Source organism: Mycobacterium sp. NGS50 (assembly GCF_059812545.1).
The window spans coordinates 1-56,768 of the sequence record NZ_JCALCW010000021.1; the positions used below are offsets into that span (position 1 = coordinate 1).

49 protein-coding genes and 1 pseudogene are annotated in these 56,768 nt (G+C 68.8%); 23 read left to right on the forward strand and 27 right to left on the reverse strand.

Annotation, left to right across the window (positions count from 1 at the left end):
- Positions 1-116 precede the first annotated feature (116 nt).
- Positions 117-2,327, forward strand: a complete 2,211-nt coding sequence (locus AC5Y36_RS15745) for a beta strand repeat-containing protein (RefSeq protein WP_500041863.1) — start codon at positions 117-119, stop codon at positions 2,325-2,327.
- 14 nt (positions 2,328-2,341) lie between these two features.
- Here the strand turns inward: AC5Y36_RS15745 and AC5Y36_RS15750 are convergent, their stop codons facing one another.
- From AC5Y36_RS15750 to AC5Y36_RS15775, 6 genes are all read right to left on the reverse strand, one after another.
- The gene (locus AC5Y36_RS15750) at positions 2,342-4,297 is read right to left on the reverse strand and encodes a vWA domain-containing protein (protein ID WP_500041864.1); all 1,956 of its coding nucleotides are present in this window, start codon (positions 4,295-4,297) and stop codon (positions 2,342-2,344) included.
- Positions 4,298-4,352: 55 nt separating this feature from the next.
- Positions 4,353-6,572, reverse strand: coding sequence for a malate synthase G (locus tag AC5Y36_RS15755; RefSeq protein ID WP_500041865.1), 2,220 nt, complete (start codon positions 6,570-6,572; stop codon positions 4,353-4,355).
- Between the two features lie 49 nt (positions 6,573-6,621).
- Complete coding sequence (locus tag AC5Y36_RS15760) at positions 6,622-7,494, reverse strand: 3-methyladenine DNA glycosylase (RefSeq protein WP_500041866.1); 873 nt, start codon at positions 7,492-7,494, stop codon at positions 6,622-6,624.
- 11 nt (positions 7,495-7,505) lie between these two features.
- On the reverse strand, positions 7,506-8,570 hold the full coding sequence (locus tag AC5Y36_RS15765; RefSeq protein WP_500041867.1) for a hemolysin family protein: 1,065 nt from the start codon (positions 8,568-8,570) through the stop codon (positions 7,506-7,508).
- Positions 8,570-9,922, reverse strand: a complete 1,353-nt coding sequence (locus AC5Y36_RS15770) for a hemolysin family protein (protein ID WP_500041868.1) — start codon at positions 9,920-9,922, stop codon at positions 8,570-8,572. The genes AC5Y36_RS15765 and AC5Y36_RS15770 overlap by 1 nt, the downstream gene beginning before the upstream one ends.
- Positions 9,923-10,100: 178 nt before the next feature.
- Positions 10,101-11,537: a GuaB1 family IMP dehydrogenase-related protein gene (locus tag AC5Y36_RS15775; protein ID WP_500041869.1), complete on the reverse strand. Its 1,437-nt coding sequence runs from the start codon at positions 11,535-11,537 to the stop codon at positions 10,101-10,103.
- A 451-nt stretch (positions 11,538-11,988) separates the two neighbouring features.
- On the opposite strand from AC5Y36_RS15775, the gene AC5Y36_RS15780 reads away from it, so the two are divergent.
- From AC5Y36_RS15780 to AC5Y36_RS15790, 3 genes are read left to right on the forward strand one after another with little or no spacing between them, the layout of a single operon-like run.
- Positions 11,989-13,065, forward strand: a complete 1,077-nt coding sequence (locus AC5Y36_RS15780; protein WP_500041870.1) for a phosphoglycerate mutase family protein — start codon at positions 11,989-11,991, stop codon at positions 13,063-13,065.
- A gap of 16 nt (positions 13,066-13,081) precedes the next feature.
- Complete coding sequence (locus tag AC5Y36_RS15785; RefSeq protein ID WP_500041871.1) at positions 13,082-14,191, forward strand: histidine phosphatase family protein; 1,110 nt, start codon at positions 13,082-13,084, stop codon at positions 14,189-14,191.
- 25 nt (positions 14,192-14,216) lie between these two features.
- Entirely contained in the window at positions 14,217-15,080 is an 864-nt protein-coding gene (locus AC5Y36_RS15790; RefSeq protein ID WP_500041872.1) for an alpha/beta fold hydrolase, read from the forward strand.
- Here the strand turns inward: AC5Y36_RS15790 and gnd are convergent.
- The 3 genes from gnd to AC5Y36_RS15805 are packed head-to-tail and all read right to left on the reverse strand — an operon-like array spanning position 15,077 to position 17,930.
- Complete coding sequence (gene gnd, locus AC5Y36_RS15795) at positions 15,077-16,528, reverse strand: NADP-dependent phosphogluconate dehydrogenase (RefSeq protein ID WP_500041873.1); 1,452 nt, start codon at positions 16,526-16,528, stop codon at positions 15,077-15,079. The two genes, AC5Y36_RS15790 and gnd, sit on opposite strands and share 4 nt — an antisense overlap.
- A gap of 26 nt (positions 16,529-16,554) precedes the next feature.
- Positions 16,555-17,499 (reverse strand): M56 family metallopeptidase, encoded by a 945-nt coding sequence (locus AC5Y36_RS15800; protein WP_500041874.1) that lies wholly within the window; start codon positions 17,497-17,499, stop codon positions 16,555-16,557.
- A gap of 14 nt (positions 17,500-17,513) precedes the next feature.
- Complete coding sequence (locus AC5Y36_RS15805) at positions 17,514-17,930, reverse strand: BlaI/MecI/CopY family transcriptional regulator (RefSeq protein WP_500041875.1); 417 nt, start codon at positions 17,928-17,930, stop codon at positions 17,514-17,516.
- Between the two features lie 149 nt (positions 17,931-18,079).
- Here AC5Y36_RS15805 and AC5Y36_RS15810 point away from each other — a divergent pair, with 149 nt between their 5' ends.
- Positions 18,080-18,868 (forward strand): iron reductase, encoded by a 789-nt coding sequence (locus tag AC5Y36_RS15810; RefSeq protein WP_500041946.1) that lies wholly within the window; start codon positions 18,080-18,082, stop codon positions 18,866-18,868.
- 181 nt (positions 18,869-19,049) lie between these two features.
- Positions 19,050-19,430, forward strand: a complete 381-nt coding sequence (locus tag AC5Y36_RS15815) for a PaaI family thioesterase (RefSeq protein ID WP_500041947.1) — start codon at positions 19,050-19,052, stop codon at positions 19,428-19,430.
- Between the two features lie 6 nt (positions 19,431-19,436).
- On the opposite strand, the gene AC5Y36_RS15820 is transcribed toward AC5Y36_RS15815, so the two are convergent.
- From AC5Y36_RS15820 to AC5Y36_RS15830, 3 genes are all read right to left on the reverse strand, one after another.
- Positions 19,437-20,828, reverse strand: a complete 1,392-nt coding sequence (locus tag AC5Y36_RS15820; RefSeq protein ID WP_500041876.1) for an NAD(P)/FAD-dependent oxidoreductase — start codon at positions 20,826-20,828, stop codon at positions 19,437-19,439.
- Positions 20,829-20,924: 96 nt separating this feature from the next.
- Positions 20,925-21,839, reverse strand: coding sequence for an LLM class F420-dependent oxidoreductase (locus tag AC5Y36_RS15825; protein ID WP_500041877.1), 915 nt, complete (start codon positions 21,837-21,839; stop codon positions 20,925-20,927).
- 64 nt (positions 21,840-21,903) lie between these two features.
- Positions 21,904-22,581 carry an SDR family oxidoreductase gene (locus tag AC5Y36_RS15830; RefSeq protein ID WP_500041878.1) on the reverse strand — a complete coding sequence of 226 codons (678 nt, stop codon included), beginning with the start codon at positions 22,579-22,581 and terminating at the stop codon, positions 21,904-21,906.
- 193 nt (positions 22,582-22,774) lie between these two features.
- On the opposite strand from AC5Y36_RS15830, the gene modA reads away from it, so the two are divergent.
- The 6 genes from modA (at position 22,775) to AC5Y36_RS15860 (ending at position 28,121) form a co-directional block, all read left to right on the forward strand.
- The gene (modA, locus tag AC5Y36_RS15835; RefSeq protein WP_500041879.1) at positions 22,775-23,533 is read left to right on the forward strand and encodes a molybdate ABC transporter substrate-binding protein; all 759 of its coding nucleotides are present in this window, start codon (positions 22,775-22,777) and stop codon (positions 23,531-23,533) included.
- Positions 23,533-24,324, forward strand: coding sequence for an ABC transporter permease (locus AC5Y36_RS15840; RefSeq protein ID WP_500041948.1), 792 nt, complete (start codon positions 23,533-23,535; stop codon positions 24,322-24,324). Before modA ends, AC5Y36_RS15840 begins: the two co-directional genes overlap by 1 nt.
- Positions 24,321-25,403 (forward strand): sulfate/molybdate ABC transporter ATP-binding protein, encoded by a 1,083-nt coding sequence (locus AC5Y36_RS15845; RefSeq protein WP_500041880.1) that lies wholly within the window; start codon positions 24,321-24,323, stop codon positions 25,401-25,403. Before AC5Y36_RS15840 ends, AC5Y36_RS15845 begins: the two co-directional genes overlap by 4 nt.
- A gap of 180 nt (positions 25,404-25,583) precedes the next feature.
- Positions 25,584-26,669, forward strand: coding sequence for an APA family fibronectin-binding glycoprotein (locus tag AC5Y36_RS15850; protein WP_500041881.1), 1,086 nt, complete (start codon positions 25,584-25,586; stop codon positions 26,667-26,669).
- A 102-nt stretch (positions 26,670-26,771) separates the two neighbouring features.
- Positions 26,772-27,074: a GlsB/YeaQ/YmgE family stress response membrane protein gene (locus AC5Y36_RS15855; protein ID WP_500041882.1), complete on the forward strand. Its 303-nt coding sequence runs from the start codon at positions 26,772-26,774 to the stop codon at positions 27,072-27,074.
- 18 nt (positions 27,075-27,092) lie between these two features.
- Positions 27,093-28,121, forward strand: a complete 1,029-nt coding sequence (locus tag AC5Y36_RS15860) for a zinc-binding alcohol dehydrogenase family protein (RefSeq protein ID WP_500041883.1) — start codon at positions 27,093-27,095, stop codon at positions 28,119-28,121.
- 7 nt (positions 28,122-28,128) lie between these two features.
- Here AC5Y36_RS15860 and AC5Y36_RS15865 read toward each other — a convergent pair whose 3' ends face one another.
- Together AC5Y36_RS15865 and AC5Y36_RS15870 are read right to left on the reverse strand one after the other, a co-directional pair.
- On the reverse strand, positions 28,129-28,869 hold the full coding sequence (locus AC5Y36_RS15865; RefSeq protein WP_500041884.1) for a CPBP family intramembrane glutamic endopeptidase: 741 nt from the start codon (positions 28,867-28,869) through the stop codon (positions 28,129-28,131).
- 109 nt (positions 28,870-28,978) lie between these two features.
- Entirely contained in the window at positions 28,979-31,369 is a 2,391-nt protein-coding gene (locus AC5Y36_RS15870) for a phosphoketolase family protein (RefSeq protein WP_500041885.1), read from the reverse strand.
- 55 nt (positions 31,370-31,424) lie between these two features.
- Between AC5Y36_RS15870 and AC5Y36_RS15875 the strand changes: the two genes are divergently transcribed.
- The 3 genes from AC5Y36_RS15875 to AC5Y36_RS15885 all read left to right on the forward strand — a co-directional run bounded on the left by AC5Y36_RS15875 (position 31,425) and on the right by AC5Y36_RS15885 (position 37,372).
- Positions 31,425-33,809, forward strand: coding sequence for a CoA transferase (locus tag AC5Y36_RS15875; protein WP_500041886.1), 2,385 nt, complete (start codon positions 31,425-31,427; stop codon positions 33,807-33,809).
- Positions 33,809-35,287, forward strand: coding sequence for an acetyl-CoA acetyltransferase (locus tag AC5Y36_RS15880; RefSeq protein WP_500041887.1), 1,479 nt, complete (start codon positions 33,809-33,811; stop codon positions 35,285-35,287). The genes AC5Y36_RS15875 and AC5Y36_RS15880 overlap by 1 nt, the downstream gene beginning before the upstream one ends.
- 84 nt (positions 35,288-35,371) lie before the next feature.
- Positions 35,372-37,372: an NAD-dependent epimerase/dehydratase family protein gene (locus tag AC5Y36_RS15885; protein ID WP_500041888.1), complete on the forward strand. Its 2,001-nt coding sequence runs from the start codon at positions 35,372-35,374 to the stop codon at positions 37,370-37,372.
- Here the strand turns inward: AC5Y36_RS15885 and AC5Y36_RS15890 are convergent.
- The 7 genes from AC5Y36_RS15890 to AC5Y36_RS15920 all read right to left on the reverse strand — a co-directional run bounded on the left by AC5Y36_RS15890 (position 37,361) and on the right by AC5Y36_RS15920 (position 42,644).
- Positions 37,361-38,593, reverse strand: a complete 1,233-nt coding sequence (locus AC5Y36_RS15890; protein WP_500041889.1) for an NAD(P)/FAD-dependent oxidoreductase — start codon at positions 38,591-38,593, stop codon at positions 37,361-37,363. The genes AC5Y36_RS15885 and AC5Y36_RS15890 overlap by 12 nt on opposite strands.
- A gap of 56 nt (positions 38,594-38,649) precedes the next feature.
- Complete coding sequence (locus AC5Y36_RS15895) at positions 38,650-39,297, reverse strand: endonuclease (protein ID WP_500041949.1); 648 nt, start codon at positions 39,295-39,297, stop codon at positions 38,650-38,652.
- A gap of 25 nt (positions 39,298-39,322) precedes the next feature.
- Positions 39,323-39,655 (reverse strand): TfoX/Sxy family protein, encoded by a 333-nt coding sequence (locus AC5Y36_RS15900; protein ID WP_500041890.1) that lies wholly within the window; start codon positions 39,653-39,655, stop codon positions 39,323-39,325.
- An 8-nt stretch (positions 39,656-39,663) separates the two neighbouring features.
- Positions 39,664-40,902, reverse strand: a complete 1,239-nt coding sequence (locus AC5Y36_RS15905) for an alpha-hydroxy acid oxidase (RefSeq protein WP_500041891.1) — start codon at positions 40,900-40,902, stop codon at positions 39,664-39,666.
- Between the two features lie 36 nt (positions 40,903-40,938).
- The gene (locus AC5Y36_RS15910; protein ID WP_500041892.1) at positions 40,939-41,421 is read right to left on the reverse strand and encodes a nucleoside deaminase; all 483 of its coding nucleotides are present in this window, start codon (positions 41,419-41,421) and stop codon (positions 40,939-40,941) included.
- 83 nt (positions 41,422-41,504) lie between these two features.
- Complete coding sequence (locus tag AC5Y36_RS15915) at positions 41,505-42,044, reverse strand: alkyl hydroperoxide reductase (protein ID WP_500041893.1); 540 nt, start codon at positions 42,042-42,044, stop codon at positions 41,505-41,507.
- A 12-nt stretch (positions 42,045-42,056) separates the two neighbouring features.
- The gene (locus AC5Y36_RS15920) at positions 42,057-42,644 is read right to left on the reverse strand and encodes a peroxiredoxin (protein ID WP_500041894.1); all 588 of its coding nucleotides are present in this window, start codon (positions 42,642-42,644) and stop codon (positions 42,057-42,059) included.
- 115 nt (positions 42,645-42,759) lie between these two features.
- Here AC5Y36_RS15920 and AC5Y36_RS15925 point away from each other — a divergent pair, with 115 nt between their 5' ends.
- Both AC5Y36_RS15925 and AC5Y36_RS15930 read left to right on the forward strand, forming a co-directional pair.
- The gene (locus AC5Y36_RS15925) at positions 42,760-43,698 is read left to right on the forward strand and encodes a hydrogen peroxide-inducible genes activator (RefSeq protein WP_500041895.1); all 939 of its coding nucleotides are present in this window, start codon (positions 42,760-42,762) and stop codon (positions 43,696-43,698) included.
- 10 nt (positions 43,699-43,708) lie between these two features.
- Positions 43,709-44,467 (forward strand): enoyl-CoA hydratase/isomerase family protein, encoded by a 759-nt coding sequence (locus tag AC5Y36_RS15930; RefSeq protein WP_500041896.1) that lies wholly within the window; start codon positions 43,709-43,711, stop codon positions 44,465-44,467.
- Here AC5Y36_RS15930 and AC5Y36_RS15935 read toward each other — a convergent pair.
- Together AC5Y36_RS15935 and AC5Y36_RS15940 are read right to left on the reverse strand one after the other, a co-directional pair.
- Entirely contained in the window at positions 44,460-44,657 is a 198-nt protein-coding gene (locus AC5Y36_RS15935) for a (2Fe-2S)-binding protein (protein ID WP_500041897.1), read from the reverse strand. The genes AC5Y36_RS15930 and AC5Y36_RS15935 overlap by 8 nt on opposite strands.
- The gene (locus AC5Y36_RS15940; protein WP_500041898.1) at positions 44,657-45,361 is read right to left on the reverse strand and encodes a fatty-acid--CoA ligase; all 705 of its coding nucleotides are present in this window, start codon (positions 45,359-45,361) and stop codon (positions 44,657-44,659) included. Before AC5Y36_RS15940 ends, AC5Y36_RS15935 begins: the two co-directional genes overlap by 1 nt.
- 251 nt (positions 45,362-45,612) lie before the next feature.
- Between AC5Y36_RS15940 and bfr the strand changes: the two genes are divergently transcribed.
- From bfr to AC5Y36_RS15965, 5 genes are all read left to right on the forward strand, one after another.
- Positions 45,613-46,092, forward strand: a complete 480-nt coding sequence (gene bfr / locus AC5Y36_RS15945) for a bacterioferritin (protein ID WP_500041899.1) — start codon at positions 45,613-45,615, stop codon at positions 46,090-46,092.
- Positions 46,093-46,159: 67 nt separating this feature from the next.
- Positions 46,160-48,154, forward strand: coding sequence for an MDR family MFS transporter (locus AC5Y36_RS15950; protein WP_500041950.1), 1,995 nt, complete (start codon positions 46,160-46,162; stop codon positions 48,152-48,154).
- Between the two features lie 51 nt (positions 48,155-48,205).
- On the forward strand, positions 48,206-48,700 hold the full coding sequence (locus tag AC5Y36_RS15955) for a carboxymuconolactone decarboxylase family protein (protein ID WP_500041900.1): 495 nt from the start codon (positions 48,206-48,208) through the stop codon (positions 48,698-48,700).
- On the forward strand, positions 48,697-50,043 hold the full coding sequence (locus AC5Y36_RS15960; protein ID WP_500041901.1) for a type I glutamate--ammonia ligase: 1,347 nt from the start codon (positions 48,697-48,699) through the stop codon (positions 50,041-50,043). Before AC5Y36_RS15955 ends, AC5Y36_RS15960 begins: the two co-directional genes overlap by 4 nt.
- On the forward strand, positions 50,036-51,145 hold the full coding sequence (locus tag AC5Y36_RS15965) for an amidohydrolase family protein (RefSeq protein WP_500041902.1): 1,110 nt from the start codon (positions 50,036-50,038) through the stop codon (positions 51,143-51,145). Before AC5Y36_RS15960 ends, AC5Y36_RS15965 begins: the two co-directional genes overlap by 8 nt.
- Before the next feature lie 6 nt (positions 51,146-51,151).
- Here the strand turns inward: AC5Y36_RS15965 and AC5Y36_RS15970 are convergent, their stop codons facing one another.
- Entirely contained in the window at positions 51,152-51,601 is a 450-nt protein-coding gene (locus tag AC5Y36_RS15970) for a nuclear transport factor 2 family protein (RefSeq protein ID WP_500041951.1), read from the reverse strand.
- A gap of 322 nt (positions 51,602-51,923) precedes the next feature.
- Between AC5Y36_RS15970 and AC5Y36_RS15975 the strand changes: the two genes are divergently transcribed.
- A complete protein-coding gene (locus AC5Y36_RS15975) occupies positions 51,924-53,687 on the forward strand; it encodes a CocE/NonD family hydrolase (RefSeq protein WP_500041952.1) in 1,764 nt (587 codons plus the stop codon).
- On the opposite strand, the gene AC5Y36_RS15980 is transcribed toward AC5Y36_RS15975, so the two are convergent.
- The 3 genes and pseudogenes from AC5Y36_RS15980 to AC5Y36_RS15990 form a co-directional block, all read right to left on the reverse strand.
- On the reverse strand, positions 53,643-54,992 hold the full coding sequence (locus AC5Y36_RS15980) for a cytochrome P450 (RefSeq protein WP_500041903.1): 1,350 nt from the start codon (positions 54,990-54,992) through the stop codon (positions 53,643-53,645). The genes AC5Y36_RS15975 and AC5Y36_RS15980 overlap by 45 nt on opposite strands.
- Positions 54,989-55,478: pseudogene (locus AC5Y36_RS15985) on the reverse strand (SRPBCC family protein). Before AC5Y36_RS15985 ends, AC5Y36_RS15980 begins: the two are co-directional and overlap by 4 nt.
- Before the next feature lie 12 nt (positions 55,479-55,490).
- Positions 55,491-56,465 carry an esterase family protein gene (locus tag AC5Y36_RS15990; RefSeq protein WP_500041904.1) on the reverse strand — a complete coding sequence of 325 codons (975 nt, stop codon included), beginning with the start codon at positions 56,463-56,465 and terminating at the stop codon, positions 55,491-55,493.
- Between the last annotated feature and the right edge of the window lie 303 nt (positions 56,466-56,768).

Below are 56,768 nucleotides of genomic sequence, written 5' to 3' on the forward strand. Positions count from 1 at the left end.
GACAGAGGACCGCCCCTACCCGGGAAAAATTAGTTTCCAATTAACTCCTTCTAAGGTGTTTCACGGGCCTATTCTGAGGCGAGAACCGCTGGCGCCCTCAGGATCGGAAGTGCATCATGCGACAGCTCCTTCGCCCCTACGCAACCACCGGAATCGCCCTCGTCGGTGCCGGCCTGATCGCCGTGACGCCGGTGGTGTCGCCGCCGGTCGATCCGGCGACGCGGGCAGTCCAATTGGCCGCCGACCCCTGGTCGGAGCTCATCACCAACACGACCACCAACTGGAACAACATCGTCGCCGGGGCCGACTGGGCGGACATCTCGAAGGTGATCGGCGCGCTGTTCACCAATCCGCTCGGCGTGATCGGCGCATTCACCAACGTCACCCCGGACATCACCACGGACCTCACCTCGCTGCCGGGGACCATATCGGTGCAGCTGCCGCCGGGACTTGAGCTCGCGATCGCCAACCTCGGGTCGCAGATCGCCACCTACAACGCCATCCAGCAGGTCATCGCGGACGCCCAGGGCAGCGGTGGTTTCGGCGCCCTGCTCAACGGCCTGCCCACCATCCTCAACGGCTACCTCAACGGCCAGGACACCATCAGCCTGCTGGACGGCACCATCACCATTCCTGCCTGGAACGGTGTCCTGGCGCCGCTGCAGCCCATGGAGGTGAATCTGAGCCTGACCAACCTGGTCGATGCCCTGGGACTGGGCGGTCTGAAACTGACCGACCTGGATCTGAGCAGCCTGTTGAGCCAGCTCGGGCTGGGCGATCTGACCCTGGGTAGCCTGTTCAGCGACCTGGGGCTGAGCCAAAACGGCCTGGGCGACCTGCTGGCCGACGGCAGCGGAATCACCTCGCTGAGCGGGTTGCTGAACCTGCTCGGCCTGGACAACCTCGGCTCGGGCAACGCGATCACCCTCGGGTTGACCAACATCTTGAGCGGCTTGGGACTCGACACCAACGTGGACCTGGATCACCTCTCACTCAGCAGCGTGCTGAGCGCCTTCGGCATCGATCCGACCGGTCTGCTCTCGACGGACAACCTACTGGCCGCGCTGGGTCTCGACGCGACCAACCCGTTGTCGACCAGTGTGCTGAACAGCCTGCTTTCCACGTTGGGCCTCGACCCGGCCGGAACACCGTCGACGGACGTGCTGAACGGCCTGCTGAGTGCGCTGGGCCTGGATCCGTCGACCGAGCTCTCGGCGACGACCTTGACCAACCTGCTGGGTTCGCTGGGACTCAGTTCCGACAGCCTGCTGACGCCGTCGGTGCTGAACGCCATCCTGGGTTCGCTGGGGTTGGACACGTCGTCCCCGGTGTCGACGAGCGTGTTGGATGCGCTGCTGGGATCGCTGGGGCTCAACGTGTCGGGTGCGGTATCGGCGGAGACCCTGCTGAGCGCCATCGGGCTGGGCACCGGGGACGCGCTGCCCGGGGGGTCGGCGGTCAGTCTGCTCACCGACGCGCTCGGCGGGGTGCTGGCCGCATTCGGCGTCCCGACCGGGACGGTGACCACGCTGCTCAACACCCTGATAGGCACGCTGACCACCCTTGGCGTACCGCTGAGCACTCCGAGCATCGGCACCCTGCTCACCGACCTGCTCAGCGCACTGGGCGTCACGACAACCGACCCGACCCTGGGCGGCCTGCTCGGCACGCTGGGGCTGAGCGCAACCGGCGTGACGATCGGCGGGCTACTCAATGATCTGGGTCTGTCCGGTGGCGGCACCACGGTCGGTGATCTCCTCGGCGACCTCGGCCTCAGCGGCAGCGGCCTGACGGTCGGCGACCTGCTCAACGAACTGGGATCGCTACCGGGCGGCCTGACGATCGGCGGCCTGCTCGGCACTTTGGGCCTGTCGTCGGACGGTGTGACGATCGGCGGTCTGCTGAATGATCTGGGTCTGTCATCGACCCCGCTGAGCCTCGGGGGCCTGCTGGGTGACCTGGGCATCGTGCCTGGCCAGGACCTGAGTATCGGCGGGGTGTTGGAGGCGCTGGGCTTCTCGGCGTCGACCGGTGATCTGACCCTCGGTGGTCTGCTCAACGACCTGGGCGACCCGTTCGGCGCGCTGAACATCACCGGCCTGCTGAACGGGCTGAACCTGGGCGATCTGCTCAACGACCTGAACCTGTCCGGCCTGCCGCTGAACCTGACCGACTTGGGCGACCTGTCCAACCTGACCCTGGACGGCCTGCTCGCCGATCTCGGCCTGGGCGACCTGGCCGGCGTCAGCGTCGATCCGCTGGGCGGCTTCTACACCGAACTGTTCGACACGGTGCCGCAGCAGATCCTGGCTGCGCTGGGCATGTAGGTCGCCGACCGGTTTCAGCTCAACAGGGTGCTCAGCGCCGTCGCCAGCGCGGGGGAGGCCGAGGTGGGCAGGTTCTGGTAGCTGCCGCCGCTGATCTGGGCGACCGCCTCCCAGGTGGTCCGATCCGGGTCTCCACCGAAGTCCAGCACGTTCACCGCGACCGGACGCTGCGGATCCATCGCGCCACGGATGAAGTCCTGCAGTCCCGGACCGTCCAAGGTGCGGTCGGTGTGCGGGCCGGTGGTGATCACCAGCACGGAATTATTCTGTCCCTCACGGAAATTCGCCAACGCCTCGGAGTAAACGAGGCGAAGGGTGGTGAAGGACACCGCGCCGCCGGAGGTCTGCGGTAATCCGTCCAGGCTGGAGGTCACCGCCGCGGTCCGTGGCTGTTCAGCCACCGGGTCGCTCAGCGGGCCGGTCGACACCACGTTGCGGCCGTCGGAGCCGTCGAAGGCCCACAGTCCCACCGCCGAACTGCCGGGCAGCGCCTTGATCCGGTCGTTGAGCGCCGCGACGACGTTGGCCAGCCGGGTCTTGCCACCCTCGTCCACGCCCATCGACTGGTCGAGCATCAGGGTGACCGCCGATCCGGCCGCCGGGGTGGTGAGCACGTCTGCCAGGGACGCGCGCATCTCGTCATCGCCGACCGACAAGACCGAGTCCACCGCGTCGAAGCCGGTGACATCGCTGTGCGGCGGGGTGACACCCTCCACCCGGAATCCGGCTTGGGCCAGGTCGGCCAGCTGGTCGGGTTTGTGGGCGAACCTGGCGAACTCGCTGGCGCCGCTGATCTGCTCACGCGACAACCACGACCCGCTGAGCAGGACGGTGGGGTAGTCGGCCACGGCGGCCGGGCCCGGCGGCCGCCAGGAACCCAGTTCGCTGCCGGCATCCGAGATCGCCTTGCCGCGGGCGAACAGCTGCTGCTCGGTGGTGACCACGGCGTGCACCGGCGCGGTCGCGTGGTCGCCGGGGCGCAGCAGCGCGTTCATCGCGTCGCTGATGGAATCGTCGGCCAGCTTCGGCTGGGCGCCGACCAGGGCACGCACCGCCGCGGAACCCGCAGTGGCCGGCGCACCGTGCGGTGCGGACGCGGCGGACACCGCCTCGGCCGCCAGGAAGGTCGCATCGGCGTTTCCGGCGATCGGCAACGCCAGCCGCAGCGAACCCCAGCCGCGGAGGTTCAATGCGGGCAGCGACTCGGGATTGCCCTGCAGGGTGGGCAGCGTGCCCCAGTTCTGCTTCTCCAGGGCCTGTTTGAGTTCGGGACGAACCGCGAGCAGGACCGGCGAGGTGACCAGGGAGTGGCTGTCGCTGATGGTCTCGCGGCCGGTCGCGGCCCGAAGCCGGGCCGCCGACACCGAGCTGCCCGGAATCCACAACGCCGGGCGCTGGCCGAGCTCGGCCGGCCAGTCCCCGATGAATCCCCGGATCACGGCGTCCGAGCCGGCCGGTTTGACGCTCACCTCGACGCAGCGGTCACCGACGGGTTTGGCGGTGTCGTTGTAGCGCTGGGCGAACTCGGAAACCTGATCCACGATCGACGGGTCGGCGACGACGGCGACGGTCACCTTGCCTTCCACACAGCGGCCCGCGGCGGCGTCGTTGCGGTGCGCCAGGGTGTGGCCGAAGAACCGCCACAGGATGACGGTGGCCACCACCACGACCACCGCGACCAGGGCTGCGATCACACCGATGCTGACGCCGCGCCGACCGCCCTCGCTGCGGTGCCCGCCGCGCCACTCACCGACGCGGCGCCGATCGCCGCGGATCCCGGCCCGCGCCAGCCAGGTGTTATCGGCTTCGCCCGGTGCTGACGCGTCGCCGTCGTAGTGACCGGCGTCCTCGGGGGCGGCATGATCCCCGCTGGACAGGCCGGCATCCAGGTCGTCGCCGGGGGCGTAGAACTGCTCGTCGAATGGCTCGTCGGAGAAATCGTCAGGGTCGGGAATGCTGTGCCTACCCATGGCGGTGTTTGCGCCCTCTCCGTCTCGTTGCCCTAGGGATTACCCGTGCACGCGATTACGCACCGGCGCGGGCCTTGAACTCGCGGCGGCGGCGGTGCAGGATCGGCTCGGTGTACCCGTTGGGTTGCGAGGTACCGGACAAAATCAGCTCCTGCGCGGCGCAGAACGCGATGCTGGCGTCGAAATCGGGGGCCATCGGCAGATAAGCCGAATCACCGTCGTTCTGCCGGTCCACCACCGGCGCCATCCGCTCGAGGCTGGCTCGCACGTCCTCGGCGGTGATCACGCCGTGCCGCAGCCAGTTGGCCAGCAGCTGGCTGGAAATCCGCAGGGTGGCCCGGTCCTCCATGAGCGCGACGTCGTGGATGTCGGGCACCTTGGAGCACCCGACGCCCGCGTCGATCCAGCGCACCACGTAGCCCAGAATCGACTGACAGTTGTTGTCGACTTCCTCCCGGATCTCCTCGGGTGCCCAGGCGAGTTCCTTGGCCAGCGGGATGGTCAGCAACTGCTCGACGGTGCCGCGGCGTTTGCCGGCAAGTTCCTGCTGCACCGCGAACGCGTCGACCTGGTGGTAGTGCATCGCGTGCAGCGTCGCGGCGGTCGGGGACGGCACCCAGGCGGTGCTGGCTCCGGCGCGCGGGTGGCCGATCTTCTGTTCGACCATGTCGGCCATCAGCTCGGTCATCGCCCACATGCCCTTGCCGATCTGGGCGTGGCCGGTCAGCCCGGTCTCCAATCCGACATCGACGTTGTTGTCCTCGTAGGCGAGGATCCACGGCTGGCTCTTCATGGTGCCCTTGCGCACCATCGGCCCGGCTTCCATCGAGGTGTGGATCTCGTCGCCGGTGCGGTCCAGGAATCCGGTGTTGATGAACACCACCCGGTCGGCGGCGGCTTTGATGGCGGCCTTCAGGTTCAGGGTGGTGCGTCGCTCCTCGTCCATGATGCCGACCTTCAAGGTCGCCTGGGGCAGCCCCAGCACCTCTTCCACCCGGCTGAACAGCTCCGCGGTGAACGCCACCTCGTCTGGGCCGTGCATTTTCGGCTTGACGATGTAGACCGACCCGGTGCGGCTGTTGACCAGCGGCCCGTTGTCGTCGCTGCTGTGCAGCCCGTGCATCGCGATCAGCCCGGTGAACAGCGCATCCTGAATGCCCTCGAACACCTCGGTGTCGTCAGCACCGTCGGCGCTGAAAACGATCGCGTCGTTGGTCATCAGGTGCCCGACGTTGCGCACGAACATCAGGCTGCGGCCGGGCAGTGTCAGGGTGCCGGCGTCGGGCCCCTCCGGCTTGGTGAACTCGCGGTCGGCGTGCAGGGCGCGGGTGAAGGTCTTGCCGTCCTTGGCGACCTCCTCGGTCAGATCGCCCCGGTTCAGGCCGAGCCAGTTGCGGTAGCCCAGCACCTTGTCGTCGGCGTCCACCGCGGCCACCGAGTCCTCGAAGTCCATGATGGTGGTGACCGCCGACTCCAGCACGACGTCCTTGATCCCGGCGATATCGGTCGCACCGATCGGGGATTGCGGGTCGATCAGGATCTCGATGTGCAGGCCGTGGTTGACCAGCAGCACCGAGGACGGCGGCGTGGCCTGTTCGGCGTCGGATCCGGTGTACCCGACGAACTGCTCGGGTGCGGCCAGGGTGGTTTCCAGGCCGTCGGTGAGCGTCAGGCCCAGCTGGCCGCCGCTGATGGTGAGGGTTTTGACCTCGGCCCACGACCCGTTGGCCAGCGCTGCCGCGCCGTCGAGGAACTTGCGGGCGTAGGCGATCACCTTGTCGCCGCGCACCCGGTTGTAGCCACGTCCCTTTTCCGCGCCGTCGGCCTCGCTGATCACGTCGGTGCCGTACAGGGCGTCATACAGCGATCCCCAGCGCGCGTTGGCGGCGTTGAGGGCGAACCGGGCGTTGAGCACCGGCACCACCAGCTGCGGGCCGGCGGTGCGGGTGATCTCGTCGTCGACGTTGGCGGTGGTGACGGTGAAGTCCGCGGGCTCGGGCGCCAGGTAGCCGATCTCGGTGAGGAAAGCCTGGTAGGCCTGCGGGTCGATGGGCTCGATCACCCGCTGCCGATGCCACTTGTCGATCTGGGCCTGCAAGTCATCGCGACGGGCCAGCAACTCCCGGTTGCGCGGCGTCAGGTCGGTGACGACCTTGTCGACGCCGGCCCAGAAGCTGTCCGGGTCGACTCCGGTTCCGGGCAGGGCTTCGTCGGTTATGAAGTCGTACAGCACCCGGGCGATCTGCAGATTGCCAACCGACACCCGATCCGTCATATGTTCCTCCCTTACTGGCAACACACCACCTTACCGGCCGGTAGCGGCGCTATCCGCAACCGGCAGCCGCCAGCAGCAGGTCACAGTCGGCCAGCAGGGCCGCCCGCAGCACCGCCGCGCGTTCGGCGATGCCGGCTTGGCAACGCACATATTCGGCGCGCCCGGCGCGATCCTCGATCGCGATCGGGGCATATCCGTAGCCGGTCAGGTCGTAGGGGCTGGCGCGCATGTCCAGCTCCCGTGCCGCGGCCGCCAGTTCCAGACAGTCCAGCAGCCGGTCGGACCCGATCAGCGGGCTCAGCTTGTAGCACCACTTGTACAAGTCCATGTTGGCGTGCAGGCAGCCGGGCTGTTCGTGCTCGGGCTGGGCGGCGCGGCTGAGCGGCACCGCATTGCGCGGGGCCGCGGCCTCGGTGAAGAACCGGAAAGCGTCGAAGTGGGTGCAGCGCAGCGGGCCGGCGGTGTCGACCACCGCGTCGGTCTGCGCCCGCGACAGCCGCAGCGGAACCCGGCTGTGGCGCACCTGATCGCTGCGATACACCATCGCCCACTCGTGCAGCCCGAAGCAGTTCAGCTGGGCCGGCCGCTGGGCGGTGGCCCGCAGCAGCCGGGCGACGAAGTCGATGGTGTCGTACCGCCGCCGCAGGTGGTCGTCGCTGACGGTGACGACGTCGCCGCGCACCGTGTAGCCGCGACGGTTGCGGTAGCCGGTCAGCGCCCCGGCGCCGGCCAGTGCCACCCCGTAGCCCGGGTGCCAGCACTCCAGCTGCCCCGGGCGCAGGCTGTAGTAGCTGAACAAGAAGTCCCACACCGGGTGTGGCTGCCCGTGCCGGGCCCGGTGCGGTGCCAGCAGCTCGCGCACCCGACGCCGGTGCCGCTCGACGCGGTGCCGCCAGAGCCGGGTATCGAGCACCTCAGCCATGACGTGTCCCCTCAGATGCGGTGTGTGCCATCGCGCACCGTGCCGACCAGGTCCTCGACCAGGTCTTCCAGCGCCACCATCGCCACCACCTGCCCGGTGTCGTCGGTGGCCAGCGCCAGATGACTTTTGGTACGGCGCAGCCGCGACAGCGCGTCGGGCAGCGGCAGCGACATCGGAACCCGCGGCAGCGGGCGCACCACGGCCAGGCCCAGCACCATGTTCGGGTCCAGCTCGGCCGGGTCGGCGAGCGCCAGCACATCCTTGATGTGCAGATAGCCGACGAATCCGCCCCCGGAATCGATCACCGGAAACCGCGAGTACCCGGTGGCGGCCAGCGCCAGTTCCACCGCCCGGACCGTCGGCCCCGAGCCGGCTGCCGCCGCCGGCACCGCACGGATGTCGCGGACTCCGACCGCGACATCGGCGACCACCCGGGTGCGGACCTGCAGTGCCCGGGTGAGGCGGGTGTGCTCCTCGGGGTCCAGCAGGCCTTCGGACACCGATTCGGCGATCATCTCGGACAGCTCGACGGTCGAGACGGTGACTTCCAGTTCGCTGCGCGGTTCCACCCGCATGGCGCGCAGCGTGGCAAACGCGCACCAGGTGTAGAACGCGATGAACGGCCGGGCTGCCCGCACATAGACCAGGTAGACCGGGATCAGCAGCATCGACGCGCGTTCCGGGCCGGCGAGGGCGATGTTCTTGGGCACCATCTCGCCGAGCAGCACATGCGCGGTGACTACCACCGCCAGCGCCACCAGGAACGACACCGTATGCAGCACCGCCGGCGTGACCCCGGCCAGCTGCAGCGGCCGGCCCAGCAGATCCGCGACCACCGGTTCACCGATCCGGCCCAGCAGAATCGAGCACACCGTGACCCCCAGCTGGACCCCGGCCAGCATCAGCGGCAGTTGTTCTCCGGCCCGAATCACGGTGACCGCGCGTTTCTTGCCCTGCTCGGCCAACGCCTCCAGCCGGTCGCGGCGTGCGGAGATCAGCGAGAACTCGGCGGCGACGAAATACCCGTTGGCAACCACCAGCAGCAGGGCGAGCAACAGCGCCAGCACGTCACCCATCACCGGCTCCGCCCGCGCCGGCCGAGTTCGGTCAGCTCGATCAGGTCGATGCGGCGCCCGTCCATCGACACCACGGTGGCGTTCCACCGGATCGGGTCATCGACGCGGACGTCGGGATCGAACGCGGTCAGCTCCACCGCCTCACCGGCCCGGGGGATGTGGCCCAGTACCTGCAGCACCAGGCCGCCGATGGTTTCGTACTCGCCCTGCGGGGCGCGATATCCGATGGCGTTCGCGACTTCATCGATGCGCAGCAGGCCCGACACCCGCCAGCCGTCACCGGCACGCACCACATCCGGGGTGGCGTCGTCGTGTTCGTCGCGGACGTCGCCGACGATCTCTTCGATCAGGTCTTCGACGGTGACCAGTCCGGCCGTGCCGCCGTACTCGTCGACCACCAGCGCGGTCTGCAGCCCGTTGGCGCGGATCTGCGTCATCACCGCGTCGCCGTCCAGGGTGGAGGGTACGACCGCGACCGGCTGCGCCACCGCGCGCAGCGCGGTCCTGGCCCGGTCGGCCGGTGCCACCTCGAACACCTGCTTGACGTGCACGATCCCGATGGTCGCGTCGAGGTCGCCTTCGACGATCGGGAAGCGGGAGAAACCGCTGTCGGTGGCGGCGTGCGCCAGGTCGGCGATGGTGTCGTCGGCCTGCAGCACCACGATCTTGGACCGCGGGGTCATCAGCTCTTCGGCGGTCAACGCGCCGAAGTGCAGCGAACGGTCCACCAGGGCGGCGGTCGCCGGGTCCAGGGCGCCGCTGCGGGCCGAGGTGCGTACCAGCGACACCAGTTCGCGTGGGGAACGGGCCGACCGAAGCCCCTCGGCGGGTTCGATCCCCAGCATCCGCAGCACCTGGTTCGCCATCCCGTTGGTCAACCGGATCACCGGCGCGAAGAACAGCGAGAACAGCAGCTGCGGGCCGGCGGTCGCGCGCGCGGTCGGCAACGGACGGGCCAGCGCCACATTCTTGGGGACCAGCTCGCCGAACACCATCGACAGCGATGTCGCGATCAGCAGCGCCAGCAGCAGGGCCACCCCGTCACACATCCGCTCGGGCATGCCGAGGGCATTCAGGGCCGGCGCCAACCATCGGGCCAGCACCGGTTCGGCGAGATAGCCGGTGGCCAGGGTGGTGATCGAGATGCCCAACTGGGCGCCGGACAGCTGGAACGACAGGGTGCGGTGGGCGCGCTGGACATAGCGGTCCCGGCGCCCGCCGCGCCGGGCGTTGGACTCGACGGTGCTGCGCTCCAGCGTGGTCAGCGAGAACTCGGCGGCGACGAACATCGCGGTTCCGGCCGTGAGCACCGCAAACGCCAGCAGGGACAGCACGGTCACGGCGACGGTCATCGCCGAGACCCACACGCCGGGCGGACGGAGCGCCGGGCCAGGCGGCCCGGCGATCTAGAGGCGGGGTCGTCGGGCTCGCCGGCCGACGGCTCGGACCCGAAGGCCACAGCCTCGACGGGTGCCTGCGGCACGAATCCCCCTTCGCAGTGTTCGGTGCTGTTCATGGTAGCGAAACCGGCTACCACCCGAACGGAAGCGGATGCCCCTCAGCAAAGCCGGCTGCCGACTGGACGCCGATCACCACCCGTTCGTGCAACTCGGCCAGCGTCGACGCGCCGACATAGGTACAGGTGCTGCGTACCCCCGAGGTGATGTGATCCAGCAGATCCTCCACCCCGCCCCGGTCCGGGTCGACGACCATCCGTGACGTCGAAATCCCTTCCTCAAAAAGGGTTTTGCGGGCTCGGGCATACGCGCTGTCCTCGGCGGTGCGGGCTACCACCGCACGTTTGGAGGCCATCCCGTAGCTCTCCTTGTACGGCTGGTCGTCGTGGTCGCGCATCAGATCGCCCGGCGATTCGTAGGTCCCGGCGAACCACGACCCGATCATCACGTTGGAGGCCCCGGCGGCCAGCGCCAGCGCGACGTCGCGCGGATGGCGCACCCCGCCGTCGGCCCAGACATGGGCGCCGCGCCGGCGCGCCGCGGCCGCGCACTCGACCACGGCGGAGAACTGCGGCCGGCCGACGCCGGTCATCATCCGGGTGGTGCACATGGCGCCGGGGCCGACACCGACCTTGACGATCGTCGCTCCGGCATCCAGCAAATCCTCGACGCCCTGCGCCGACACCACATTGCCGGCGGCCAGCGGCACTCCCAACTCCAACGAGGCAACCGCCTTGATCGCGTCAAGTGCCTTGCGCTGATGGCCGTGGGCGGTGTCGATGACCAGCACATCGGCACCGGCCTGCACCAGCGCCGCCGCCTTGGCGGCCGCATCGCCGCTGATCCCGACCGCGGCGCCGATCCGCAGCCGGCCGCCGGCGTCGCTGGCCGGTGTGTAGAGCCCGGCCCGGACCGCGCCGGTGCGGGTCAGCACGCCGGCCAGGGTTCCGTCCGCCTCGGTGAGCACCGCGACGCCGACCGGTGCATGCTCGAGCAGGTCGAACACCTTGCGCGGGTCGGTGCCCGCCGGGGCGGTCACGAAGTCGCTCATCGCGACATCACGTACCCGGGCGAACCGGTCGACGCCGACGCAACACGACGGCGTCACCAGCCCGCTCGGGCGGCCATCGGTCACCACCACCGCCGCGCCGTGCGCGCGTTTGGGGATCAGCGCCGTCGCGTCGGACACCGAGTCGTCGGGGGAGAGCACCACCGGGGTGTCCGCCACCAGATCGCGGCTTTTCACGAACGCCACGGTCTGCTGCACCGCCTCGATCGGCAGGTCCTGCGGCAGCACCACCAGGCCGCCGCGGCGGGCCACCGTCTCGGCCATCCGGCGCCCGGCCACCGCGGTCATGTTGGCGACCACGACCGGGATCGTGGTGCCCGACCCGTCGCGGGTGGACAGATCCACGTCGAAGCGCGACTCGACGTCGGAGCGGCTGGGGACGATGAAAACGTCGTTGTAGGTCAGGTCATACGCGGGTCGATGCCCGTCTGAAAATCTCATCGGTTCTTCCGGGCGGCGTCGATGGCGACACCCTCAACGGTGTCAGCGGTCTGAGCCACGGTACCGCCCACGCGGCGGTGAGCACCACCCACGACGACACGCGACGCCAGATTATCTAGGCGAGAATTTATCTTCCTCACAGCGGAATCCTCGTGTAAAGTCATTTTTTCCTTTAGGGAGCGATGATGGCGGTTAGCTTCAGCCGCTACGGGGCGGCCATTCAAGCACGGGCGATGATGCATCGCGTCCCGCGCGCCTGCAATCTCGAAGGTTACCTGCAGCGAAAGCTGCACCGGCAGTGGCGGCATCGCGGGTCGTAGCCGGCATCACGGGGATCTGATAGCGGCACACCGCAGACGGCGGTGAATTGATTGTTGAATCGGCAGCTTTGCTGCGCGCGAAATTCGCATGCTCATTTCGTATCAACTGAATATTCAAAGAGGTATGCATCATGCAGGTAAGCCAAATCCTGTCCGCTACCGTCGGTGTCGCTCTTCTCGGCGTCAGCGGCATCCCCGCGCCGTCCAGTGCGCCGGCTGCGCCGGAGCGCGGCCTGTTCGACATCCAGCTCACCAGCGGTGAAGAACCGGACATCGTGATCGACGTCGTGCGGCACGCGCAGATGATCTCGCCGTATGAGAACCTCCTGACGCCGTCGCCGGCGTATCCGGGGGCTCCGCTCAGCGATCTGGGCCAGCAGCAGGCGCAGGACATCGGCAACCAACTGTTCAACGAGCTGGGACCGGTGGCCGGGATCTTCGCCGGGCAGGGTCTGCGGGAGACCGAGACCACCGCGCCGTTCGCGGCGCTGGAACACATGACCGACAGCGTGCAGATCCTGCCGGGGCTCGACGAAGTCGACAGCGGAATCTACGCGCTCGACCCGATCGAAAGCCTCGGGGGCCGGCTGGCCTTTCTGACCGTCGGGGCCTGGTCGTTGGGGGCGCCACTGGGATGGGCGATGACGCCGGCGCCGGGCTCCGAAGACGGCAACGGGGTGATGTTCAACGAACGCTTCACCGACGCCATCAACACGATGTACAACGCCGCCGTCGCCAATCCGGTGGTCAGCGACAACGGTCACATCACCGACGTCGCGTTCAACAGCGAGGCATCGATTTTCGCCTGGGTGTTGATGAACGCCAAGAACCCCGACCTGTCGTTCTTCATCAACCGCATCATGGAATCGCACACCGTCGCCAACGGACTGTCCACCGTTCTGCTGCCGAATACCGGCGTCGTGCAAATCGAGGGAAACCCCACCGACGGCTGGACCCTGGTCAGCTGGGACGGGGAAGCCATCCCGCAGGATCCGGATCTGGCCACCGCGCTGTTCGTCGACGTGCGGGATGTGGTGCTGCCCACGCAGACCGCGCTGTGGGACATCTGGGAGGCCATCCTCGGCGGCGACCAGACGACGATCCTGGCCGCCATCCAGACCGGTTTCGACGACATCAGCTCGGCGCTGACCCAGTTCCCCGGCGCGGTCTTCAACGACATCGCCGACGCCCTCTCCGCGGGCATCTGAGCGGGAGGCAGCCACCATGCAGACACGCCCGATCTGGCCGGTTACCGCCACCGTCGCGCTCGTCGGGGCCGGTGTCATCGCGGTCGCGCCGGTCCCGCCGGCCGCCGTCCACCTGCCCGACATCCATCTCACCGCGAGCGACGACATCCAAGACGTCGTCATCGACATCGTGCGGCACGGGCAGCGGATGCCGCCGTACAACGACGTCATCACCCCGTCACCGGATCATCCGGGGCCGCCGCTCAGCGACCTCGGCGAGCAGCAGGCCCAGGATGTCGCGACCCAGCTCCACAACGCACTGGGCGACCACGTCGCCGGGATCTTCTCCGGGCAGGCCATCCGGGACATCGATACCGCTGCGCCGTTCGCCGACCTGGAGCACATGGCGACGCAGATCCTGCCCGGGCTCAACGAGATCGACAGCGGCCTGTACGCGGGCCAGCCGATCGCCAGCCTGGCCGGTTTCCTCTACCAGTTGACGCCGATGCTGTGGACGCTGTTCGGCTTGGTGCTGGTGCCGATTCCGGGCTCCGTCGAGGATCCCAACGGGGTGGTCATGAACCAGAAGTTCACCGAGGCCATCGACACGATGTACAGCGCCGCGCTGGCCAACCCGGTCCAAAGCGACAACGGCGACATCACCGCCGTGGCGTTCAACAACGAAGCCGACATCGCCGCCTGGGTGGCGCTGAACGTCAAGAACCCCGATATCTCCCTGCTGCTGCCGTTGTCGCTGCAGACCATGTTCGCCAACGACGACGGATCCCCGCTGCTGCCCAACACCGGCATCGTGGAGATCGAGGGCAACCCCACCGACGGCTGGACGCTGGTCAGCTGGGATGGGACGCCCGTCCCCGCGGATCCAGGACTGCTCACCCAACTGATCATGGATGTGCGCGACCTGATCACCACCCCGCAAGTGGCGCTATGGAACATCTACGAGGCCATGCTCGGCGGCGACCAGACCGCCGTCGCGAGCGCCCTGCAGACCGGACTGCAGGATGTCAGCTCGGTGTTCCTCGGGTTCCCCCAGGCTGTTTTCGACGACATCAGCAGCGCCTGGGCGAACCTGGGCGCCGCGGACGAAACCGGTTCGGCGCTCAGCGACCTGCTGGCGTGGATCTGAGCTGCGGCCCGCGATGACACGGTCGATGATGGAGCAGAGTGTGCGAGAGTGGCGGGACGGTGGCCGCTGGGTCGCCACCGACCCGGGGCGGGTGTTCGTCCGGTCCGGTCGAGGCGATGGGCCGACGGTGCTGCTGCTGCACGGATTTCCCTCCAGCTCTTACGATTTCCGGTCGGTGGTTGCCCGGCTTGCCGGCCGGTCCTGGCTGACGATGGACTTTGTCGGGTTCGGGCTCTCCGACAAGCCGCGCCCGCACCGCTACAGCCTGTTGGAGCAGGCCGATCTGGTCGAAGCGGTGGTGGCCGCGACCGGCACCGGTCCGGTGGTGCTGGCCGCCCACGACATGGGCACCTCGGTGACCACCGAACTGCTGGCCCGCGACCTGGCCGGCAAACTGACCTTCGACCTGCGCCGTGCGGTGCTGTCCAACGGCAGCGTGATCCTGGAACGGGCCAGCCTGCGGCCCATTCAGAAGGTGTTGCGCGGCCCGTTCGGGGGCATCGCGGCCCGGCTGACCAACCGGCGCAGTTTCGTCCGCAGCTTCGGCCGGCTTTTCAGCGCCGCGCATCCGCTGGCCGCGGATGAGGCCGCCGCGCAGTGGGAGTTGTTGTGCCACAACGACGGCCACCACATCGCCCACCTGCTTTCGGCCTATCTGGACGAACGGGTGCGCTTCGCCGAGCGTTGGTACGGCGCGGTCCGGTCCTGGCCCAAGCCACTCGGGTTCGTGTGGGGGCTGGACGATCCGGTGGCCACCACCAACGTGCTGGACGGCCTGCGGGAGCTGCGCCCCGCCGCCGAGGTCGTCGAACTACCCGGGCTGGGACACTACCCGCAGATCGAGGCCCCGGCGGACTTCACCGTCGCTGTACTCAAACTGCTTGATTAGACCGGCACTTCGCTGCGATCACCGCTCCACAGCGTGTGGAACTTGCCGTCGGTGTCCACCCGGCCGTAGCTGTGCGCGCCGAAGTAGTCGCGCTGGGCCTGGGTGAGTGCGGCCGGCAGTCGAGGGGTGCGCAGACCGTCGTAGTAGGCCAGGGCGGAGGAGAAACCGGGAGCCGGGATCCCCAGACCGACCGCGGTGCTCACCACCCGGCGCCAGCTGTCCACCGCGGACTCCACCGCGCCCCGGAAGTAGGGCGCGGTGAGCAGGCTGGCCAGCTCCGGTTCGCTGTCGAAGGCGTCTTTGATGCGGTTGAGGAACTTGGCCCGGATGATGCAGCCACCCCGCCAGATGGTGGCCAGGTCACCGGGGGTGATGTTCCAGCCGTATTCGGCGCTGCCCGCCTGGATCTGGTTGAAGCCCTGCGAGTAGGCGACGATCTTGGAGGCGTACAGCGCCCGGCGGACGTCCTCGGTGAACTTCGCGGCGTCGGTCGGCCGGTCTCCGAGGGCGCCGGAGGCGAGGCCGGTGGCCGCCCGACGCTGGGCGACCGCACCGGAGAGGGCGCGGGCGAACACCGCCTCGGCGATACCGGTCACCGGCACCCCCAGGTCGAGTGCGGACTTGACCGTCCAGCGGCCGGTGCCCTTCTGTTCGGCCTCATCGACGATCACATCGACCAGCGGTTGTCCGGTCTTGGCGTCGACCTGGCGCAACACCTCGGCGGTGATCTCGACCAGATAGGAGTCCAATTCGCCGGTGTTCCACTCGGTGAAGATGTCGGCGATCTGCGGTGCGGTCAGGCCCAGCGCGTCGCGCAGCAGCTGGTAGGCCTCGCCGATCAGCTGCATGTCGGAGTATTCGATGCCGTTGTGCACCATCTTGACGAAGTGCCCGGCGCCGTCGGGTCCGATGTGCGTGCAGCACGGTACGCCGTCGACATGCGCGGAGATCTCCTCCAGCAGCGGGCCCAGCGATGTGTAGGACTGTTTGGGCCCGCCGGGCATGATCGAGGGCCCGTTGAGTGCGCCCTCCTCGCCGCCGGAGATGCCGGCTCCGACGAAGTGCAGGCCGCGGGCCGCCATCGCCTTCTCGCGCCGGATGGTGTCGGTGTAGAGGGCGTTGCCGCCGTCGATGATGATGTCGCCCGGCTCCATGGCGTCGGCGAGCTCGTTGATCACGGCGTCGGTGGGCTCACCGGCTTTGACCATGATCAGCACCCGGCGCGGACGCTCCAGGGCGGCAAGGAATTCGGCGATGGTCTCGGTGCGCACGAAACTGCCGTCGGCTCCGTGCGCGCTCAGCAGCGCATCGGTCTTGGCGACCGACCGGTTGTGCAGCGCCACGGTGTAGCCGTGCCGGGCGAAGTTGCGGGCGATGTTGGAGCCCATCACCGCCAGCCCGGTTACCCCGATCTGGGCAATGCCGGTGTTCGCTTCAGCTGAGCTCATCTATGCGCCTCTCTGATCATCTCCTGCTACCCGGCGAACAGCCGGTGCAGCTCGGTCAGCCACGGTACCGCCAGTGCTGCGGTAGGGATCACCAGCACCGCCGCCGCGGCGGCGTAGGCGGCCGCAGACAGTGCCCGGCTGTTGCCGCGCCCCGAGAGCCGCTGCACCCGCACCACCGTGGACGGGCCGCCCACCGCGAGCGCACCCGCCGGGGTGCGCCCGGAGGCGCAGGTCACCAGCGCCCGGGCCAGCGGAGTGGGACCGGTGACCCGCACCGCCGCGTCGTCGGCGAGTGCTTCGACCAACAGCCGCACCGCGTCCAGGGCGCTCGCACTGCGGACGAAGCGCGGAAAAGCGGCGTGCACCGCCGTGAACGCCTCCAGCACCAGGTCGTGGCGGGCGCGCAGGTGGGCCCGCTCATGGGTCAGGATGGCGCTGACTTCGGTATCGGTGAGGCGGGCCAGCGCCCCTTCGCTGAGCACCACCCGGCTTCGGACGCCCGGCAGGCAGTAGGCGAGCGGCTGGGCCACCTCCAGGATGCGCAGTCGGCCGGCCCGATTGCCCGGGTGAGTGCCGACCGCGTCAACGCCGAGCAGGTCGACCAGCATGCGGTGGCGGGCCCGGCGGCGTCGGGTCGCGATCGCCACCTGCAGGACCGAGGCCAGCAGCCGCGCGCCGACCAGCAGGGTCAACGCGAAAACACCGATGTAGAGGGCCCACAGCGGCCAGCCCAATCGGCCGATGTCGCCGAGCAGGGTCGCGGTGGGCCGCCCGTTGGGGCCGGGCATCAGCAGCCGGCTGGCGATGGCGATGCCGGCGCTGAACGCGGAGAGCACCGCGGCGACCGCGATCGCCTGCCACAGCACCACCGCGGCCCGGGGTGCACGCAGCGGCCACGCCGATCGCGCGAGCAGCACCGGAATCGGTCCAACCAGCAGCGCCGCGATGATGATGAAGGCCAGCGCGGACACCTCGCCAGTCTCCCCTAGGGCGCCGCTCGCCCGCCAACAGGCCCGGCGGTCCGATGCTTGGCTTCCAATTCGTCCAGGGCCCGCCGCAGCGCCTCCGCCTCGTCGGCCCCGACCCGTTCGACGAAATGCACCAGCGCCGCCCGCCGGCTGCCGGAGTCCGCGGCCTGGTCGAGGGCATCGACCATCAGCCCGGCGACCAGTTCGTCGCGACCGTGCACGGGGGTGTACTGGTGGGCCCGGTCATCGCGGATCTGGGAGACCAGATTCTTCCTGGCCAACCGCTGCAGCACGGTCATCACCGTGGTGTACGCCAGGTCACGCTGCGTTGACAACGCCTCGTGCACCTGGCGAACCGTTTGGGGCTGGGGGGCGGACCACAGATGGTCCATCACCGCGCGCTCCAAATCTCCGAGCCGGGTCTGCTTCGCCATTATGCGTTCATCTCCTGAGCAATATCGCCAGACTACTCCGCTTTACTACCGGCTGTCGTACCTCGCCCACGCCGTGTGAGGGCGGTCACAAGCGTCGATCGACCCCAAAGGCAGTATGGTTAGGCTTACCTATCTTACGGGAGGTGACGGTGACCGCGGTACTCGACGACCCGCTCATTGCGGCGATGGTTATCGACCGGATGCTGCCGCTACATGAATCGAGTCGGCGGCTGCGGGCGCTGTATCCGGAGTGTCCGCGGGTGTACGGGGTGGCGGTGCTGGCCGACGTCTCCCGGCGCCGGTGGTGGCCGTTGTCCGCGGCGATGGACGACGGCAGGCTCGCGCAGATGTTCGCGGCGGCGGCCGACGAGATGGGCAGTCCGGTCGGTGCCGCCCAGCAGTTGGCGGCGACGCTGGCTCATGGCGTGATCGGCCGGGTCGTGGCACTGGTCATTCTGGAAGGGCGGGCCTGGGACGCCGGCCTGGAGAACCTGTGGGTGCACGTCGACTCCGACGGCGTCATCGACTGGGCCGCCGTGGTGGACCCGACATTGCGGGTGCTGCCCGACGATCCGTACCGCGGCGAGGAGCCCGCGGCGCGGGGCGGCGTGGTGCGCCTGCCGAGCGAGGCGGCGCTGATCACCTGGACCGCGCACCGCTGCCAGCGGACCCTGCAGCCGCTGTTCACCGCGCTGAGCGACGTCAGCGGCGGCGTGGTGTCGGTGGCGGCGATGTGGCATACCGTCGGAGCCTCGATCGTGGCGGCCGCGACCCAGGTGCCGCAGCTGGCCGGCAGTAGCGAGGCCACCGCCGCCCGCCGCGGTCAGGCGTTGCTTGATGCGCTGCTGATGCTGGGGATGCCGGTGCGCGGCCCGCAACACCCGCGAAACCGGACCACCCAACCCCTTGCAAAATTAGGGCAGCCTTGCCTATGCTGATGAGGTCGAGAACGCACGGACCGCGCCGGAGTCCTGAGGGCTGCAGAGACCCCCGGTCCGACTCGATGGCAAGCCCCGCGCACCTGTGCGCGGGGCTTGCCCGCATTTGAGCATCCCGCGGGCGGACCTGAGCGCCAGATGGTGTAAACACAAGCGCGTGCAACCTTCGCAGGGCCAAGCCATGCCGGCGGCGCCGTTCGACAACAACATCGGGTTGGTCTTCACCGAGCTCGGCCCCGACGGCGCCCGCGCCCAGCTGGAGGTCCAGGACAAGCTCCTGCAGCCGATGGGCATCGTGCACGGCGGCGTGTACTGCTCGATCGTGGAAAGTCTGGCCAGCGTCTCGGCCTATGTGTGGCTGTCGCAGAACGGCGGCGGGAACGTCGTCGGCGTCAACAACAGCACCGACTTCCTGCGGTCCATCTCGTCGGGCACCGTGTCGGCGGTATCGACGCCGATCCACCGCGGCCGCCGCCAACAGCTGTGGCTGGTCACCATCAGCGGAGCCGACGACCGAGTCGTCGCGCGCGGTCAGGTACGGCTGCAGAACCTGCCGGACTGACCGGCGCTAACTCGCCGCGGCGCGGTCGGGCTCGCTGCCCCGGGCTTCGGCCGCCAAGACCTCCAACTGCTCGAGCCGCGTCCGCGCGAACGCCTGCTGCTCGGTGATGGTGAGCTGACCGCGCCGGGTGCTCAGGAAGGTCACCGTCCACGACAACATGGTGGTCAATTTCGTCTTGAACCCGATCAGATACACCAGGTGCAGCACCAGCCAGGCCAGCCACGCGAAATAACCGCTGAACTCCAGCGGCCCGATCTTGGCCACCGCGGAGAACCGTGACACCGTGGCCATCGATCCCTTGTCCAGGAACTGGAACGGTTCGCGCGCCGCAGGGTCGGCGCCGGCGAGTTCGGCCTTGATCGCCTTCGCCGCGTACTTGCCGCCCTGGATGGCGCCCTGGGCCACCCCGGGCACCCCGTCGACGGCGGCCATGTCGCCGACCACGAAGACGTTGGGATGTCCGGGTATGGACAGATCGGGCAGCACCTTGACCCGGCCCGCCCGGTCGAGTTCCGTCGCGGACTGCTGGGCCAGGTCGCGGCCCAACGGGCTGGCTGAAACGCCCGCCGACCACACCTTGCAGGCCGACTCGATGCGCCGGGTGGTGCCGTCGGCGTCCTTGACGGTGATGCCGTTGCGATCGACGCCGGTGACCATCGCTCCGAGCTGGATTTCGACGCCCATCTTCTCCAGCCGGGCCGCCGCCTTGCGGCCCAGCTTGTCGCCCATCGGCGGCAGCACCGCCGGGGCGGCGTCCAGCAGGATCACCCGGGCCTTGGTGGAGTCGATGTGGCGGAACGCACCCTTGAGTGTGTAGTCCGCCAATTCGGCTATCTGCCCGGCCATTTCGACGCCGGTCGGGCCGGCCCCGACGACGGTGAAGGTCAGCAGCTTCTTGCGCCGCTCGGGGTCGCTGGAGCGTTCCGCCTGCTCGAAGGCGCTGAGGATCCGACCGCGCAATTCGAGGGCGTCGTCGATTGATTTCATGCCCGGCGCGAACTCGGCGAAATGGTCGTTGCCGAAGTAGGACTGGCCGGCCCCGGCGGCGACGATCAGGCTGTCGTACGGGGTGTCGTAGGTGTGGCCGAGCAGTTCGGAGACCACGACGTTGCGCGCCAGGTCGATGTGGGTGACGTCGCCGAGCAGCACCTGCACGTTGCGCTGTTTGCGCAGCACGACGCGGGTGGGCGGGGCGATCTCGCCCTCGGAGATGATCCCGGTCGCGACCTGGTACAGCAGCGGCTGGAACAGGTGGTGGGTGGTGCGGGCGATCAGCTTGATGTCGACGTCGGCGCGCTTGAGCTTCTTGGCCGCGTTCAGTCCGCCGAATCCGGATCCGATGATCACCACACGGTGGCGGGGATGGGGGGCAGCAGTGGCTTCAGGCTGGGCACTCATGACGGGGTTGCTCCTCGTGGCGCGACTGCATTCACTCAATACGGTAGTCGGCCTAACTGCTGGTCGCCGCACCGGTGCCTGTGTGATGGGCCACACTCACGCCAGCAGGGGCCGTAGCGCCGCGCCGATCTCGGTGATGACGCCCGGGGTGTAGACCGGAATGTTGAAGATCACGCCGTCGACACCCGCATCGAGCACTGCGGTCTTGATCTGGTCGGCGATCGATGCGGCGCTGCCGACGACGGCGCGCTGGGATCGTTCGGCCGGGATCTGGTCGGCGCCGGCCGCCTCGTCGAGCAGCACGGTGAGCAGCGTGCTGGTCTCCAGGGTCGCCGGATCGCGGCCGATGGCCTCGCAACTGCGCTGCGCCGCCGCAACTTTCGCGGGTAGCTGGTCGAGTGTCGTGATCAGGTTGAGGTGGTCGAAGAGCCGCGCGGCCAGCGGGATGGTCTTCTTTTCTCCGCTGCCGCCGATCAACAGCGGAATGTGTTCGCGCAAGCGGGGTTCGGCCATCGCCTCGCGGGTCTGGTACCAGGTACCCGAGAAGGTGGGGCGGTCGCCTTTGATCATCGGCAGAATGATCTGCAGTGCCTCGTCGAGACGGTTGAACCGGTCGGTGAAGGTGCCGAACTCGAAACCCAGTTGCTCGTGCTCCAGCTGGAACCATCCGGCGCCGATGCCCAGGATTGCGCGACCGGCGCTGACCACGTCCAGCGTGGTGATCGCCTTGGCCAGTAGGGCCGGGTTGCGGTAGGTGTTGCCGGTGACCAGCGTGCCCAGCTGAACGCGTTCGGTCGCGGTCGCCAGCGCGCCCAGCGCGGTGTAGGCCTCCAGCATCGGCTGATCCGGGGTGCCCAGGCCGGGCAGTTGATAGAAGTGGTCCATCACGAAGACCGCGTCGAATCCAGCGGATTCGGCTTCGCGGGCCTGCGCTATGACGGTCGGGAACAATTCGGCAACGCCGGTCCCGTAGGAGAAGTTGGGAATCTGGTAGCCAAGGCGGATGCTCACCCGGTCGACACTAGTCGCCAAAGGTGTTCAGCGGCCCGGTGATTACGCCGCAGGCGAAACGGCGTCAGCCGAAGTGAGCGAGCGCGCCGTGGCTGACGTGCAGCGTCTGGCCGGTGATGTGACGGGCTGCCGCGCTGGTCAAGAACAGTGCCAGCCGGGCGGCCTCGGCTTCGACCGACGGCGGCGTGCGGGTCAACCCGTTGTATCCGGGTTCGGCCCCCAGGCCGGCGGCTACCACGTTGACGGTGATGCCCCGGGTCCCGAACACGGTGGCCTGGCCCGCGGCCCAGTTGGACAGGGCGGCCTTGATCGCGGCATCGGGGCTGCCGTCGCGGGGGTTCTCGGGCACCACGGAGATGATCGAACCGCCCGAACGCAGGTGGTCACCGAGGGTTTGCACGGTGAGCACGGCCGACAGCAGGGTGGCATCCAGCGTGTTGCGCCACGCTCCGGCCAGCTCCGACAGCGAGTAGGTGCGGGGATCGCCGGCGTCCCACTGCGGTGCGGGCACGTTGACGACGGCATCGAGGTGATGCGGGAACAGGCCACGGGTTGCGGTCAGGCTGGCCGGATCGGTGGTGTCGCAGACGACGGCGTCGGCTTCGAGTTCCTTGGCGGCCACTTCCAGCTCGTGTGCGCGTGCGCCTGCCAGGGTCACGGTATGACCGGCGTCGCGGAAGCCCTCGGCAATCGTGCGACCCAGGTCGGTGTCGCCACCGGTGACCAGCACCTCCATCGCCATGACCTCCTCGTGTTCAACGCTGATCCATGGCTGTGATGGTGACACACCGCAGGGTGCGGACCAGGGATTCAGCGTCTGATGGCGTCGATCGTGTCGATGTTACTGGACAGTAGCTAGAAGAGGAAACTCCGACGCGACACGATCGGGATACAGAACGGTTCCGGCCGGGGGTACGCCGGATAGGGTTCGAACCATGCGTCGGGTCGGAAAGATGGCTGCCGCGCTGGCGGCGGTGTGCGTCATGGGTGCGACGGGCTGCAGCTCCACCCCGTCGTCGCCGTCGATCACAGTCTTCGCGGCGGCCTCGTTGCGGCCGGTCTTCACCGAGATCGGCGGGCGGTTCGAAGCCGACAATCCCGGCACCAAGGTGCAGTTCAACTTCGCGGGCTCCGCAGAGCTGGCCACCCAGTTGACCCAGGGCGCCGGCGCCGACGTCTTCGCGTCGGCCAACACCGCGCAGATGGACAAGGTCGCCGGCGCGGGGCTGCTGGCCGGCACGGCGGTGCCGTTCGCCGCGAACAGCCTGGTCATCGTCACCGCGGCGGGCAATCCCAAGAAGATCGCCGCATTCGCCGATCTGGCCGATCCCGCGCTGAGCGTGGTGGTGTGCCAGCAGCCGGTCCCGTGCGGGGCGGCAACCCATCGCGTCGAGGACAGCACCCACATCCGGCTGAACCCGGTCAGCGAGGAACCCGACGTCACCGACGTCCTGGACAAGGTGGTGACCGGTCAGGCCGATGCCGGGGTGGTGTATGTGACCGACGCCGGCAACGCCGGCGACAAAGTGAGCACCGTCCACTTTCCCGAGGCCGCCGGCGCGGTGAACGTCTACCCGATCGCGGTGCTCAAGGATGCGCCGCAGTCCGCGCTGGCGCAGCGATTCGTCGACCTGGTCACCGGGCCGGCCGGGCAGGACATGCTGCACCGCGACGGCTTCACGAAACCGGAGTGATGCGCCCGCCCGCCGCGCTGCCGCGCTGGGTCTATGTTCCGGCCGCGCTCGGTGCCGTATTCGTCGTGCTGCCGCTGCTGGCCGTCGCGGTGAAGGTGGACTGGCCGCATTTCTGGTCGCTGATCACCAGCCCGTCAGCGGTGACGGCGTTGCTGTTGAGCGTGAAGACCGCGGCTGCCAGCACGGCGCTGTGCCTGCTGCTGGGAGTACCGCTGGCCTTGGTGTTGGCCCGCAGCCGTGCGCGACTGATCCGGGTGCTGCGACCGCTGGTGCTGCTGCCGCTGGTGTTGCCGCCGGTCGTCGGCGGTATCGCGCTGCTGTATGCGTTCGGCCGGCTCGGATTGGTCGGCCGGTATCTCGACGCGGCCGGCATCGACATCGCGTTCACCACCACGGCCGTGGTTCTCGCGCAGACCTTCGTGTCGCTGCCATTCCTGGTGATCGCGCTGGAAGGAGCGGCCCGCACCGCCGGGGCCGACTACGAGGTGGTGGCGGCGACGCTGGGGGAGCGGCCGACCGGGGTGTGGTGGCGGGTGACGCTGCCGCTGCTGCTGCCCGGGCTGGTCTCGGGGGCGGTGCTGGCGTTCGCCCGGTCGCTGGGGGAGTTCGGTGCGACGTTGACGTTCGCGGGTTCACGCGAGGGGGTCACCCGCACCCTGCCGCTGGCGATCTATCTGGAGCGGGTGACCGACGCCGACGCCGCGGTGGCGCTGTCGCTGCTGCTGGTGGTGGTGGCGGCGGTGGTGGTGCTCGGCCTGGGTGCACGTCGGCTGACCGGCGCCGGCTGGTGACCGACCTGCGGTTGCGGGCGGTGGTCGCCGAGCGCGGTGTGGACGTCGAATTCTCGGTGGCCGCCGGCGAGGTGCTTGCCGTGTTGGGTCCCAACGGGGCCGGTAAGTCGACGGTGCTGCACGTTATCGCCGGATTGGTGCATCCCGACGTGGGTCTGGTGCAGCTCGGGGAGCGGGTGTTGACCGACACCGCGGCGGGGCTGCATGTCCCCACTCATGACCGGCGGGTGGGGCTGCTGCTGCAGGACCCGTTGCTGTTCCCGCATTTGACGGTCGCGGCCAATGTGGCGTTCGCGTTGCGCGGCAAACGATCCCGGCAGAAAGAGTCGGCGCTGCGATGGCTGCGTGAGGTCGACGCCGCGCAATTGGCCGAGCGCCGGCCACGGCAACTGTCCGGCGGCCAGGCGCAACGCGTCGCGATCGCGCGCGCCCTGGCCGCGGCACCCCAAGTGCTGCTGCTCGACGAGCCGCTGTCGGGACTGGATGTGGCGGCAGCCGCCGCTGTGCGCGGGGTGTTGCGCAATGTGGCCGCCCGCGACGGGCGCGCGATCGTGCTGATCACGCACGACCCGCTGGACGTGCTCACGTTGGCCGATCGGGTGTTGGTGCTCGAAGGCGGCGCCATCGCCGAGATCGGTCGCGCTGCTGACGTCCTGACGGCGCCGCGCAGCCGCTTCGGCGCCCGCATCGCCGGGGTCAATCAGGTCGCCGGGACGGTGGCCGCCGACGGCGTCCTGAATTCAGCGTGCGGCGCCGACTGGTACGGAATCCCCGACGACGGGCTGAGCATCGGCCAGCGGGTGGTCGCGGTGTTCCCGCCGAGTTCGGTATCGGTGTCGCGGGAGCGGCCAGCGGGGGACCCGCGCAATCTGAGCGCGGTGACCGTGACCGAACTGGACTCACTCGGCGTGGTGATTCGGCTGCGCGGCGAACAGCAGCCCGACGGAGCTCCCGGTCTTGCCGCCGACATCACCGCGGACGTCGCTGCCGCTCTGCGACTGGCTCCGGGGGAACAGGTGTGGTTTTCGGTACCGGATCACCAGGTGCGATTGCACACCGCGGCGCCGCATCGGCACTGACCCGACGGCACTGACGGGCACGTTTCCGGCTGGTGCGCGAGGTCGGCGTCGTCAGAGCCCAACCGCGAACCGGTAGCCGGCACGCAGGCCCGAGGCACTGTTTCCAGGAGTGAAAAAGATCCTTCGCATCGTGCGCACGTCGCACTTGCGTCACGGCTGCAACACGGTAGGTTTTTCGCCATGGTGCAGGTGAACCCAACCTCAACACGACGTAGAAGCATCTGGTCCGCGCTGGCAGCTCTCGCGGCAACCGGTGCCATTGCCGTGGCGGTACCCACGACCGTTGCCTTTGCGGAGCCCCCGCCGCCGCCGCCGGCTCCGGCGCCTGCCCCGGTGGACCCCAACGCGCCGGTGCCGCCGCCCGCCGACCCGAACGCCGTTCCGCCGCCACCGGCCGACCCGAACGCATTACCGCCTGCCGAACCGGGTGCGCCCGAACCGGGCCGCGTCGAGGACACCGCCGACGGCTTCAGCTACCTGCTGCCCGGGGGCTGGGTGGAATCCGACGCCAGCCATCTGGAGTACGGGTCGGCGCTGCTCAGCAAGCAAATCGGTGAGCCGCCGGCCCCGGGGCAGCCGCCGGCTGTCGCCAACGACACCCGCATCGTGCTGGGCAAGCTGGATCAACGCCTGTACGCCAGCGCCGAAGCGGACAACGGCAAGGCGGCCAGCCGGCTGGGATCCGACATGGGTGAGTTCTTCATGCCCTACCCCGGAACCCGGGTCAGCCAGGAGACCATCGCGCTGACCGCCACCGGGCTGACCGGCAGCGCCTCCTACTACGAGGTCAAGTTCAGCGACACCGCGAAACCGAACGGTCAGATCTGGACCGGTGTGATCGGGGCGCCGCCGGCCGCCGCGGGCCAGCCGGCGACCCCGGGTCCGCGTTGGTTCGTGGTGTGGCTGGGCACCGCGAACAACCCGGTCGACAAGGTCGCGGCCAAGGCCCTCACCGAATCGATCCGCCCGGCGGGTGCACCGGCCCCGGCACCCGGCGCTCCGCCGGCACCCGGCGTGCCGGCCCCCGCACCTGCACCGGGCGCACCCGCACCGGCGCCGGTGCCGGCGCCGCCCGGCGCCCCGGGCGCCGAGGTACCTGCCCCGGCCGCTCCGGGTGCCCCGCCTGCTCCCGCGGCACCGGGTGCTCCGGCTGCCCCGCCTGCTCCCGGTGCTCCGGCAGCTCCGCCTGCGGGGGCACCGGCGCCCGTCGCACCGGCGGTCGGAGCGCCCGTAGCCGCCCCGGCGGCGGTGGGAACGCCTGCCTGACCCGAATCTCGTCAGGCGTGCCCCGGGCGCGGGCGTGCGGTATACCCGATAGCAGGTGCAGGAGTGCCGCGCCGAGCGTGGCCGGACAGCAAAGGGTTCCCGATGAACGTCTTGGCAGCAACCGAATTTCTAGCCCGCTCCACGACACTGAGCCAGCAAGTCGGATGGATCGGCTACATCTTCATCGGCGCGATCGCCGGCTGGATCGCTGGAAAGATCGTCAAAGGCAGCGGATCAGGCATCCTGCTCAATATCGTGACCGGCATTGTCGGGGCGTTGATCGGCGGATTCCTGCTGAGCTTCTTCCTCAACACCGCGGGCGGTGGCTGGTGGTTCACGCTGTTCACCGCAACCGTCGGGTCGGTGATCCTGCTCTGGCTGCTGGGTTTGGTCCGCAAAGCCTGACCCGGCCGGGGGTCGACCATGCGCGGTACGACGATGAGCGCCTGGCGGGTGCGCCGCCCCGGGCCGATGCACACCCATCCGCTGGAGCGGGTGAGCACGCCGATGCCGCGACCGGCGCCCTCGGAGCTGCTGGTGGCCGTGCACGCCTGCGGCGTGTGCCGCACCGATCTGCACGTTGCCGAGGGCGACCTACCGGTGCACCGCGAGCAGGTGACACCCGGACACGAGGTGGTCGGCGAAGTCGTCGAGGTCGGCTCGGACGTGGGCTCCGCCGCCGATGCCTCCTTCCACGTCGGCGACCGCGTCGGAATCGCATGGCTGCGACATACCTGCGGACTGTGCGGCTATTGCCGGCGCGGCGCGGAGAACCTGTGCCCGCAGTCTCGCTACACCGGCTGGGACGCTGACGGTGGCTACGCCGAATTCGCGACCGTGCCCGCCGCCTTCGCCCATCACCTGCCCGAAGGCTACGGAGACAGCGAATTGGCCCCGCTGCTGTGCGCCGGCATCATCGGTTACCGCGCCCTGCTGTGCGCCGAGCTGCCGCCGGGTGGGCGATTGGGCCTCTACGGATTCGGGGGCAGCGCTCACATCACCGCGCAGGTCGCGTTGGCGCAGGACGCCGAGGTTCACGTGATGACCCGCGGACAGCGGGCACAGGAGCTGGCGCTAGAACTCGGGGCGGCCTCGGCCCAAGGGGCCGCCGACCCGCCGCCGGTACCGCTGGACGCCGCCATCCTGTTCGCTCCGGTCGGTGAGCTGGTGCTGCCGGCCTGCGCGGCGCTGGACCGCGGCGGCACGCTGGCGATCGCCGGGATCCACCTCAGCGACATCCCGTCGCTGAACTACCAGCAGCACCTGTTCCAGGAACGCCGGATCCGCTCGGTCACCTCCAACACCCGCGCCGATGCGCGGGCGTTCCTCGACTTCGCCGGCCAACACCACATCGACGTGACAGCACCGGAATATCCCCTGGCGCAAGCCGATCAGGCGCTTTCGGATCTGAGCGCCGGCCGGGTCGCCGGCGCGGCCGTGCTGCTGGCCTAGTTCGGCGTCACGCCGACAGGTGCCACACCACGGCGGCGGCGAGCGCGCCCACCCCGTTCAACGACCAGTGCAGCGCGATCGGGGCAATCAGGCTGCCGCTGCGGCGGCGCAGCCAGCTGAACACAAACCCTGCCGTCCCGGTCGCCACCACCGCCAGCGTCACCCCGGCCAGCATGCCGAGCATGCCGCCGCCGAACAACCGGGTGAACCCGGCGTTGCCGGCGGTCAGTCCTAATGAGGTGGCGATGTGCCACAACCCGAACAGCAGCGACCCGGCGGCCGCGACGCCGCGGAAACCCCAGGCCCGGTTCAGCGCGCCATGCAGCACGCCGCGAAACGCCAACTCCTCGGGGATGACCGTCTGCAGCGGAATGACGATCATCGAGGCCAGCAGCGCGCCGGATACCGTGGCGTAGCGGTTGTTCATGAACATCGGCCGGGTCCACGGCAACAGCACGCCGACCGCGATCACCGACACCACGACGGCCACCGCGGCAACCGCATAACCCGCCCCGGATTTCCAGTGCTCGCGGCCCAGGCCGAGTTCGGCCCAGCCCAACCCGCGGGCACGCACCAGGATGACCAGCCCGACGGCGGCGGCCGGGACCGCGGCGATCCCCGCCCACGGCGTGGTGAAGTGCGCGATCAGGTTGGTGAAGGCCAGCACCCCCACCACCACCGCGACGTCGGTGTAGATCCGAGCCGGGCGCAGGGCGTGCGCATCGGCCGTCGCGGTCAGGGAGGACATCGGGCCATTCTACTGATCGGGCGCGGGTCGGTCGCTCGAACGGCTCGCCCCTCGTTGATCCTGCGCTCAGGGCGGAAAAGTGTGAGAAGACCGCGCCGTGGACGCATAGTCAACGGTTGTTCTGCTCGTTCGACTCCCACACCCAGCCGGAAATGGCCGGGTCGTCCTCGCCGTGTTCGCGGGTGTAGCGGCGGGCGGCCAGTCGCGCATCGGCCATCTGCTGGCGCAGCACGGCGGCGCGGGTGGCCAGCCCGTCCACCCGGTCGATGACATCCATCACCAGGTGGAACCGGTCCAGGTCGTTCAGTATCACCATGTCGAACGGGGTGGTGGTGGTGCCGCGCTCGTTGTACCCGCGGACATGCATGCCGTCGTGGTTGGTGCGACGGTAGGTGAGCCGGTGAATCAGCCACGGGTAGCCGTGGTAGGCGAAGATCACCGGCTTGTCGCGGGTGAACAACGCATCAAACTCGTTGTCCGGCAGGCCATGCGGATGGTCCGAATCAGGCTGTAGCCGCATGATGTCGACGACGTTGATCACCCGCACCGCCAGCTCGGGCAGTTCCCTGCGCAGGATGTCGGCGGCGGCCAACGTCTCCAGCGTCGGGATGTCACCCGCGCAGGCCAGCACCACATCGGGTTCACCGGCCGCGGTGCCGGCCCAGTCCCAGATGCCCAAACCTCGGGTGCAGTGCGCGACGGCGGCGTCCATGTCCAGGTACGCCAGCGCGGGTTGTTTGCCGGCGACGATCACGTTCACGTAGTCGCGGCTGCGCAGGCAGTGGTCGGCGACGGACAGCAGGGTGTTGGCGTCCGGCGGCAGATACACCCGCACGATCTCGGCCCGCTTGTTGGCGACCAAGTCGATGAAGCCGGGGTCTTGATGCGATGCCCCATTGTGGTCCTGGCGCCACACGTGCGAGGTCAGCAGGTAGTTCAGCGAGGCGACCGGGCGCCGCCACGGCAACTCGCGGCTGACCGACAGCCATTTCGCGTGCTGGTTGAACATCGAGTCGACGATGTGCACGAACGCTTCGTAGCAGTTGAACAGCCCGTGGCGACCGGTCAGCAGATAACCCTCCAGCCAGCCCTGGCACAGATGTTCGGACAGCACCTCCATGACCCGACCGTCGGGCGAGAGGCTCTCGTCGTCGGGCGACGTCGCCGACAGCCAGACCCGGTCGGTGACGTCGAACACCGCCGAGAGCCGGTTGGACGCCGTCTCGTCGGGGCCCATCACCCGGAATCGGTCGGTGTTGCGGGCGATCACATCGCGCAGGAAGGTGCCCAGCACCCGGGTGGCCTCATGGGTCCCGGCGGCCGGTGTCGCAACCGGTACTGCGTAACGCCGAAAGTCCGGCAGATCCAGGTCGTGCAGCAACAACCCGCCGTTGGCATGCGGGTTGGCGCTCATCCGGCGATCGCCGTGCGGCGCCAGCGCCCGCAGTTCGGGCCGCAACGCGCCGTCGGCGTCGAACAACTCCTCGGGTCGATAGCTGTGCAGCCATCGCTGCAGCTGGGCGCGATGGGCGGGGTTGTCGCGGGTTTGGGCCAGCGGCACCTGGTGAGATCGCCAGGTGCCTTCGACGTGGATGCCGTCGACTTCCTTCGGGCCGGTCCAGCCTTTGGGGGTGCGCAGCACCAGCATCGGCCAGCGCGGACGATCGGTGACGCCCCCGGTGCGGGCCGCCTGCTGGATGGCCGCGATCTGGTCGAAGGCCTCGTCGAGGGCGCCGGCCAGTGCACGGTGCACGACCGCCGGGTCGTCACCGGCCACCGTGATCGGTCGATACCCGTAGCCGGCCATCAGTGCGTCGAGTTCCTCGGCCGGGATGCGGGCCAACACGGTCGGGTTCGCGATCTTGTAGCCGTTGAGGTGCAAGATCGGCAGCACCGCCCCGTCGCGGACCGGGTTGAGGAACTTGTTCGAGTGCCAGCCGGCGGCCAGCGGCCCGGTTTCGGCCTCCCCGTCGCCGACCACGCAGGCCACCACCAGATCCGGATTGTCGAAGGCGGCCCCGTACGCGTGCACCAGCGCATAGCCCAACTCGCCGCCCTCGTGGATCGAACCCGGCGTCTGAGCGGCGACGTGGCTGGGAACACCGCCGGGAAACGAAAACTGGCGGAACAGCTTTCGCATCCCCTCGGTGTTCTCCTCGATGCCGGTGTACACCTCGCTGTAGGTGCCCTCCAGGTAGGCGTTGGCGACGAGTGCGGGTCCGCCGTGGCCGGGCCCGGTGACGTAGATGACGTTGGCGTCGCGGGCGCGGATGATCCGGTTCAGGTGCGCATAGATCAGGTTGAGTCCCGGGGTGGTGCCCCAGTGTCCGAGCAGCCGAGGTTTGACGTGCTGCGCTGACAGCGGCTCGGCCAGCAGCGGATTGTCCAGCAGGTAGATCTGCCCGACGGACACATAGTTGGCCGCACGCCAATAGGCGTCGATGAGGTCGAGTTCTGTGTCGGAGAGTGCCCCGGTGCCCATCTGTCCGATTGTCCGCATCCGAGGTGACTAGCCAAGAGCCGTACGTGTGAAACCTGCCTACTACGCTGACGCCATGGTCAACGGTGACGGTCTGCTGGGGACACTTCGGGTGTTGGACCTGTCCGGCGCCGACGGTGACCCGGTCACCCGCATCTTGGCCGATCTGGGTGCTGACGTGCTCAAGGTCGAACCGCCCGGCGGCAACCCGGAACGTGGCGAACCACCGACACTCGCCGGCACCAGCATCGCGTTCGCGCTGTACAACGCCAACAAGCGCAGCGTGGTACTCGATCCGGCCGACCCGGACGACCGCGACCGGCTGTGTGCGCTGGCCGCGACGGCCGACATCGTGATCGACAGCGGCCGGCCCGGGCGGGCCGCCGCCTACGGCACTTCCTGCGCGGAGCTGGCCGACCGGTACGGCCACCTGGTCGCGCTGGCGGTCACCGACTTCGGTGCGACCGGGCCCCGCGCATCCTGGCGGGCCAGCGACCCGGTGCTCTACGCGCTGTGCGGGGCGCTGTCCCGGTCCGGCCCCACCACCGGGACGCCGGTGCTGCCACCGGAGGGCATCGCCTCGGCCACCGCCGCGGCGCAGGCGGCGTGGGCGGCGCTGGTGGCCCACTACAACCGGCTGCGCTGCGGGCAGGGCGACTACATCGACTTTTCCCGGTTCGACGCGGTGGTCATGGCGTTGGACCCGGTATTCGGGGCCATGGGTCAGGTGGCGGCGGGACTGCCCAGGGCCGACCGGTGGCGGGGACGTCCGCGAAACCAGGACGCCTACCCGATCTATCCCTGCGCCGACGGCTATGTCCGGGTCTGTGTGATGGCGCCGCGGCAGTGGCGCGGTCTGCGCGCGTGGCTGGGTGAGCCCGAACAGTTCCAGGATCCCAAATACGATGTAATCGCAGCCCGCTTCGCCGCCTGGCCGCAGATCAGCGAGCTGATCGCCGCGATGTTCGCCCCGGCCACCATGGACGAACTGGTGTCGGCCGGGCAGGCCCACGGCGTGCCGATCGCCGCCGTGCTCACCCCGTCCCAGGTGGTGGCCTCCGAGCACTTCACCGCGGTCGGCGCCACCGTGGACGCCGAACTCGTCGCCGGCATCCGTGCGCAGGTGCCGACCGGATACATCAGCGTCGACGGACGCCATGCCGGGTTTCGAACCCCGGCCCCGGCGATCGGCGACAGCGAAGCCCGGTGGCGGGCCGCCGTCCCGGCCGGGAAGCCGCCGTCCGGCGGGGTCGGCGAGCGTCCGTTCGATGGTCTGCGCATCGTCGATCTCGGCGTCATCGTCGCCGGCGGTGAAACCAGCCGCCTGTTCGGGGATCTGGGCGCTGAGGTGATCAAGGTGGAAAGCGCCTCCTACCCGGACGGGCTGCGGCAGACCCGTGCCGGAGACACCATGAGCGAGTCGTTCGCCTGGGCGCACCGCAACAATTTGGCGCTCGGTCTGGATCTGCGCAGCCAGTCAGGCAAACTGGCCTTCGAACGCCTGGTCGCCCAAGCCGACGCGGTTTTCGCCAACTTCAAGCCGGGAACACTTGCCGCACTGGGGATTTCCTACGATGGGCTACGAGCGCTGAACCCGGGTCTGGTGCTCGCCGAAAGCAGCGCGTTCGGCGACACCGGACCGTGGAGCGCCCGGATGGGCTATGGCCCGTTGGTTCGTGCCACGACCGGGGTCACCCGGCTATGGACGTCACCGGATCAGGCGGAGACCGATACGCGGCATCCCTTCTACGACGCGACGACCGTGTTCCCCGACCATGTGGTGGGGCGGATCACCGCACTGGGCGCGCTGGCCGCCCTGATTCACCGCCACCACACCGGTGCCGGTGCCCGGGTGCACATCTCGCAAGCCGAAGCCGCGATCAACCAACTCGCCACCCGATACATCAGTGGACCGGTGACCGTCGCCGACACGGCCGTGCACGCTGTCAGCCCGTGCGCCGGTGACGACGAATGGTGTGTGGTATCGATCTGCACGGATGCTGACTGGCATTCGGCAACAAAGGTTTTCGATCAGCCCGACCTCGCGCACGACGCCCGCTTCGCCACCGGGGAAGCCCGGGTGGCGCACCGCGTCGAACTGCTGGCGGCGGTGGCGCAGTGGACGGGCCTGCGTAGCCCGCTGCAGGCCGCCGAGGAACTGCAGGCCGCCGGAGTGCCTGCCGGTCCGATGAATCGGCCGCCCGACATCCTCGAGGACCCACAACTGCGGTTGCGCAACGTATTCAGTGACATGACCCACCCGCTGATCAGTCACCCACTGCCGGCCGAGACCGGACCGGCGCCGTTTCGGCACATCCCGCCCGCGCCGCAGCGGCCCGCGCCGCTGCCCGGCCAGGACACCCGCGACATCTGCGGCAGAATCCTCGCCATGAGTGCCGACGAGACCGAGCAGTTGATCACCGAGGGCGTGCTGTTCGCCGCCGGGGGAGAGGCGCGCTGATGGCACTCGACGCCAGGACCCCGGTGCTGGTCGGGTACGGCCAGGCCAACCACCGCGAGGACCGGGCCGACCTCGAGCCGGTCGACCTGATCGTCGACGCCGCTCGCGCCGCGGCCGACCCGCACGTGCTGGCGGCGCTGGATTCGGTGCGAGTGGTGAACCTGCTCTCCGCGCGGTACCGCGATCCGGGACTGCTGCTGGCCCAGCGCCTGGGCGCCGAACAGGCCGCCACCCGGTACAGCCCGATCGGCGGCAACGTACCGCAGTCCCTGGTCAACCAGGCCTGCCTGGACATCTCGCGCGGGCACGCCGGTGTGGTGCTGGTGGCCGGCGGTGAAACCTGGCGCACCCGAACCCGGCTGCGGGCCCGGGGCGGCAAACTCGTCTGGACCCAGCAAGACGAGTCGGTGCCGCTGCCGCCGGTCGACGGCGGAGACGTTCCGATGGCCGGCCCGGCCGAGGAACGGATTCGGCTGGACCGACCCGCGTACGTCTACCCGCTGTTCGAGCAGGCGCTGCGCATCGCGACCGGCGAGTCGATCACCGATCACCGGCGTCGGATCGGGGCGCTGTGGGCCGGGTTCAACGCGGTCGCGGTGGACAATCCGCACGCCTGGATCCGCGAGCCGGTCAGCGCCGACGAGATCAGCCTGCCCGGCCCGAAGAACCGGATGATCAGCTGGCCCTACACCAAGCTGATGAACTCCAACAACATGGTCGACCAGGCCGCCGCGCTGGTCCTGACCTCGGTGCAGCGGGCCACCGAGCTGCGGATTCCGGTCGAACGCTGGGTCTTCCCGCTGGCCGGGGCCGATGCACACGACACCTACGCCATCTCCGAGCGGGCTGAGCTGCACCGCTCTCCGGCCATCCGGATCGCCGGCGCCCGGGTGCTGGAACTCGCCGGCATCGACGACATCGGCGGCGTCGAATACCTCGACCTCTACTCCTGCTTCCCCTCCGCGGTCCAGGTCGCCGCCGGCGAACTGGGTCTGCCGCTCGACGATCCAGCCCGGCCGCTGACCATCACCGGGGGACTGACCTTCGCCGGCGGCCCGTGGAACAACTACGTCAGCCATTCCATCGCGACCCTTGCCGAGCTGCTGGCGGCCAACCCCGGCAGCCGCGGCCTGATCAGCGCCAACGGCGGCTACCTCACCAAACACAGCATCGGCGTGTACAGCACCGAGCCGCCGGCGTCGGGATTCCGGTGGGAAGACGTGCAAGCCGCCGTCGACCGCGAGCCGACCCGACCGGCATTGGCCCAATGGGAGGGCGTCGGCACGGTGGAATCCTGGACGACGCCGTTCAACCGGGACGGCGAACCCGAACGGGTGTTCCTGGCGGTCCGCGCCCCCGAGGGGGCCCGCACGCTGGCGTTGATCACCGATCCGGCGGTGGCCGCGGACACCGTGCAGCACGACATCGGCGGCGGTGCCGTCGCCGTGCACGGTGACGGCACAGCAACACTGCAGTAGGCGCGCGGTGCGTCCATAGAAACGGCTGCACGCGGTATCCGACATGCCTATTGTCAGGATCAGGGCGTTTCGGAGGGAGACGCGGTGCAGATTCTGGTTACCGGTGTCACCGGCGGAGTCGGGCGCTCGCTGGCCCGCCGGCTGCTGGCCGCCGGACATGCGGTGAGCGGCATCGCCACCCACCCGCATCCCTGCCTGCACCCCGAGGTCGCTTTCGTCTGCACCGAATTCGACGATCCGGTGCTGCAGCAGATGGCCGACGACGCCGACGCGGTCATCCACCTGGCCCCGATTGAGCCCACCGCACCCGGCTGCGCCGGTATCGACGGCGTCGTGCAGGTCAGCCACGCGGCCGCGCGGGCAGGCGCCCGGCTGGTGTTCGTCGCACAGACCGCCGGGCAGCCGGCGTTGTCGCGAACGGCCGAGGAACTGGTCTCCTCCGGGTGGGCGCCGAACCTGATCATCCGGGCGGCGCCGCTGGTCGGGCGTCAGCTCGACTGGGCGGTGTGCCGGACGGTGGCCAGCCTGCTGCGCGCCAAACCGTCATCGCACGCATTGCGGCTGCTGCACTTCGATGATCTGGTCCGCTTTCTGGAGCAGGCGGTGGCCTCCGATCGGACCGGCGTGGTGGATCTGGCCAGCCCGGACACCGTCGACGTCGCCGCAGCGTACCGGCTGCTGCACACGATGCCGCGCCAGCCCAATGCGCACCGCATCCGCGGCTGGGCGCAGCTGACGGCGGAACTGGATCTCTCGGCGCTGCAGGACGACTGGCACTTCGACTGTGGCTGGACAGCGGCCGACGCGCTGGCCGACACGGTAGAAGCATTGGCCGGCGCCCGGATCGGTGCGGCGGGCGCCACCGAAATGACCGGACACGTCCCGCTACCCGTGGAGTCCGCGCCTTCCTGGGCGCCGGCCGACGGCACATCGCTGCGCTGCGCGGCACCCGATGGGTTGGCGGGCGAGTTCGACGACCGCATCGATGCCCGGTTCCCGGTCTTCAGCGCGCGGAGTCTGGCCCGGATACTGCCCGGCCCGCTGACACCGCTGACCCTGGATGTACAGGTTTCCGGATTGCACACGGCCAGCCGCGAACTGGGACGGGCCTTGGCGCTGTCCGGGGTCACCGCAACCGAATGGGAGAGCCGGGGTATCGCGGTCTTCGGGCACCGCCCCTTCGTCGGCGTGTCCTCGGCCGCGTTACTGGCCGGCCAACTTCCGGGCTGGGACGAGCACCGGCTGACCCAGCGCGCGCTGGGCGCCGTGACATCCGTTTTGTTTCCGCGCGGGCGACCCGACGCGGCAGGAAACCTGCCGATGCCGGCCGCGCGGGCGCTGGTGGTGACCCGGGCGCTGGCCATGCTGCGGCACCTCAAGGCCGACACCGCGGCCTACGCCGCCGCGGCGCTGGCCGCTCACCTGGATGCGACACAGCTGGCCGCGCTGTCGGATGCCCGGCTGGGCGCGCGGATTCCGCTGCTGCGGGACCGGATCCATCAGGGCTGGAGCATGACGGCGCTTTGGGTGTTGGACAACGGGGTCACCGCGGCCGCGGTGCAGCGCACCGGCGGCACCGGGCCGGACACCACCGCCGGTTTCGCCGCCGTACTGGAAAGCACGCGGCCGCTTGACGGTTCGCCCGTCGCCGCCGACCGGGCGCATCGCGGACCCGGGGAGGTCGAACTCGCGAACCCGGCCTTCGATGCTGCCCCGGCATCGCCGCCCGCCGCGGTCAGCGGTGCACCCTCGCCGGCGCCGGCCGGTTCGACGACCATGACCGCCCGGTTGGTCGACAACACGCTGGGCTCACGCGAGACGGCCTACGACGCCACCATGCGGTTCACCCACGAGCTCCGGAAGACGGTGCGCGAGACCGGCTCTCGATTGGTGCGCGGGGACATCATCGACGAGGTCGACGACGTCTACTACCTGACCTGCGATGAACTGCTCACCATGCCCGCCGACTCCCGGCTGCGGATCAAGCGTCGCCGCGCCGAGCGGGAACGGCTGCAGGCGTTACGGCTGCCGGAGGTGTTCACCGACACCTGGGCGCCGGTGGCGGACGGCGCGTCAGCCCACTAGGGATGCCAGCGCCACCTGCGGGTCGGTGAGGGCAGCCGGATCAACGGGTGCACGATTTCGGATCAGGGACTTGATGTCGTCGAGTCCCTCCCAGATGTTGACGTTCATCCCGGCCAGCACCCGGTTGCCGCCGTCGAGCCAAAAGGCGCTGAACTCGCGCCCCTCGACGTCGCCCCGGAACAGCACCTGCTGGTAGTCGGGTGCGTGTCCGACGTACTCCATACCCAGGTCGTACTGGTCGGTGAAGAAGTACGGCAGCTCGGTGTACTCGGCGCGCTTGCCCAGCATCCCCGCCGCCGCGGTGACCGGCTGCTTGAGCGCGTTCGCCCAGTGTTCGGTACGGATCCGGCTGCCCAGCAGCGGGTGTTCGGCGGCGGCGATGTCGCCGGCCGCGTAGATGTCGGGGTCGCTGGTGCGCAGCGACGAGTCGACCAGCACGCCACCGTCGCCCACGCTGAGCCCGGCCGCCTCGGCCAGCTCGATATTGGGTTGCGCGCCGACCGCGACCAGCACCGAATCGGCGGCGATCTGCGATCCGTCGTCCAGCTTCAGGCCGGTGGCGGCGCCGTTCGCGGTGGTGATCTCGGCGACCTTCGACTCCACCCGCAGATCCACGCCGTGCTCGCGGTGCAGCCGGGCGAACACCTCTCCGAGTTCGGTGCCCAGTGCGGCCTGCAGCGGCACCGCGGCGACCTCCACCACGGTGACGTTCACCCCGCGCTCCCGGGCGCCGGCGGCGACCTCCAAACCGATCCATCCCGCGCCGACCACCGCGAGCGAGGAGCCGTCGGTGAGCGCCGCGCTCAGCGTCGAGGCATCGTCGAACGTGCGCAGGTAGTGCACGCCGGCGGCGTCGGAACCCGGTATCGGCGGGCGGCGCGACCGTGACCCGGTCGCCAGCAGCAGCTTGTCGTAGGACAGCGTGCTGTCATCGGCCAGGTGCACCCGGTGACCCGACACATCCAGCGACGTCACCCGGGTGCCCAGGCGCACGTCGATTCCACGCTCGCGGTACCAATCCTGGGGCTGCACGGTGAAATCGCTGAGCGACTTTTTCCCGGCCAGATACTCCTTGGACAACGGCGGGCGTTCGTAGGGCAATCGCTCCTCGTCGGCAAGCAAGACGATGCGTCCGTCGAAATCGTTGTCGCGTAGTGCTTCTGCAGCCTTCGCGGCGGCCAGACCGCCGCCGACGATCGCGAACGTGGTCGAAGATGACATGCTGGCTGCCCCGTTCTGTGGTACGGATGCCCGAGTCGCTTATCAGCCTACCCGGGTCAGCCGGTCAGGCGCTGACGCAGGTCGTCGTCCAGCGACGACCGCACCAGGGCAGCGGCCAGGCGTGCATTGGAGCGCGGTGCCAGCGCGGCGAGTTCACCCGAATCGGACGGCAAACCGAGCGCCCGGGCTGCCGTCCTGGCCCGGCCATCGAAGTACGGCCGGACCCCGATCCACACATCCTGCACCTCGCGGAGAAACATGTCGGCGCCGGTAGGGCCAATACCGTTGAATTCCTGAAGCATCCGTACGGTTTGCTCGATATCGTCGGCGCTGCGCGCCTTGATCTCGCGCAGATCTCCGGAGTATTCGTCGCGGACCCGGGTGGCCATATCGGTCAGCCGGGTGGCCGAGCTTTCGTCGTACCGCACGTAGTGGGCACGGCCGAAGGCGCGAATCATGGTGGAGCGATTCGAGCTCAGCACCGCCTTCGGCGTACGCATCCCGTCCCGGAACAGCTCGCAAGCGGCACGCATAGCGATTGTCGCGTCGATCGGCTTGCTGGCCAACATGCACAGCACCAACAGCTGAAACAGCGGCATCGGTTTATCCGCCAACCGGATTCCCGCCTCGGCCGCGTAGGTGGTTCCGGCGACTTTCAGCAGTCGACGCACCACCTGCCGTTGATCCCGCACGTCGCGGGGCATACCCATCAGGTCGGCAGGCAAACACTCATTTCGCGGGCAGGCTCCGCGCGAAGTCGGTGGCGCGGGTGACCCAGGATTGCAGCTGACGCTTGGTCTGCACGCCGTCGGTGCCGATGTGCAGCCAGCCGCGCATCTGACGACCGCCCATCGTCATGGCCTCGACATGAGCGCGGGTCAGAAGCTTCTCGCTGTCGTGCGGCGGGACCCGGGCCAGCAGGCCACCGCGGCCGCTGGCAGCCACCGCCATGTTGCCGTTGACCAGGAAGGCCAGCCCGCCGAACATCCGCTTCTCCTCGATGCCGCGCTGGGCACCGAGCAGCTCCCGGATCCGGTTGGCCAGGTCTTCGTCGTACGCCATGGGTCCATTCAACGCTCGCGCGGCACCAACCGCTGCAACTGCGTGACGTGGGTGGGGGACAGTTCATCCAGGCAAGTCACACCGAGCAGTCGCATGGTGCGGGTCACCTGGTCGGTCAGGATCGCGATGGCCCGCCGCACCCCGGCCTCGCCGCCGGCCATCAACCCGTACAGATAGGCCCGGCCGATCAGCGTGAATCGCGCCCCCAACGCGATAGCGGCGACGATGTCGGCGCCCGACATGATCCCGGTATCGAGCAGGATCTCGGTGTCGCGGCCCACTTCACGGGCCACCGCCGGCAACAGGTGAAACGGCACCGGCGCCCGGTCCAGTTGGCGGCCGCCGTGATTGGACAACACGATGCCGTCCACCCCCAGATCGGTCACCGCGCGCGCGTCGTCGAGGGTCTGGATGCCCTTGACGACGAACTTGCCCGGCCACTGGGACTTGATCCAGGCCAGGTCGTCGAACGTGACACCGGGATCGAACATGGTGTCCAGGTACTCACCGACGGTGCCGGGCCAACGGTCCAGCGACGCGAACGACAGCGGTTCGGTGCTCAGCAGATTGAACCACCATCCGGGTCGGGGCAGCGCATCGAGCACGGTCCGCAGCGTCAGCGCCGGGGGAATCGACATCCCGTTGCGGGTGTCGCGCAGCCGGGCACCGGCGACCGGGACGTCGACGGTGACCAACACGGTGTCGAATCCGGCGTCGGCGGCGCGGCGCAGCAATGCCATGGACCGCTCCCGGTCCCGCCACATGTACAGCTGAAACCACTTGCGGCCCTGCGGGACTTCCGACACCACATCCTCAAGGGAGGCGGTTCCCAGGGTGGACAGCGAGAACGGTATCCCGGCCGCGGCCGCCGCTCGCGCACCGGCGAACTCACCTTCGGTTTGCATCAGCCGGGTGAAGCCCGTCGGTGCGATTCCGAACGGCAACGCCACCGGTGCGCCCAGCACCTCCCACCCGGTGCGGACCGTGCTGACGTCACGCAGGATCGACGGGTGAAACTCGATGTCACAGAAGGCCTGCCTGGCACGCTGGATCGACAACTCGTCTTCGGCGGCGCCGTCGGTGTAGTCGAACGCCGCCCTGGGGGTCCGGCGCTGGGCGATGCGCCGTAGATCCTGGATGGTCAGCGCGGATTCGAGTCGACGCCGGCCGCGGTCGAGCCGTGGCTTCCGGAACCGGATCAGCGGGGCAAGGTCGGCAACCCTGGGCACCCGTCGTTTGACCGCCATTCCGCAGGAGCGTAGTCGGCATCCCGCCAGGACGTGTCACCGCCGATGGAATGCGGCCTCATAGAGGGCTTTCAATTCGTCTTGAAACTGCGGCACCGGGCCGTCGACCACCGCTCGCGGCGCGATCGCGGTGATCGGCAGCGGCGCCACCGGCGGTGTCGGCACCTGCCAGCCGGTCATCCATCCGCTGAGCTGGGCCGCTGACGTCGCGTACACGATGCGACCCAGGCCGACCCAGGCATGAGCCGCAGCGCACATCGGGCAGTGTTCGCACGAGGTGTAGACCGTGGCCCGGATGCGGTGCACCGGTGGCATGTTCTTCGCCGCCCAGCGGGCGATCGCGAACTCGGGATGTTCGGTTTCGTCGCCGCCGCCGCTGCGGTTGTGATCCTCATACACGACGGTGCCGTCGGCTGCTACCAGCAGCGAGCCGAACGGTCCGTGTCCGCTCCGCAGGGCGAGGCGCGCCAACTCGACGCAGCGGCTCAGATATTCAAGATCGGCATCAACGAGGGCCACAGACCGTCAGTCTAAGTGTTCCCCGAATGCAGACAAGGGGTGCGTGTCGCGGACGACACACACCCCTTGCCGGTGCTGATTCGTTAGCCGGCCACGGCAGCCAGCGTGTCCGCGGCAGTGATCGCCTGCGCGACCCCGGCCACGATGGACGCCACCTTGAGGGCCTCGAAAATCGGCTCCCGGTCGACGCCGGCCTCACGCAGCGTGTGCTCGTGGGCGGTGACGCAATGCCCGCAGCCATTGATCGACGAGACCGCGAACGACCACAATTCGAAGTTCGCCTTGTCCACGCCCGGGTTACCGATGATGTTCATCCGCAGCCCGGGACGCAGGTCGTCGTAGGTGCCGTCCAGGAAGCCGCGGCCACGGTAGAACACGTTGTTCATCCCCATGATCGACGCCGCCCCCAACGCTGCCTGATAGGCGTCGGCGGACAGATTGTCGGCCGCTTCGGCACCGATCTCACCCAGTACCTTGGCGTTTCGGGTTGCCGCCGCACTGGCCAGCAGCGTGCCCCACAGCTGTTCCTCGTTCAGCACTGTGGTTCGGGTGATCGAACCAAGGTTCAGTTTGAGGTCCTTGGCGTAGTCGGGCAGCGCCTCCTTGAGGTTGTCGACACCCATCTCGTGCCTCCCTTACACCGAGGCCTTGAGCAGGTCGCCGGCGTTCAGCGTCGGGTCGCCCTTGCGCCAGTTGCAGGCACACAGCTCATCGGACTGCAACGCGTCGAGCACGCGCAGTACCTCGTCGACGTTGCGCCCGACCGAACCGGCCGTCACACAGACGAACTGGACCTCGTTGTTGGGGTCGATGATGAAGGTGGCGCGGTCGGCGACACCGTCGGCGTTGAGCACCCCGGCCGCCTCGGCCAGCTCACGCTTGATGTCGGCGAGCATCGGGAACGGCAGCTTCTTGAGGTCCTCGTGCTGGGCGCGCCACTGGAAGTGCACGAACTCGCTATCGATCGAGGCACCCAGCACCTGGGTGTCGCGGTCCGCGAATTCGTCGTTGAGCTTGCCGAACGCGGCGATCTCGGTCGGGCACACGAAGGTGAAGTCCTTCGGCCAGAAGAACACCACCCGCCACTTGCCCGCGTAGTCGTCGCTGGAAATCGTGGTGAAGTAGTCCTCGGGTTGCTTTGCGTCTACCTGCGACAAATCGCCGGGGACGAGCGCGGTGAGTTGGTAAGCGGGGAACTGGTCGCCGATGGTCAGCAGGGCCATGTCACTCCTTCATCGTGAATATCGTCGAAATCTTCTCGCGTCATGACGCGCACCTTCCATACTGCCCAAGACCGACTCTAAGCGAAAGGTGATATTTCCCACTACACTTATCGGTATGACCGATAAGAGTTATCAGCCCACCATTGCGGGGCTCCGGGCCTTCGTGGCGGTCGCCGAGACGCACCACTTCAGTAGTGCCGCAACCAGTCTCGGTGTAAGCCAGTCTACGCTGTCACAGGCCCTGTCGGCGCTGGAAGCCGGTATCGGCGTCCAGCTGGTGGAGCGCTCCACCCGGCGTGTCTTCTTGACAGATGAAGGCCGGAAGCTGCTGCCGCAGGCGCAGGCGGTGATCGAATCCGCGGCGGCCTTCAGTGCGGCGGCCGCCGGCGCGGGCGACCCGCTGCAGGGCACCATCCGGTTGGGCTTGATCCCCACCGTGGCGCCCTACGTGCTGCCCACCGTGCTGGCCGGGTTGGCGGGCCGATTGCCCGAGTTGACGCTGCGGGTGGTCGAGGACCAGACCGAACGGCTGCTGGCCTCCCTTCGGGAAGGATCCGTGGACGCGGCGCTGATCGCGTTGCCCGCGGAGGCCGGCGGAATCAGTGAGATCGCCATCTACGACGAGGACTTCGTCCTGGCGCTGCCACCCGGGCATCGGTTGGCCGACAAGAAGCGGGTGCCGCCGACCGCCCTGGCGCACCTTCCGCTGCTGCTGCTCGACGAGGGGCACTGCCTGCGTGACCAGGCGCTGGACGTGTGCCGCATCGCCGGGGTGCGGGCCGAGCTCACCAACACCCGCGCGGCCTCGCTCACCACTGCGGTGCAATGTGTGACCGGGGGACTGGGGGTGACTCTGATCCCACAGACCGCGGTGCCCGTGGAGGTGCAACGCAGCCGGCTCGCGCTCGCGCGCTTCGCCAGCCCGTGTCCGGGCCGGCGAATCGGGCTGGCGTTCCGGTCCTCCAGCGACCGCGAGGCGCCCTATCGCCGGCTGGCCGGAATCATCGGCGAGCTGATCAGCGCCGAGAACGACGTGCGCCTGGTGCGGGTTTAGGCTGCACCCCGTGACGCTTGAGATCGCTGACGAGAACCGGGTACGCACCCTGACCCTGAACCGGCCCGAGTCGCTGAACGCCTTCAATGAGGTCCTCTACGACGCCACCACCGAGGCGCTGCTGGCGGCCGCCGAGGATCCCGAGGTCGCGGTGGTGCTGATCACCGGGGCCGGACGCGCATTCAGCGCCGGCACCGACCTGGCCGAGATGCAGGCGATGGTCACCGATCCGGATTTCGTCCCCGGCAAGCACGGCTTCCGAGGTCTCGTCGACGCCCTGGGCCGGTTCCCCAAGCCGCTGGTCTGCGCGGTGAACGGGGTGGGGCTGGGTATCGGCGCCACCATCCTGGGATTCGCCGATCTGGCGTTCATGTCGTCGACGGCCCGGTTGAAATGCCCGTTCACCAGCTTGGGGGTGGCGCCGGAAGCCGCGTCGTCCTACCTGCTGCCGCGGCTGATGGGCCGGCAGAACGCGGCCTGGCTGCTGATGTCCTCGGAATGGGTGGACGCCCAGGAGTCGCTGCGGATGGGGCTGGTCTTCAAGGTCTGCGAACCTGACGACCTGCTGCCCGATGCCCGACGACACGCCGAAATCCTGGCCTCTCGGCCGATCGGCAGCCTGATGGCCGTCAAGCAGACCATGGTGGAGCCGCTGCGGCCCGAGATCGCCGCGGCCACCGCGCGCGAGAATGCTCTGTTCGCCGAGCTGATGGGTGGTCAGGCCAATGCCGCGGCGCTGGCCGATTTTGCCGGCCGGAAGGTCACCTGACCGCTGCGGCGGTGTTGCTCTGCTCCGCCTCCGCCGCGGTGGCGATGATGGCGCGCAGCGTGTGCCGGCAGCGTCCGCAGTCGGCGCCCGCACCGCACATCGCGGCGACCTCCTTGGAGGTGCACGCACCGGCCGCGACGGCGTCACACACCGTCTGATTGGTGGCTCCGACACACAGGCACACGTACATCAGCGCGTCTCCTGCGGGGCGGGTTCGGTGGCCATGGCGTGGGTTTCGGTGGCCATGACGTGGGCGAGCGTTCCGACGAACAAGCTCGGGTAGGCACCGATCCCGGCGCCTGTCATCCACTCGGCGGCCGCGTCGGGATGATCGATCCAGCGCCGTGCACTGGGCATACTGTCGATCTCCAGCAGCGTCATCACTTCGTGCTGATCGTCGAAGGCCCGATACACCCACACCTTGCGCACCCCGGCGTCGCGGAACCGGTCGAGCCCGCCGTGCACCCGGGCCATCAACTGGGACACGTCGTCGACCGAGGAGAACGCGCCGACGATCACGCCGGCCGGAATCGAGTCCGTCTCGCAGTCCGCCAGGTCGATCTTCTGCAGCACCTCACCGGCGAATATCGCCGGGATGTCGTTCACGCCGATGAGATCAAACCATTCAAAAACCGCCGGCGAACGCAGTAATTCTTTAACCGTCGCGCGATGTCGAACACCTAATGTGACCAGTACCCGGTCCGGCTCCAGAATCGATTTATAGAGCACGACGTGATGCGCACCCATTCCAGCCAATGGAGTACGCCCGTCCTTGATCAGGGACCACATTCGTTCGGCGTCTTTGACGCGGTAGTCGGTGGCCAGCACGAGTGAATGCAACTCGTCGCCCCCAGGCTGTGCCCGGGTCTCTTCCTGGCCGTCTTCGGACCGCATAGTCCTCATGTTAGTGCAGTCTAACCTAAGTTCGATTAGCCGAGTCTAACCTAACCCGATCGACCGATTTACCTGCGGCTATGCTCGTGCGGACGGTCCGGGTCCGGCGCGCTCGACCCTGCCCGGGCCATGTCCGGCGAGTCGCTGCTAATCAGCCCACCCACGGTTGCGGACTGCACTACATTGGCAACGGCAGCACCCGGCGGCGCACAGCCCAGCCCGCCGTCACCGCCCCTGACATAGGAGTGATCATGCAAGGTGATCCGGATGTACTGCGCCTGCTCAATGAACAACTCACGAGTGAATTGACGGCGATCAATCAATATTTTCTGCATTCCAAGATGCAGGATAGCTGGGGCTATACCGAATTAGCCGGGCATACCCGCGCGGAGTCGTTCGAAGAAATGCGGCACGCGGAAGAAGTGACCGACCGAATTCTGCTTCTCGACGGCCTGCCGAACTACCAACGCATCGGCTCGTTGCGCATCGGCCAGACGCTGCGCGAACAGTTCGAGAGTGACCTGGCCCTCGAACTCGAGGTGATGAATCGCCTCAAGCCGGGCATCGTCATGTGCCGGGAGAAACAGGACAGCACCACCGCCACGCTGCTGGAAAAGATCCTCGCCGAGGAGGAGAGCCACATCGACTATCTGCAGACGCAGTTGGAGCTGATGGACAAGCTCGGCGAGGCGCTCTACTCCGCGCAGTGCGTGGCTCGCCCGCCGAGCTGACGGTGCCGCGGGGGTGACGGCGTCGGCAGCGCCCGGGTCCGCGGAAACCCACGTACACGTCGCCGTACTGACCGCGGCGCGACGCAACCTGGTTTTCCTCGCGATCGTGCTCGGAATGCTGCTGGCCGCACTGGATCAGACGATCGTGGCGACGGCGCTGCCGACCATCGTCGCCGATCTGGGCGACGCCGGCCACCAGTCCTGGGTGGTCACCAGCTACCTGCTGGCGTCGACGATCGTGTCGGTTCTGGTCGGCAAACTCGGGGACCTGTTCGGCCGCAAGCAGGTGTTCCAGGCCGCCGTGGTGTTCTTCGTGACCGGATCGGCGCTGTGCGGCCTGTCGCACACCATGCTGATGCTGGTGGCGGCCCGCGCGCTGCAGGGGATCGGCGGCGGCGGCATCACCGTGACGGCGACCGCGCTGATCGGTGAGGTCATCCCGCTGCGGGAACGCGGCCGCTACCAGGGCATGCTCGGTGCGGTATTCGGGGTGACCACGGTGATCGGTCCGCTGCTGGGCGGTTACTTCACCGACTACCTGACCTGGCGCTGGGCGTTCTGGATCAACGTGCCGGTGTCGGTGGTGGTGTTCCTGGTCGCCGGTGCGGCCATCCCGGCGCTGAGGGGGCGCGGTCGTCCGGCGATCGACTACACCGGGATCGTGCTGGTCGGCCTCGGCGCGACCGGCCTGACCCTGGCCACCAGTTGGGGCGGCACCCGGTATCCGTGGGGCTCGCTGCCCATCATCGGCCTGCTGGTCGCGGCCGGGCTCGCGCTGGGCCTGTTCGCCTGGGTGGAGAGCAGGGCCGATGCGCCGATCCTGCCCACCCGGCTGTTTTCCAGTCCGGTGTTCACCGTGTGCTGCGTGCTGGCGTTCGTGGTCGGGTTCGCGATGCTGGGTGCGCTGACGTTTTTGCCCACCTATATGCAGTACGTCAACGGCGTCTCGGCGACCACGTCGGGGTTGCGCACCCTGCCGATGGTGGCCGGCATGCTGGTCACCTCGACCGGCAGCGGCACCCTGGTGGGGCGAACCGGCCGGTACAAGATCTTCCCGGTTCTCGGAACCGCGCTGATGAGCGTCGCCTTCCTGCTGATGTCGCAGATGGGGCCGTCGACGCCGGCCCCGCTGCAGTCGCTGTACCTGTTGATCCTGGGTGCCGGGATCGGACTGTCCATGCAGGTGCTGGTGCTCATCGTGCAGAACACCTCGGGTTTCGATGATCTCGGTGTGGCGACCTCCGGGGTGACGTTTTTTCGGACGATCGGCAGTTCGTTCGGGGCCGCGATCTTCGGCTCGCTGTTCTTGAACTTCCTCGACCGGCGAATGGGTGCGGCGCTGGCGGCCGGCGGCGCCCCCGAACAAGCGGCCAGTTCGCCGGCGGCACTGCACCGATTACCTGATGCGCAGGCCGCGCCGATCGTGCAGGCCTACGCCGACGCGCTGGGACAGGTCTTCGCCTGCGCCGCGCCGGTTGCGGCGGTGGGATTCGTGCTGGCGCTGTGTCTGCGGGAAGTGCCGCTGCGCGATATCCACGCGCCGGCCGCCGATCTCGGCGATGGATTCGGGATGCCGACCGATGAGACATCGGATGCGCTGTTGGAGATGGCCATCGGACGGTTGCTGCGCGGCGCCCCCGGCGTACGGCTGCGCAGCATCGCGCTGCGGCCCGACTGCGAACTCGATGTCGCCGGGCTTTGGGCGGTGCTGCGGATCCACCGCTATATCCAGGCCTACCGGGCGGCCCGACTGTCCGACATCGCCGCCGATCTGCGGGTGCCCTACGAAGTCCTCGAACCGGTCTTCGACCACCTGGTGGACACCGGCTACGTGCTGCGCGAGGGAGACAATCTGGGGCTGACCCGCTCCGGGCTGGGCTACGTGGAGTTCGTCTCGTCACTGATCCACGAGTGGGTGGTCGACAAGCTGGGTCGTTCACCCGGATTCGACGGGCACCCGGATCGCGCCCAGGTCGAGGCGGCGCTGGAACGGATCTCGCATCAGCTTCTGGCCCAACGTGATTGGCACGACCGGTTACCGGCGGACGCACGCCGAGGCTGAAACCGGGCAGGGAACGGGCGAGTGCCGGTGGCACGGCGTAGCATCACCGCCATGAGCCGTATTGGAGCATTCGCGAACGACGACCTTGCCGGCTGGTTCCTGAAGTCGCCCGACCTCGGCGGCGCGCTCGCCGGCTTCAGCGACGCCGTCTATAACCGCAACCGGCTGCCGATGCGGACCCGCGAACTCGCGCGGACGGTGATCGCCAATGCCAATGAGTGCACGGTATGCCAGAACACCCGCGACGCAGACGGGCCCGCGGCCGGTGTTGACGAAGAGTTGTACGAGCACGCGGCCGAATGGCGCACCTGGCCGGGATACAGCGCCCAGGAGCGGCTGGCGGCCGAGTTCGCCCACCGATTCGCCACCGAGCACACCGTGCTGCGCGACGACGAAGATTTCTGGGCGCGCTGCGCCGAGCACCTCTCCGACGAGTTGCTGACCGACCTGGCGCTGTCGTGTGCGCTCTGGGTCGGGATGGGACGGGTGCTGCGCACCCTGGACATCGGGCAGAGCTGCATCCTCACCTTGCCCAGCCGGGCGTGACCGACCGGCCCACTCCGCTTGCCGCCGCGGCCATCGCGCAGCTGGAGGCGGAGGGGGTCGACGCCGTTATCGGCACCGTGGTCAATCCGGCCGGGCTCACGCACGCCAAGGCGGTGCCGATCCGTCAGATCAACACCTTCGCCGAACCGGGACTGGGTGTCAGCCCGGTCTGGCACGGCTTCGCCATCGACCGGACCGGTATCGCCTTCACCGATGACATCGGGGTGGTCGGTGATCAGCGGATCCGGATCGACCTGTCTGCGCTGCGCCCGATAGGCGACGGGATGGCCTGGGCGCCGGCCGGGTTCTTCGACCAGCACGGTGTACCGGTTGCGGCCTGCAGTCGCGGAACGCTCGGCCGGGTCGAATCCGCATTGGCCGATGCGGGCATCGAGGCGACCGTTGGACACGAAATCGAATTCGTCCTGGTCAACCCGGACGGTAGCCGGGCACCCTCAACCCTGTGGGCTCAGTACGGGCTCGCCGGGGTGCTCGAGTACGAAGACTTCGTCCGCGAGGTCATCGCGACGGCCACCGTGGCCGGGATCGGCATCGAGCAGTTTCACCCGGAATACGGTCTCAACCAGTTCGAGGTTTCGCTGACCCCGCAGACCCCGGTGGCCGCGGCCGACCAGCTGATGCTGGCCCGGATCATCATCGGGCGAGCCGCGCGCCGGCACGGCCTGCGGGTCAGCCTGTCACCGGCGCCGTTCGCCGATGGTGTCGGTTCCGGTGCCCACCAACACTTCTCCCTGGCCCGGGCGGGGGAGCAGCTGTTCTCCGACGGGAGCGGTGCCGCCGGCATGACAGCCGAAGGCGAGTGCGCGCTGGGCGGACTGCTGCGCGGCCTGCCGGAGGCGCTGGCGATCCTGTGCGGGTCCGTGGTGTCCGGGTTGCGGATGCAACCGGGCAACTGGGCCGGCGCGTTCGCCTGCTGGGGAACCGAGAACCGCGAGGCCGCGCTGCGGTTCGTGCGCGGGGGGCCGGGGGCACGCTACGGCGGCAATGTCGAGGTGAAGGTGGTCGACCCGTCGGCGAATCCGTACTTCGCCTCCGCGACGATCCTGGGTCTGGCGCTCGACGGCATCGGCGGATCCGCGGTGCTGCCGCCGGAAACCACCGCCGACCCGGCCACGCTGACCGGCGCCGAACGGGTCGGGCCGCTGCCCGGATCGCAGGCACAAGCGGTTGCGGCACTTGACGGTTCACGGCGGTTGCGTGCCATCCTGGGTGATGCGGCCGTCGACGCCCTGGTGGCGGTGCGTCGCTTCGAACACGCGCACTACGGCGAACTGGAACCCGAACAGCTCACCGAGAAATTCCGGATGGCCTGGAGTGTGTGAGTCGGCCCTGCACCAGCACATCGCCGCGGTCGAGCTGATCGATCAGCATGTGCATGGCTGCTGGCGAACATCGGGTGACCGCAACCGGTTTGAGAACGCGCTGAACGAGGCCAATACCGCGCCGCTGGCGGCGTTCGACTCCGGATTCGACACGCAGCTGGGGTTCGCCGTGCGCGCACATTGCGCGCCACTGCTGGGGCTGCCCAACCATGCTGGCCCGCAGGAGTATTGGCAGCGCCGCAGTCAGCTCGAGGAGATCGAATTGGCCCGCCTGCTGCTGCCCGCGGCCGGGGTCACCGACTGGCTGGTCGATACCGGCGTCGGCTCAGACGTCACCGATGTCGACGGTCTGGCCGAGCTGTCCGGTGGGCGCGGCCACGAGGTGGTCCGGCTCGAGCAGGTCGCCGAACAGGCCGCGGCGGCCTCCGGCGACTATGCCGATGTGTTCCAGGACATCCTGCACCGGCGGATGCGCAGCGCGGTCGCCACCAAGTCGATCCTTGCCTACCGGGGCGGGTTCGACGGTGACCTGACCGAGCCGTCGGCGACGCAGGTGGCGCAGGCCGCCGCCCGGTGGCGGGACCGCGGCGGGGTCCGGGTGGCCGACCGGGTGCTGCTGAGATTCGGTCTGCACGCCGCGCTGCGGGTCGGCAAACCGCTGCAACTACACGTCGGGATCGGCGACCGCGACGCCGATCTGCGGCTGGCCAATCCGCTGTACCTGCGCGAGTTCCTGCAGCAGACCGGCGATACGGCGATCGTGCTGCTGCACTGCTACCCCTACGAGCGCGAGGCCGGCTACCTCGCGCAGGCGTTCAACAACGTCTACGTCGACGGCGGACTGGCCATCAACCAGTTGGGCGCGCGGGCACCGGCGTTCATCGCTCGCCTGCTGGAGCTGGCACCGTTGCGCAAGATCGTCTATTCCTCAGACGGATTCGGCCCCGCTGAACTGCACTATCTGGGCGCGCGGTTGTGGCGCGGCGGCATGTACCGGGTGATGCGCGGATTCGTCGACGCCGACGAGTGGAGTCCATCCGACGCGATGCGCGTCGTCGACCTGATCGCGCACGTCACCGCGGCACGCATCTGCTTCGGCTGAGAGCCCTCAGATCAGGCCGGTGGCGTCGAACACCCAGGACATGTCGGCCTTGGCCAGATCCTCCAGCCAGGTCGGCGGGGCGTGGGCCGTCAGACCGGCCATGTCCCAGTAGTCCTTCCACAGCGTGATCTTGCCGTCGAGCACCCGGTGCACGGTGACGAATCGCAGCACCGCCGTTTCCCCGGTCGCCCAATTCCACGTCTCGGAGTGCTCGTAGAGGACATCGGAGCCCTCGGCGACCAGCAGCCCGGGGTGGTTCTGGTATCCGGCCAGCGGTTCCAGCCCGATCTTGAGCCGCTTGACGATGTCTTGCGGCCCGCGGGCGGCCGCGGCCGGCCCGACCGGCATGTCGACATAGATGCAGTCCTGCGCCAGAAAGGTTTTCACCGCATCCCAGTTACGCGCTGACAGCGCCTGCCACATCCCGACCACCGTCTGTTTGACGTCACCGTGCAGGTCCGCCGCGCGCCCGATCTTGGTTTCTGTGTCCCATGTCACAGGCGTAAATATAACGTCGATGCTGGACAGGTGTCCAAGGCGGTGTGGGCGCGTTTAGAGTCGGGGAGTCGGCGAGGGCTGCGGGAGGTACGCGATGGCGGGACGGGGATTGGCGCGCAAGGCCGGATTGGCAGTGGCGGCGGTCGGTGCGGCCGCGCTGGCCGGCCGGGCGCTGACGGCGGCGCGGACGCGCCAGGAGACACCGGCACCGTTCACGCCGTCCTGGACACCGGGGCCCGCGCTCTACGGGGCCGGGGTACGGCGCAACGTCGCGGTGCCGATGAGCGACGGCGTGGTGCTGCGCGGCGACATCCACTATCCGACCGTGCCCGAGACCGGCCAGCCCGCGGACGGGCCGTTCCCGGTGCTGCTGTCGGTGACGCCGTACGGCAAGATGGCGCCGCCGCCGGCCGCCCAGATCGGTGGCGGCGCAACCCCATACCTGATCAAACGCGGCTACATCGAGGTGATGGTCGACGTCCGGGGGACCGGTGCGTCCGGCGGGTCGTTCGAGATGTTCGGTACCGAGCAGACCCAGGACGGGGTGGACCTGGTCGCATGGGCGTCGACGCTGCCCAACTCCAACGGCCGGGTCGGCATGTTCGGAATCTCCTACCTGTCGATCAACCAGCTGTTCGCCGCCGCCGCGGTCGGACCGGATTCGCCGCTGAAGGCGATCTTCCCGGTGATGGCGGCCAACGACTTCTACCGTGACGCGGCCGCGATGGGCGGGGTGGCACATCTGCGGACGGTGCGCACCTACGGTGCCACCTACTCGCTGCTCAACGTCGTCAACCCGACACTGGAGTTCTTCGCGCGGGGTGGGCATCCCCGGCCGCGGTCGGGCGGCCTGGCCGCCGTGCGCCAGCGCGGCCGCGACCAGCGGGCCTACTTCGGGCCGTTGGTCACCGCGGCCGCCACCGGTGGTGACACCGCCTACGACGGACCGTTCTGGGACACCATGCGGCCGGCCCAGGTGCTGCGCGATGTCGCCGCCAACGGGGTGGCGGTGTTCTTGGTCGGCGGGTGGCACGACGCCTTCCAGCGGGGCGCGCCACTGAACTACGCCGCCCTGCAGAACGCCTACGCCGGGCGCCCGGACGGTGCCGCGATGGAACCGGGCCAGCCGGTCTCGGACCGGTTCCGGCTGATGATGGGCCCCTGGTATCACGTGTCGGACTTCGGCGGCCTGCACCTGAATGCGCTGCAGCTGCGGTGGTTCGACCGCTGGCTCAAGGACGACGAGACCGCGGCACTGTCCGGAGCGCCGTTGACCTTCCAGGCCATCGGCAGCCCGCAATGGTTCCACACCCGCGAATACCCCGTCCCGGCCGCGGCGCCCACCCGCTGGTACCTGGCGGATTCGGGCCGGCTGGCCGACACCGCGGATCCGGACGAGACGGTGGCCGCCCTGCAATACCGGCCGCGCGGGCCGATATCGGGCCGCAGCCTCGAGCAGTGGACACTCGGGATGAACAGCTTCATCGCCACCCAGGCCGGCGGCCGGATCGGTTATGACCAGGACAACCGGCGCCTGCAGCGCGGGGCGCTGACGTACACCACCGAGGCGTTCACCGAAGCGGCGCTGATCGCCGGGCCGATCACGCTGACGCTGCACGCGACGGCGACCACCACGGAGACGTTGTGGGTCGCGCACCTCGACGACGTGGCCCCCGACGGGGCCAGTCGGCCGCTGACTCAGGGGGCGCTGCTGGGCTCACACCGCGAGCTGGACACCGACCGCACGTGGTACCTGCCCGACGGCACCGTGTTGCGGCCACAGCATGTCAGCACGCGGGCTGCCAGCCGGCCCGTCGTACCGGGCGAGCTGACCCGCTACGACATCGAGATCTTCCCCACCGCGGCACTGATCGCGCCCGAGCATCGGCTGCGGCTCACCTTGACCAGCTACGACTTTCCGCATCTGGTGCCCAGTTTGCCCGCGCGGAAGGCACTGGCCGGCGGCAGCTATCGGGTCCACCAGGGCGGTGCCACCCCGTCACACATCCTGATCCCGCTGGCCGACCCGGACAGCCTGGTCTGAGATCGAACTCGGCGGCCCGAGCCGCACCGGAAGGTGCGCCCAACCGCGCAGCACCCGGGTGTCGCGCCGCACGCCGGGGCCTGCGCTGCGCACCTCGGGGAAGTGGTCGAAGAATGCCCGCAACCCGACTTCGCCCTCGGCGCGGGCCAGCGCGGCGCCCAGGCAGTAGTGCCGGCCGCCGGAGAAGGCGAGATGCCGTGCGGCGTTGGCGCGTTCGACGTCGAAGCGGTGCGGATCGCAGAACACCGCCGGATCACGGTTGGCGGCGGCCAGCAGGATGGCGACGACCTCGCCGCGCTTGATCGCGGTGCCGTCGACGACGGTGTCGGTGGCGGCCATTCGCGCGGTGAGCTGTACCGGCGAGTCCAGTCGCAGGATCTCCTCGACGGCGCCCGCCCAGCACTGCGGACGGTCCCGGAGCGTCTGTAGTTGGTCGGGTGCCTCCAGCAGCATCCGAATTCCGTTTCCCAGCAGGTTGACCGTGGTCTCGAATCCGGCGGCCAATACCAACCCGGCGACCGCGTGCAGTTCGGTTTCGCTGAGATGGGTGTCGGGGTCGCCGCTTTCCGCGGTTCGGATCAACTCGCTCATCAGATCGTCGCCGGGTTCGCGGCGCAGCCCGTGCAGATGCTCGGTCAACCAGGCGTTGAAGCCGGCGAGGCCGCGCCGCACCGAGCGGTATTGCTGCCAGGTGACGCCGAAATCCAGGCTGGGGGCGGCTAATTCGCCGAACTCCAGCACCCGCATCCGGTCCGACTCGGGTACCCCGAGGATGTCGCTGATCACCGCGACCGGAAGCAGTGAGCAGTAGCGGGCGACGATGTCGATCACCCCGCGTTCATCGGCCAGCTGATCCAGCAGCGTGTGCGCGGTGTGCTGGACCCGGTCGCGCAGGACGGTGACCGCTTTGGGGGTGAACACCGCCGACACGGCTTTGCGGCAGCGGGTGTGCTCCGGCGGTTCGACGGCCAGCAGCGACGGCGGCCGCAGCGGGTGCAGCATGTCCTCGCGGGTGCGCTGTTCCAGCCACCGCAGCGGCGCGGGCAGACTCGCTCCGGCCGATATCACCCGGAAGTCGTCGGAGCGCAGCAGCGCGTGCGCGGTCGCGTGATCGATGGCGAGGTAGCCGATCCGGGTGCGCACCAACGAACCGCGGGGACGCAAGGCGTCATAGAACGAGACGGGATCGGCCTTGACAGCGGGGTCGGCGATCAGCCGGGCCTGCGGGTCACCGCGGCGGGCACCGAGCGTGGCCACCGCCCGAATGAAGCCGTGCTGGGCGACCCAGTGCAGGCGCTGCCTCACGCCGCCTCGACCACATCCCGGATGCGTTCCAGGGTTTTCGTCATGTCGCGGATATTGCGCCGCTGGCGTAGGAATCCGCCGAACGCCCAGTAGTACACCGTGGTCAGCGGCGAGCTGGCCAGCCGGAACGATTCGGTGACGTCGGTGCCGTCACCGCTGGGCGTCAGCTCGTAGAGCCAGTTGTTGAGCGCCCGGTCGCCGGCCAACACCGCGAACCCGAAACGACGCCCGGGTTCGCATGCGGTGACCCGACATGTCGTCCAATACACCGGCCCGATCTCGTTGCGCCGCACGTGTCCGCGGAACCGGGCACCGAGCTCGGGACCGGTGGCGCCGTCGAGCCACTCGGCCTCGAACGTCTCCGGAGAGAACTTCCCGGTATTGCGGACGTCGGCGATCAGATCCCAGATCTGCTGTGCGGGTGCCGCCATGTGAACCGTTGCCGAACCTTGCATGACATCGATCCAAGCATGTTCGGCGACACAGCGGAACCGTCCGTCAGGCGGCGCCCAGCGAACTCTGCAGGTCGGGCTTCATCGCCTGCAACTGCGCACCCCAGTACTCCCAGCTGTGGGTGCCGTAGGGCGGGAAGTCGAACACCGCGTTGTGGCCGCCGGCCGCCTCGTACAGCTCCTGGAACCGCTTGTTCTGGCCGATCATGAAGTTGCCTTCCAGGAACGTCGCCGGGATGCTGCCGCCGCCCAGCTCGTTCGGGGTGCCGTTGCCGCAATACACCCACAACCGGGTGTTGTTGGCGACCAGCTGACCGACGTTGACCGTCGGGTCGTTGCGCTGCCAGGCCGGGTCGTCGCCGGGTCCCCACATGTCCTCGGGGTGGTAGCCGCCCGCGTCGCCCATCGCCATGCCGATCCAGCCCTTGCCGTCGGACGGGTTGATGTAACCCGACAGCGAGCCGGCGTAGACGAACTGACCCGGGTGGTAGATCGCCAACGTCATGGCCGAGGACCCGGCCATGGAGATGCCCACCGCGGCGCTGCCGGTCGACTTGACGCCCTGGTTGGACGCCAGGTAGCCGGGCAGCTCGCTGGTCAGGAACGTCTCCCATTTGTAGGTCGAGCAGCCGGAGTTACCGCAGGCCGGCCGGTACCAGTCGGCGTAGAAGCTGGACTGTCCGCCCACCGGCATGACCACCGACAGGCCCGACTGGTAGTACCACTCGAACGCGGCCGTGTTGATGTCCCAGCCGTTGTAGTCGTCTTGGGCGCGCAGGCCGTCGAGCAGGTATACCGCAGGTGAGTTGGCGCCACCGCTTTGGAACTGGACCTTGATGTCACGGCCCATCGATGCGGACGGCACCTGCAGGTAATCGACGGGCAGGCCGGGTCGGGAGAATGCCTCGGCGGGCGCTGTTCCGCCGGCGGCACTGACCAGACCGGGTAGCGCGACGGCGGCCGCCGCGGCGACCAGCAGTCGGCGTCCCCAGCCGCGCGTCTTCTTGCTCACTTCTGCCATGCTTGGGCCCCTTACCACGTATTTATGCGCCGACGCGCATCGGGGTGAACTTACCTCGGAATGGTCGATGTGTCGATTATCACACGCTCAGATATCGGCTTCAGGCTGACCCCGCCCACCTGCGCCTGGAGGCCCGATGTGGCAATGTCGGCGTCCCCCGGTAGGCTCACCGGCGGTAAAGCCGACGTAGACCACGCCGTCCCGGCCTGCCGCCAAGCGCGAACCACCACATCGTGGGGAGACCCGCACGATTCGCGTTTCGATGGCAACGCCGGACCCGATTGAGGTGGAGATTTGGATGCG

What these genes read in the sequence shown, in the direction of transcription:
- AC5Y36_RS15745 (WP_500041863.1), top strand. Translation starts at nt 117, where the DNA reads ATGCGACAGCTCCTTCGCCCCTACGCAACCACCGGAATCGCCCTCGTC.
- AC5Y36_RS15750 (WP_500041864.1), bottom strand. Translation starts at nt 4,297, where the DNA reads ATGGGTAGGCACAGCATTCCCGACCCTGACGATTTCTCCGACGAGCCA.
- AC5Y36_RS15755 (WP_500041865.1), bottom strand. Translation starts at nt 6,572, where the DNA reads ATGACGGATCGGGTGTCGGTTGGCAATCTGCAGATCGCCCGGGTGCTG.
- AC5Y36_RS15760 (WP_500041866.1), bottom strand. Translation starts at nt 7,494, where the DNA reads ATGGCTGAGGTGCTCGATACCCGGCTCTGGCGGCACCGCGTCGAGCGG.
- AC5Y36_RS15765 (WP_500041867.1), bottom strand. Translation starts at nt 8,570, where the DNA reads ATGGGTGACGTGCTGGCGCTGTTGCTCGCCCTGCTGCTGGTGGTTGCC.
- AC5Y36_RS15770 (WP_500041868.1), bottom strand. Translation starts at nt 9,922, where the DNA reads ATGACCGTCGCCGTGACCGTGCTGTCCCTGCTGGCGTTTGCGGTGCTC.
- AC5Y36_RS15775 (WP_500041869.1), bottom strand. Translation starts at nt 11,537, where the DNA reads ATGAGATTTTCAGACGGGCATCGACCCGCGTATGACCTGACCTACAAC.
- AC5Y36_RS15780 (WP_500041870.1), top strand. Translation starts at nt 11,989, where the DNA reads ATGCAGGTAAGCCAAATCCTGTCCGCTACCGTCGGTGTCGCTCTTCTC.
- AC5Y36_RS15785 (WP_500041871.1), top strand. Translation starts at nt 13,082, where the DNA reads ATGCAGACACGCCCGATCTGGCCGGTTACCGCCACCGTCGCGCTCGTC.
- AC5Y36_RS15790 (WP_500041872.1), top strand. Translation starts at nt 14,217, where the DNA reads ATGATGGAGCAGAGTGTGCGAGAGTGGCGGGACGGTGGCCGCTGGGTC.
- gnd (WP_500041873.1), bottom strand. Translation starts at nt 16,528, where the DNA reads ATGAGCTCAGCTGAAGCGAACACCGGCATTGCCCAGATCGGGGTAACC.
- AC5Y36_RS15805 (WP_500041875.1), bottom strand. Translation starts at nt 17,930, where the DNA reads ATGGCGAAGCAGACCCGGCTCGGAGATTTGGAGCGCGCGGTGATGGAC.
- AC5Y36_RS15815 (WP_500041947.1), top strand. Translation starts at nt 19,050, where the DNA reads ATGCCGGCGGCGCCGTTCGACAACAACATCGGGTTGGTCTTCACCGAG.
- AC5Y36_RS15820 (WP_500041876.1), bottom strand. Translation starts at nt 20,828, where the DNA reads ATGAGTGCCCAGCCTGAAGCCACTGCTGCCCCCCATCCCCGCCACCGT.
- AC5Y36_RS15830 (WP_500041878.1), bottom strand. Translation starts at nt 22,581, where the DNA reads ATGGCGATGGAGGTGCTGGTCACCGGTGGCGACACCGACCTGGGTCGC.
- modA (WP_500041879.1), top strand. Translation starts at nt 22,775, where the DNA reads ATGCGTCGGGTCGGAAAGATGGCTGCCGCGCTGGCGGCGGTGTGCGTC.
- AC5Y36_RS15840 (WP_500041948.1), top strand. Translation starts at nt 23,533, where the DNA reads ATGCGCCCGCCCGCCGCGCTGCCGCGCTGGGTCTATGTTCCGGCCGCG.
- AC5Y36_RS15850 (WP_500041881.1), top strand. Translation starts at nt 25,584, where the DNA reads ATGGTGCAGGTGAACCCAACCTCAACACGACGTAGAAGCATCTGGTCC.
- AC5Y36_RS15855 (WP_500041882.1), top strand. Translation starts at nt 26,772, where the DNA reads ATGAACGTCTTGGCAGCAACCGAATTTCTAGCCCGCTCCACGACACTG.
- AC5Y36_RS15860 (WP_500041883.1), top strand. Translation starts at nt 27,093, where the DNA reads ATGCGCGGTACGACGATGAGCGCCTGGCGGGTGCGCCGCCCCGGGCCG.
- AC5Y36_RS15865 (WP_500041884.1), bottom strand. Translation starts at nt 28,869, where the DNA reads ATGTCCTCCCTGACCGCGACGGCCGATGCGCACGCCCTGCGCCCGGCT.
- AC5Y36_RS15870 (WP_500041885.1), bottom strand. Translation starts at nt 31,369, where the DNA reads ATGCGGACAATCGGACAGATGGGCACCGGGGCACTCTCCGACACAGAA.
- AC5Y36_RS15875 (WP_500041886.1), top strand. Translation starts at nt 31,425, where the DNA reads ATGGTCAACGGTGACGGTCTGCTGGGGACACTTCGGGTGTTGGACCTG.
- AC5Y36_RS15880 (WP_500041887.1), top strand. Translation starts at nt 33,809, where the DNA reads ATGGCACTCGACGCCAGGACCCCGGTGCTGGTCGGGTACGGCCAGGCC.
- AC5Y36_RS15890 (WP_500041889.1), bottom strand. Translation starts at nt 38,593, where the DNA reads ATGTCATCTTCGACCACGTTCGCGATCGTCGGCGGCGGTCTGGCCGCC.
- AC5Y36_RS15895 (WP_500041949.1), bottom strand. Translation starts at nt 39,297, where the DNA reads ATGCCCCGCGACGTGCGGGATCAACGGCAGGTGGTGCGTCGACTGCTG.
- AC5Y36_RS15900 (WP_500041890.1), bottom strand. Translation starts at nt 39,655, where the DNA reads ATGGCGTACGACGAAGACCTGGCCAACCGGATCCGGGAGCTGCTCGGT.
- AC5Y36_RS15905 (WP_500041891.1), bottom strand. Translation starts at nt 40,902, where the DNA reads ATGGCGGTCAAACGACGGGTGCCCAGGGTTGCCGACCTTGCCCCGCTG.
- AC5Y36_RS15915 (WP_500041893.1), bottom strand. Translation starts at nt 42,044, where the DNA reads ATGGGTGTCGACAACCTCAAGGAGGCGCTGCCCGACTACGCCAAGGAC.
- AC5Y36_RS15920 (WP_500041894.1), bottom strand. Translation starts at nt 42,644, where the DNA reads ATGGCCCTGCTGACCATCGGCGACCAGTTCCCCGCTTACCAACTCACC.
- AC5Y36_RS15925 (WP_500041895.1), top strand. Translation starts at nt 42,760, where the DNA reads ATGACCGATAAGAGTTATCAGCCCACCATTGCGGGGCTCCGGGCCTTC.
- AC5Y36_RS15935 (WP_500041897.1), bottom strand. Translation starts at nt 44,657, where the DNA reads ATGTACGTGTGCCTGTGTGTCGGAGCCACCAATCAGACGGTGTGTGAC.
- AC5Y36_RS15940 (WP_500041898.1), bottom strand. Translation starts at nt 45,361, where the DNA reads ATGCGGTCCGAAGACGGCCAGGAAGAGACCCGGGCACAGCCTGGGGGC.
- bfr (WP_500041899.1), top strand. Translation starts at nt 45,613, where the DNA reads ATGCAAGGTGATCCGGATGTACTGCGCCTGCTCAATGAACAACTCACG.
- AC5Y36_RS15955 (WP_500041900.1), top strand. Translation starts at nt 48,206, where the DNA reads ATGAGCCGTATTGGAGCATTCGCGAACGACGACCTTGCCGGCTGGTTC.
- AC5Y36_RS15975 (WP_500041952.1), top strand. Translation starts at nt 51,924, where the DNA reads ATGAGCGACGGCGTGGTGCTGCGCGGCGACATCCACTATCCGACCGTG.
- AC5Y36_RS15990 (WP_500041904.1), bottom strand. Translation starts at nt 56,465, where the DNA reads ATGGCAGAAGTGAGCAAGAAGACGCGCGGCTGGGGACGCCGACTGCTG.